Source organism: Corallococcus sp. CA041A (genome assembly GCF_003612075.1).
Classification (GTDB): Bacteria; Myxococcota; Myxococcia; order Myxococcales; family Myxococcaceae; genus Corallococcus; species Corallococcus exiguus.
In genome coordinates, this window is the sequence record NZ_RAWF01000052.1 from 1 (window position 1) to 41,471 (window position 41,471).

10 protein-coding genes are annotated in these 41,471 nt (G+C 70.9%); 3 read left to right on the forward strand and 7 right to left on the reverse strand.

All coding sequences use genetic code 11. From position 1 onward, the window contains the following. Positions 1-199: FadR/GntR family transcriptional regulator (locus tag D7V77_RS11870; RefSeq protein ID WP_120576391.1), on the reverse strand; the 199-nt coding region annotated here is incomplete at its 3' end. 551 nt (positions 200-750) lie between these two features. On the opposite strand from D7V77_RS11870, the gene D7V77_RS11875 reads away from it, so the two are divergent. Then, complete coding sequence (locus D7V77_RS11875) at positions 751-1,767, forward strand: oxidoreductase (RefSeq protein WP_233596862.1); 1,017 nt, start codon at positions 751-753, stop codon at positions 1,765-1,767. Positions 1,768-1,770: 3 nt separating this feature from the next. Here the strand turns inward: D7V77_RS11875 and D7V77_RS11880 are convergent, their stop codons facing one another. Further along, on the reverse strand, positions 1,771-2,244 hold the full coding sequence (locus D7V77_RS11880; RefSeq protein WP_120576384.1) for a GNAT family N-acetyltransferase: 474 nt from the start codon (positions 2,242-2,244) through the stop codon (positions 1,771-1,773). 283 nt (positions 2,245-2,527) lie between these two features. Here D7V77_RS11880 and D7V77_RS11885 point away from each other — a divergent pair, with 283 nt between their 5' ends. Together D7V77_RS11885 and D7V77_RS11890 are read left to right on the forward strand one after the other, a co-directional pair. Then, the gene (locus D7V77_RS11885) at positions 2,528-34,624 is read left to right on the forward strand and encodes a non-ribosomal peptide synthase/polyketide synthase (RefSeq protein WP_120576385.1); all 32,097 of its coding nucleotides are present in this window, start codon (positions 2,528-2,530) and stop codon (positions 34,622-34,624) included. A 275-nt stretch (positions 34,625-34,899) separates the two neighbouring features. Beyond that, positions 34,900-36,249 (forward strand): GON domain-containing protein, encoded by a 1,350-nt coding sequence (locus D7V77_RS11890; protein ID WP_158624384.1) that lies wholly within the window; start codon positions 34,900-34,902, stop codon positions 36,247-36,249. Positions 36,250-36,259: 10 nt separating this feature from the next. Here D7V77_RS11890 and D7V77_RS11895 read toward each other — a convergent pair whose 3' ends face one another. From D7V77_RS11895 to D7V77_RS11915, 5 genes are read right to left on the reverse strand one after another with little or no spacing between them, the layout of a single operon-like run. After that, positions 36,260-37,084: a GNAT family N-acetyltransferase gene (locus D7V77_RS11895; protein WP_120576387.1), complete on the reverse strand. Its 825-nt coding sequence runs from the start codon at positions 37,082-37,084 to the stop codon at positions 36,260-36,262. Positions 37,085-37,133: 49 nt separating this feature from the next. After that, positions 37,134-37,859, reverse strand: coding sequence for a hypothetical protein (locus D7V77_RS11900; protein ID WP_120576388.1), 726 nt, complete (start codon positions 37,857-37,859; stop codon positions 37,134-37,136). After that, positions 37,856-39,934: a serine/threonine-protein kinase gene (locus tag D7V77_RS11905; protein ID WP_120576389.1), complete on the reverse strand. Its 2,079-nt coding sequence runs from the start codon at positions 39,932-39,934 to the stop codon at positions 37,856-37,858. Before D7V77_RS11905 ends, D7V77_RS11900 begins: the two co-directional genes overlap by 4 nt. Before the next feature lie 52 nt (positions 39,935-39,986). Then, entirely contained in the window at positions 39,987-40,520 is a 534-nt protein-coding gene (locus D7V77_RS11910) for a latent transforming growth factor beta-binding protein (RefSeq protein ID WP_120576390.1), read from the reverse strand. 59 nt (positions 40,521-40,579) lie between these two features. After that, positions 40,580-41,047 (reverse strand): SMI1/KNR4 family protein, encoded by a 468-nt coding sequence (locus D7V77_RS11915; RefSeq protein WP_120576392.1) that lies wholly within the window; start codon positions 41,045-41,047, stop codon positions 40,580-40,582. Between the last annotated feature and the right edge of the window lie 424 nt (positions 41,048-41,471).

Below are 41,471 nucleotides of genomic sequence, written 5' to 3' on the forward strand. Positions count from 1 at the left end.
GTCCGGGGCGCTGAACCACCAGGCCTCGCGCCGCCAGCCGCCGCAGCGCCTCACGGATGGTGCCCCGACACACCTCATAGCGGCGCGCCAGCTTCGCTTCGGAGCCGAATTGTCCGCTCGGGTGCAGCCGCCCCAGCGCGATATCGCGCTCGATTTGCGCCTCCACATAGGCCACGAGTCCTCGCCGTTCCATCCCCATTCCCCTTCCTCGTCCCAGCATCGCCATCCAACCACAGGGGTCTGACATGGATGCGCGAGCCCAACGGTCCGCGTCGATTGCGGGCCAGCGCGCCCCCGGGCCGCATGGGGCGAAAACCTGTCCGACAGTCGGACAGGTTTTGAGGCAACCGGCCCCGGGCGGGCGACCCTGTGCGTGCACCACATTGGCATCCGTGCGCGCATGACGTTGTGCCCACTGACGGGCTGGCGCGGCCTGGGGCCCATGCTGCGGAAACTTGTCCGACTGTCGGACAGGTTTTGAGGCAACCGGGCCCGGGCGGACGCCTCTGCCCCTGGCCTGGTGTCCGCCCCCCACGACATCGCGGCCCGCGGCTGCGCGCCGAAACGCAGCTCGTTCTGGCCCACCACTTCGGGTTGCGGCATGGGGCGACGCTCTTCTTGGGCCCTGCTGCGTGCTCCGGTGTCGGGAAGGCGGCAGGGCCAGGCACTTACGTCTGTCCGCATGGTGACCACTTCCCGCTACCCTCGCGGTCCATGACCTCCGCTTGCGTCCCTGGCTCCCCGTTGCGGGTGGGCCTCCTTGGCTATGGCCTGTCCGGCTCGCGCTTCCATGGACCCCTCATCGCCGCGGAGCCCGCGTTCACCCTGGCTGCCGTGGCGTCCAGCCGCGCTGACGCCGTGGCCCGCGACTGGCCAGGTGTCCGCACCGGCACCGTGGAGTCGCTGCTGGCGGATCCAGACCTGGACGTGATCGTCGTGTGCACACCCAATGACTCGCATGCGTCGCTCGCGGGACAGGCGCTTCGCTCGGGCAAGCATGTGGTGGTGGAGAAGCCCTTCGCTCTGGACGCGGACGAGGCGATGCGGCTGGACGCGCTCGCGAAGGAGCGCGGGCTTTGCCTCACCGTGTTCCACAACCGGCGCTGGGACGGCGACTTCCTCACCGTGCGCCAGTTGCTGGAGCAGGGACGGCTGGGGACGCTCTATAGCCTGGAGAGCCACTTCGACCGCTTCCGGCCCCAGGTGAAGGATCGATGGAAGGAGCAGGACGTGCCCGGCGGCGGGACGCTTTGGGACCTGGGCTCGCACCTCATCGACCAGGCAGTGCAGCTCTTCGGCCTGCCAGAGTCGGTGGCCGCGGACCTGGGCCGGCAACGTCCGGGCGCGAAGGGCACGGATTGGTTCCACCTGGTGCTGCGTTACGGCTCGCTGCGCGTACTGCTGCACTCCGGTTCCGTGGTGCACGCGCCGTGGCCCCGCTTCGTGTTGCAGGGCGACCGGGATGCGTACGTGAAGCATGCGCTGGATCCGCAGGAGGGACAGCTCGAAGCGGGCCTGCGTCCCGGCCATCCGGACTTTGGCCGCGAACCCGCGGAGCGCCACGGCCGGTTGCTGGCCTCGGGGGAAACCGTCGCCACTGTCCCTGGTGCGTATGGCCAGTTCTACCAGCAACTCGGCGCCGCCATCCTCCACGGCGCGCCCGTGCCCGTGACGGCGCTGAGCGCGAGCGAGACAGTGCGTGTCATCCAGGCCGCGATCCAAAGCGACCTCGAAGGCCGCCGCATTCCGCTGCCTCCTCGCGACTGAAAATCAGAGCGTCTTCTCCAACACCAGGAACGTGGGCGACGCGTAGCCCGCGTGCGTTCCATGGGAATGGAAGACGTAGCCCTGGCGCGCGTACCACGCATGGTGCGACGTGAGAGCGAGCCGCACCGACAGCCGCACGCGCGTCTGGCCCAACGCGCGCGCTCGGGACTCCACTGCGTCCATGAGGCGCAGCGACATGCCCTGGCCCCGGTGTGATGGCAGCACCGCGAGCCGGTCCAGGTACACGTGGTCCACCTTCGGGTGGAAGAACACGCAGCCGAAGAAGATGCCGTCCGCCTCCGCGACGAAGGCGCCGCCGTCCGACAGTTCACGCCGCACCACGGCCTCCGTCTTGTCGTGCGCGCTGGAGGGCGGATCCAGGCGGCCGCGGTATTCCTCGAAGGCGTCGCGCAGCACCTGGGTGATCCGCTCGGCGTCGGCAGGCACGGCTTCGCGGATCCGGAAGGGCTCGGGCATTCCCGAAGTCTAGTGGAAACGGCAGGCGCGGGCGTTTCACCACCACGGTGAAACACCGCTGAAACATGTCACCAGAGACCGGGCGTGGAGCGGAATTCCCGCTCGGTCTCCAGCGCCCGCATGGCCTCGCTCCCGAGCGGGCTGACAGCCAGGCCCGCTCGACCAAATCGCTGCGGCCGTGTCGGAGTGCCTGTCTACTATCCCGCGCGCTCGCGAGTCCGGGAACCCGTCACATCTCCTTCCCGAGCGTTCGCAAGCCCCCCTCCCAAGGAGTCTCTGGCCCATGGCTTCCACCCCTGAGCAGAAGCGCGCGCGGCTGGCGGAACTGCTGCGCGAGAAGCGCCGCCCCACGTCGCGGGTGCCGGCGTCGTTCGGTCAGGAGCGCATGTGGTTCCAGGAGCGGCTGGCGCCCGGACAGACCGGATTGAACCTGCTCTTTTCGGTACGCCTGGAGGGCCTGCTCGATGTGCCCTCGCTGGCGGGAAGCCTGAACGAAGTGGTGAGCCGCCACGCGGTGCTGCGCACCACCTTCGTGGAACAGGACGGACGGCCGTGGCAGCGCATCACGCCCGAACTCGACGTGCCCCTGCCCGTGGTGCCAGTGACGGATGCCGCGGAGGCCTGGCGAAGATTGCACGAAGCGGCTCGCGCGCCGTTCGACCTGGAGCAGGGTCCACTGCTGCGCGCCGTGCTCTTCGCTGTCTCCCCCACCGAGCACCTGTTGCTGCTCGCGCTGCACCACACCGTGTCCGACGGCTGGTCCATGGGCCTGCTGGTGCACGAACTGGGCCTCATCTACGAGGCCCTGGCTTCGGGCGGGGCGCCGGTGCTGCCCGCGCTGGCACTGCAGTACGCGGACTTCTCCGTGTGGCAGCGGGAGTCATTGAAGGGGGAGGCGCTGGAGGCGTCGATCGACGTGTGGCGCTCGCGGCTGGATGCGCGGGCAGTCCTGTCGCTGCCCACGGATCGGCCTCGCGCAGGACAGGCGGACAGCCGGGGCGCGACCGTGTCCTCGATGCTTCCCACCGCGCTGGTCCAGCGGCTCTCGACCCTGGCGGCGCAGGAGGGCACCACCCTCTTCACGGTGTTGCTCGCGGGCTTCAAGGCGTTGCTCATGCGCTACTCCGGGCAGGACGACCTCACGGTCGGAACGCCTGTCGCCGGACGCTCGCGCGCGGAGCTGGAGCCGCTGGTCGGGTTGTTCGTCAACACGCTCGCGCTGCGAACATCGCTCACGGGGGATCCATCGTTCCGCTCGCTCATGGGCCGCGTGCAGGCAACGTCGGTGGAGGCCTTCGCGCACCAGGACGTGCCCTTCGAGAAGCTGGTGGAGGTGCTCCAGCCTCCGCGTCAACTGGACGTACCGCCGTTCTTCCAGGTGATGTTCGTCCTGCAGAACACGCCCCTTCCGACCGTGCGCCTGCCCGGGCTGTCGCTGGACGCGCAGGTGGTGGACAGCGGCTTCGCGCAGTTCGACCTCACCCTCTTCGCCTTCGAACAGGCGGACGACCTGCGCCTCACCGCCGAATACCGCACCGCCCTCTTCGATGAGCTCACGATGGTGCGGCTGATGAGACACCTGCGCGTCCTGCTGGAGAACGCAGTCGCGTGGCCGGATGCGCGCCTGTCGGAGCTGTCCCTCCTGGATGAGACCGAGCGGCAGCGCGTGCTTCATGCGTGGAACGGGCCCCGGGAAGCGTTTCCTCGCGGGGTGCTGCTGCAGCAACTGGTGGAAGCGCAGGTGGCTCGCACTCCGGACGCGGTGGCCGTCACGTTTGAAGAGACGGCGCTCACCCATGCGCAGCTGGATGCCCGGGCCAACCAGCTCGCGTGGCACCTGCGGTCCATGGGCGTGGGGCCGGAGGTTCGCGTCGGGCTGATGCTGGAGCGGTCGCTGGAGCTGGTGGTGGCGCTGCTCGCGACGTTGAAGGCAGGAGGGGCGTACGTTCCGCTGGATCCGGCCCTGCCAGCGCAGCGGCTCGCGTGGATGTTCGAGGACGCCCGGCCCGCCGTGGTGCTCATCCAGGAACGGCTGGTGGCGCGGCTGCCCGCTGGGGACTCCGTGCCGGTGCTCCGCCTGGACTCCCAGTGGGCGGAGGTAAATCGGCATCCGTCCGGCGCGCCGCCTCCGGTGGCCTCCGAGGACGCGCTGGCGTACGTCATCTTCACCTCTGGCAGCACTGGGCGGCCGAAGGGCGCGATGAACGCGCACGCGGGCGTCGTCAACCGGCTCCTGTGGATGCAGGGGGCGCTGCCGCTGTCACCGGGCGACGCGGTGTTGCAGAAGACGCCGTTCAGCTTCGACGTGTCCGTGTGGGAGTTCTTCCTGCCGCTGATGACGGGCGCGCGGTTGGTGGTGGCTCGGCCCGGAGGACACCAGGAGCCGGACTATCTGGCGGACCTCATCGCGCGGGAGCGGATCACCGTCGCGCACTTCGTGCCGTCCATGCTCCAGGCGTTCCTGGAAGCACCCGGCCTGCAGCAGTGCGCGTCGCTGCGCCAGGTGGTGTGCAGCGGTGAAGCACTGCCGCGGGAGCTGGCTGAACGGTGCCTGGCGCGGCTGCCTCGCGCGCGGCTGCACAACCTCTATGGCCCCACCGAGGCCGCGGTGGATGTCACCGCGTACGAGTGTGTCCGCGGCGCGCTGGGGCGCTCCGTGCCCATCGGGTATCCGGTGGCGAATACGGTGATCCGGCTGCTGGACGCATCGCTGCGGCCGGTGCCCCTGGGTGTTCCCGGAGAGCTGTTCATCGGGGGTGTGCAGGTGGGCCGCGGGTATCTGGGCCGCCCGGACCTGACCGCGGAGCGCTTCATCCCGGACGCGTACAGCGACACGCCCGGGGCCCGGCTGTACCGCACGGGGGACCTTGCCCGGTGGCTGCCCGATGGCGCCATCGAGTACCTGGGCCGAACCGACTTCCAGGTGAAGGTGCGCGGGCTGCGCATTGAACTGGGCGAAATCGAGGCCGCGCTGGAGCAGCACCCCGCCGTGCGACAGGCCGTCGTCGTGGCGCTCCCGGGCGTCACGGCGAGCGACACGCGGTTGGTGGCGTATCTCGTCGGAGGGACGGACGTGGCGGGGACGGAGGCCCTTCGAGCGTTCCTCTCGGAGAGGCTCCCTGAGTACATGGTGCCCGGTGCCTTCGTCTCGCTGGAGGCCCTGCCCCTGACGTCCAGCGGAAAGGTCGACCGCAGGGCGCTGCCCGTGCCGGACATGGCCTCGGGGGTGGTTCAGGAGTACGTCGCGCCGCGCAATCCCACGGAGGAGCAGCTGGCTTCGCTCTGGGCGGATCTGCTGCGCGTGGAGCGCGTGGGCGTGCACGATGACTTCTTCGCGCTGGGGGGACATTCGCTGCTCGCCACACAGCTCCTCTCGCGCATCCGGGCGGCGTTGCAGGTGGAGCTGCCCCTGCGTGCGGTCTTCAAGGCGCCCACGCTCGCGGCCCTGGCTTCGGCGCTGGAGGAGGCACGAGGCCGGAGCGAGGGCCTCCAGGCGCCTCCCTTGCGCCCTGTGAGCAGGGAGGGCGAGCTCGCGCTGTCCTTCGCGCAGCAGCGCCTGTGGTTCCTGGAGCAGCTTCAACCCGGTGGCGTTGCATACAACCTGCCCGGGACCGTGCTGCTCGAAGGCGCGCTCCATGTTCCAGCGCTGCGGCAGGCCCTGGATGCGCTGATCGAACGCCATGAGGTGCTGCGCACCACGTTCGCCTCCGGGGCCCACGGGCCGGTCCAGTGCATCGCGCCCCCGTCGTCATGCCCGTTCGAGTTCGTGGACCTGGAGGACCTGCCGCCTCCGGGCACACGTGATGCCCGGCTGCGGGACTTCGTCGCCGCGCAGGCGCAGCGGCCCTTCGACCTGGCGCGGGGCCCGATCTTCCGCGCGGTGCTCGTGCGGATGGAAGAGACGCGGCATGTGCTGCTCGTGCTCACGCACCACATCGCTTCGGACGGCTGGTCCACGGGGGTGCTCGTGCGCGAGTTGGTTGCCCTCTATCGGGCCTTCGCTTCCGGCCAGCGTCCTTCGCTTCCGCCACTTCCCATCCAGTACGCCGACTTCGCCGCGTGGCAGCGCTCCTGGCTTCAGGGAGAGGTGCTCACCTCGCAGCTTGCGTGGTGGCGGGAGCAGCTCGCGGATGCACCTCCGCTCTTGATGCTTCCCACGGACCGGCCGCGCCCGGCGGCGCAGACGTTCTCGGGGGACCAACTCGCGGTGCGGCTGTCCCGGAAGCTGACGGACGGCGTGCATTCCGTGGCGAGACAGGCGGGGGCCACCCCCTTCATGGTGCTGCTGGCCGCGTACCAACTGTTGCTGTCCCGGTATGCCGGACAGGACGACGTCAGCGTGGGCGCTCCGGTCGCGGGCCGCACCCGTTCGGAGTCAGAGGGACTGATCGGATTCTTCGTCAACACGCTGGTGCTGCGTGCGCGCATCGATCCACGCGCTTCGTTCCGGACGCTGCTCGCCCAGGTGCGCGCCACGACGCTCGGCGCCTTCGAACACCAGGACGTCCCATTCGAGAAGCTGGTGGAAGAACTCCAGCCCGCACGCGACCCGAGCCATACGCCGTTCTTCCAGGTCACCCTCACCCTCCAGAACGCACCCACCGCGGAGTGGCGGCTGCCGGACCTCACGCTGCGCGAGCTGCCTCCTCCCTTCACTCCGTCGAAGTACGACTTCAGCCTCATCCTGGAGGAGTCGCCGGACGGCATCACCGGCAGCCTCCATTACAACACCGACCTCTTCGACCCGGCCTTCCTCCAGGCGTTGTTGCAGGGCTACGCCTCGTTGCTGGAAGCGCTTCCCGGACAACTGGAGGTCCCGGTGGCGCAGCTGCCACTGATGCCCACGGAAGCACGGCGTCAGGTGCTGGAGGACTGGAGCGGCGTCTCCGCTGTCGGGGACTTCTCCGCGCATTCCATCACTGCCCGCTTCGAGGAACAGGCCGCTCGGGCGCCAGACGCGGTGGCGCTGGTATCCGAGTCCGGAAGCATGACCTACGCACGGCTCGATGCGCGGGCGAACCAGCTCGCGCACCACCTTCGCGCCTCTGGCATCTCCGAAGGCAGCCGCGTGGCCGTGCTGTTGCAGCGCTCGCCCGACCTCATCGTCTCGCTGCTCGCGGTGCTCAAGACCGGCGCGGCCTATGTCCCCATCGACCTGAATGCTCCGCCCGAGCGCTGGTCCCTCCTGCTTGAACAGTCCGGGGCAGGAATGGTCATCACGCTGGAGGCGCTCGCGGATGAACTGCCGTCGCTGATGACGCCACTGGTGCTGCTGGATGCGGATGCGTCCCGGCTGGCTTCGCGTCCGAAGACTGTGCCGCCGGAGCCGCGCGCGACAGGCGACCGGCTGGCCTATGTCCTCTTCACCTCGGGCTCCACCGGGACGCCCAAGGGTGTCTGTGTCCCGCATCGCGCCGTGTTGCGGCTGGTGGTGGGCAGCGACTTCATTCGCTTCGGCCAGGACGAGGTCTTCCTCCAGCTTGCGCCGGCCGCGTTCGATGCGTCGACGCTCGAAATCTGGGGCGCGTTGCTTCATGGGGCCCGGCTCGTGCTCGCGCCGCCGGGAGAGCTGTCACTCGCGCGTATCGCAGAGGTGCTGACAGGGCACGGTGTCACCACGCTGTGGCTCACGGCCGCCCTCTTTGAACAGATGGCCGTGCATCATCCGGAGGCCCTCGCTTCCGTCGCGCAGGTGCTTGCGGGCGGCGATGTGCTCCCGGCCTCTCGCGTGCGGGAACATCTGGCGCGGATGCGTCCGGGCTCGGTGTTGCTCAACGGCTACGGACCCACCGAGAACACCACCTTCTCCGCCACGCACTTGATGCAGGCAGGCGACACCGTGGAGACCGCCGTTCCCATCGGGCGACCGCTGCCCCACTCCACCGCCTACGTTCTGGATCCGGCGATGCGGCCGGTCCCTCCTGGCATGCCGGGAGAGCTGTACGTCGGCGGCGAGGGACTGGCGTGGGGCTACCTCCACCAGCCCGCCCTCACCGCCGAACGCTTCGTGCCCCATCCGTTCAGCACGACACCGGGGTCACGGCTCTACCGCACCGGCGACAGGACGCGCTGGCGCGCGGACGGCACGTTGGACTTCCTGGGCCGCACCGACTTCCAGGTGAAGCTGCGCGGCTTCCGCATCGAACCGGGTGAGGTCGAAGCGGCCCTGCGCGGACTGCCGGGCGTTCACGAAGCCGTAGTCGTGGTGCGCGAAGACGCCGCCGGAGACAAGCGACTGGTGGCCTACGTCGTTGGTGAATCTCTGGACGGCAGGGCCCTGCGCTCGGAGCTTCAGCAGCGACTTCCCGACTACATGATCCCCAGCGTCGTCGTGGTGCTGGACGCCCTGCCCCTCAACGCCAACGGCAAGCTGGACCGCTCCTCACTTCCCGCTCCCGAGGCCCCCGTGGCTTCGGCGGACACGTACGTCGCGCCTCGCGACGCGGTGGAGCAACAGCTCGCCGCCGTTTTCGCGGAGGTGCTGCACGTTCCTCGCGTGGGCATCCACGATGACTTCTTCGACCTGGGTGGCCACTCCCTGCTGGCCACGCAGGTGGTGTCGCGCGTGCGCACGACACTGGGCGTGGAGCTGCCCCTGGGCGACCTCTTCGCGGCGCCCACGGTGGAGACGCTCGCGGTCCGTGTGGTGGCCCTGCGCTCGCGGGAGGACTCCCGACCGGGGACGCCGCCGCTCGTGGCCGGGCCGCGCACGGGTCCCGTGCCGCTGTCCTACGCGCAGCAGCGACTGTGGTTCCTGGATCAACTCCAGCCCGGCAGCGCCTTCTACAACGTGCCCGGCATCCTGGTCCTCGATGGCGCGCTGGATGCCTCGGCGCTGGAGCGGTCCCTCCAAGCCCTGGTGCGCAGACATGAAGTCCTGCGCACCACGTTCGTGTCCGATGGGGACTCGCCGGTCCAGCGCCTCAATCCCGAAGCGACGCTGACGCTGTCCATCGTCTCGCTGGAGTCCACCCCCGAGGACCACCGTGAAGCCGAGGCGCACCGTCACGCAGCCTCCGAGGCCGCGCGGCCCTTCGACCTGGGCATCGGGCCTCTCGTGCGCGCCGTGTTGCTGCGGCTGGATTCACGACGTCACTGGTTGCTGCTCACGCTGCACCACATCGTCTCCGACGGTTGGTCCATCGGGGTCTTCGCTCGCGAGCTGGGCTCGCTGTACCGGGCCTTCGCTTCCGGTCAGTCCCCGGCGCTGTCTCCCCTGCCGCTCCAGTACGCGGACTTCGCCCTCTGGCAACGCTCGTGGCTCCAGGGAGACGTGCTCCAGGCGGAGCTGGAGTGGTGGCGACGGGAACTCGACGGCGCGCCCACCGCGCTGGAGCTGCCCACCGACCGGCCTCGCCCCGTCGCACAGTCGTTCCGGGGAGCTTCACTTCCCGTGGCGCTGTCCCCAGACGTTTCGGGCGCGGTGAAGGCGCTGGCGGCCCGGGAGGGCGCCACACCGTTCATGGTGCTGCTCGCGGGCTTCCAGTTGCTGTTGTCTCGCTACACGGGCCAGGACGACGTGCTCGTGGGCTCCGCCATCGCCAACCGCAACCGCGCGGAGACGGAGGGCCTCATCGGCTTCTTCGTGAACACGCTGGTGTTGCGTGCTCGCATCGATCCGCGGGCCTCGTTCCGGACGCTGCTGGCCCAGGTGAAGGCGACGACGCTCGCGGCGTACGCTCACCAGGACCTGCCCTTCGAGAAGCTGGTGGAGGGCATGCAGGGGGCTCGGGACCTGAGCCGGTCTCCGCTGTTCCAGGTGGCGTTCACGTTCCAGAACGCGCCCGTGGACGCGCTGGACCTTCCCGGCCTCCGTCTGGAGCTGCGTGGCGGGGAGATCACCACCGCGAAGTTCGACCTGGACTTCAGCCTCCAGGAACGGAACGGCGCGTTCAGCGGCGACCTGAACTTCAGCACCGACCTCTTCGCCCCCGCCACCGTCGCCCGGATGATGGCGCACTTCCAGGCGCTGCTCGGCGCGCTCACGGCCCGCCCCGCTGCGCCCGTGCGAGAGCATTCGCTGCTCGACGGCGAGGAACGCCAGCGCGTGCTCGTGGACTGGAACGCCACGCAGCGTCCGCTCGCGCCCTACACCGTGCCGGAGCTGCTCGCGGCACAGGTGCTCCGTGCACCGGAGGCCGTCGCGGTCCAGCACGAAGGCCAGGTGCTCACCTACGCAGCGCTGGCGGAACGTGCGCGGCGGCTGGCCCTGCGCCTGCGCGCCTTCGGACTCCCTCCAGAGGCACGGGTCGCGCTGTGCGTGGAGCGGGGGCTGGAGCTGGTGGTGGGGATGCTCGGCATCCTGGAGGCGGGCGGTTGCTACGTGCCCATGGACCCCGCCTATCCGCGCTCCCGCCTCGCGTTCATGTTCGAGGACGCGGGCATCTCCGCGGTGGTGGGCCAGCGGGACCTGCTGGGCACCCTTCCGGAACACTCCCTGCCCACGGTGTGCCTGGAGCCGGACGCGGAGGAAACCGGCCAGAAACCCGCGCCCGCTTCCTCGGACGTCACGGTGCGGCCGGGGCAACTGGCCTACGTGCTCTACACGTCTGGCTCCACGGGCACTCCCAAGGGCGTGGGCATCACGCACCAATCCATCGTGCACCTGGTGCGGGACACGAACTTCGTCCAACTCGGGCCGGACGACTGCATCGTGCAGGCGGGCACGCCTTCTTTCGACCTGGCCACCTTCGAGGTCTGGGGCGCGCTGCTCAATGGCGCGCGGCTCGTCATCCTGCCGCGTGAGGTGACGCTGGCTCCGGCGGAGCTGGCTCGCACGCTGCGCGAGGTGGACGCCACCACGGCCCTGTTCGCCACGGCCCTGTTCCACACGGTGGCGCGCGAAGTCCCCAATGCCTTCGCCACGATGCGCACGGTCCTGTACGCCGGTGAGGCCGCGAACGCGGATGCGGCTCGCGCGGTGCTGCGCGCGGGGCCTCCGGGCCGGCTGGTGAATCTGTATGGCCCCACGGAGACGACCGTGGGCGTCACCACGCACGACATCGTGGACCTGCCGGAGCACGCGACGTCGGTGCCCATCGGCCGGCCGATGACGCGCGTCCAGACGTACGTGCTGGATGCGCACGGGCAGCCCGTGCCCGTGGGGGTTCCGGGCGAGCTGTACCTGGGCGGCGACGGCCTGGCCCGGGGCTACCTGGGGCGCCCCGAGCTGACCGCGGAGCGCTTCGTGCCTTCACCGTGGGGTGACGTGCCCGGTGCTCGGCTGTACCGCACGGGCGACCGGGTGCGCTGGCTCGCGGACGGGACGCTGGACTTCCTGGGCCGCATGGACACGCAGGTGAAGCTGCGCGGCTTCCGCATCGAACTGAGCGAGGTGGAGGCCATCCTCCGGCAGCACCCCTCGGTGAAGGCAGCGGTGGCGGGAGTCATCGAGGATCGCCTCGTGGCGTGGTTCGTGCCCGGCGCTCCGGTGGAGGCAACGGCCTTGCGCGCCTTCGTCTCCGAACGACTGCCCGCGCCGTTGGTGCCCTCCGCGTTCGTGTCGCTGGACGCACTGCCGCTCACTCCCGTGGGCAAGGTGGACCGCAAGGCGCTGCCCGGTCCGGATGCGCGCTCGGTCGCTGGCGGGCCCGTGGCTCCGGAGCGGATGACGCTGTTCCAACAGCGCATCGCCACGCTGTTCCAGGAGCTGCTCCGCCTGGAGTCAGTGGGGCTGCACGATGACTTCTTCGTCATCGGGGGCCATTCGCTGCTGGCCACACAGCTCGTCTCCCGGCTGCGTTCGACCTTCGGAGTGGAGCTGCCGCTGCGCGCCCTCTTCGATGCACCCACCGTCGCCCGGCTCACGGAGCGTGTGGAGGCCTGGCTCCTCTCGCGTGTCGAGGGACCACGCATCCCGGCCCTCGTCGCCACGTCGAGGGACCGGGACCTGCCGGTGTCCTACGCACAGCAGCGGCTGTGGGTGGTGGAGCAGCTTCGCCCGGGCGGCAGCCACTACACCATCGCCACCGCGCTGCGGCTGGACGGCGTGCTGGACGTGGAAGCGTTGCGCCGCGCCCTGGAGCTCGTCGTCTCCCGGCATGAAGCGCTGCGCACCACGTTCGCGATGAAGGAAGGCCAGCCCGTCCAGCACGTGCACCCGGCGGGTGCATGGGAGTTGCCGGTCACCGACCTGCCCCCCATGCCCCGCGAGTCCCGCGAGGCCGAGGCCCAGCGGCGCTCCGTGGAAGAGGCCGCCCTTCCCTTCGACCTGGGACGGGGACCGGTCCTGCGCACGCGGCTGCTCCGCCTGGATGCTCGGGAGCACCTGTTGCTCCTGTGCATGCACCACATCATCTCCGACGGCTGGTCACTGGGAGTGCTCGTCCGCGAGGTGGCCGGCGCCTACGAGGCCTTCGCTTCAAGCCGGACACCCGTGTTGCCGGCGCTGCCGGTGCAGCCCGCGGACTTCGCTGTGTGGCAGCGCTCCTGGCTCCAGGGTGACGTGCTCGCGCGGGAGGTGTCGTGGTGGAAGCAGCACCTCGCCGGGGCGCCCCAGGTGCTGGAGCTGCCCACGGACAAGGCGCGTCCGCCGCTCCAGTCCACGAAGGGTGCACTGCTTCCCGTGCACCTTTCTTCTGCGGGCGTGGAACGGTTGGTGGCGTTGGGCCGCTCGGAAGGCGCGACGCCGTACATGGCACTGCTCGCGCTGTGGCAGGTGCTGCTGTCGAGGTACTCGCGGCAGGAAGAGCTGCTGGTGGGTTCGCCCATCGCCGGCCGCGACCGCTCGGAGCTGGAGGGGCTGGTCGGCTTCTTCGTGAACACGCTGGTGCTGCGCGGGCGCGTGCGTCCAGGGGACTCGTTCCGGACGCTGCTCTCCCAGGTCCGGGCCACGGCGCTCGCATCCTTCGAGCACCAGGACCTGCCGTTCGAGAAGCTGGTGGAGGAGCTGCACGTGGCTCGCGACCTGAGCCGCAACCCACTGGTGCAGGCGGTGTTCGCGCTCCAGAACGCACCCACCGGCGAGTTGAAGGCGCCGGGGCTCACGCTCCGGCCCGTGCCGGTGGACAACGCCACGGCCCGCTTCGACCTGGGCCTGTTGCTGCACGAGGCTCCGGACGGCCTGCGCGGCGTCATCGAATACAGCACGGACCTCTTCGAGCGTTCGACCGTGGAACGGCTGGCCGGACACCTGCGCACGTTGCTGGACGCCGTCGTCGCCGCTCCAGACATCCCCCTGGCCCAGGTGGAATGGCTCACCCCCGAGGAGCGCCAGCGGGTGCTCACGGCGTGGAACGACACAGGGGTGGACTACCCACGTGAGTCGAACCTCGTGGAACGCTTCGCGCTCCAGGTCGCGCAGCGTCCGGAGGCCATCGCGTTGGAATCGGGTGACGCGCGGCTGACGTACTCGCGGCTCGATGCTCGGGCGAATGCGCTGGCCTGGGTGCTGCGCTCGCAGGGCGTGGGGCCGGATGCGCTGGTGGCGGTGTGCCTGGAGCGCTCCGTGGAGCTCGTCGTCACGCTCCTGGCCATCCTCAAGGCGGGCGGGGCCTATGTCCCCCTGGATGCCGCGTATCCCGCGCGGCGCCTGGCCCTCATGCTGGAGGACGCGCCGCCCCGACTGCTCGTCACCACCCGAGCGCTGCGGGCTTCGCTGCCGGTCGCGGAGGCTGTGCCGTGCGTCTTCGTGGAGGAGACGCGCCTGGAGGAACAGCCCTCCACGGCTCCGGACGTGGCGCTCTCCTCGCGGAACCTCGCGTATGTGGACTTCACCTCCGGCAGCACCGGCCGCCCCAAGGGCGTCGCCGTGGAGCACCGGGGCGTGCTGCGGCTCCTCCACGGTGCCCCCTGGGCCCGGTTCACTCCGGACGAGACGTTCCTGCTGATGGCTCCGCTGTCCTTCGACGCGTCGACGTTGGAGCTGTGGGGCCCGCTGTTGTCCGGCGGCAGACTCGTGGTCTTCCCGCCGCAGCCACCCACGGACCTGGAGCTGCTGGGCCAGATCATCCGCCGTCACGGCGTCACGTCGCTCTACCTGTCCGCGGGGTTGTTCGCGCAGGTGGTGGACGTGAAGCAGGAGGTGCTGCGCGGATTGCGGCAGCTCTTCGTGGGCGGGGACGTCCTGTCCCCCACGCACACGCGCCGCGTGGTGGAGACGCTGGGCCTTCCTGTGGTCAACGGCTACGGCCCCACCGAGGCCACCGTCTTCACCTGCTGCCTCCGCATGGAGCGGCCCGACGACGTCCCAGCCGAAGCGATTCCCATCGGGCCTCCGCTGCCGAACACGCGGACGTTCGTGGTGGACGGCTCGCTGCGGCCGGTGCCCGTGGGCGTTCCGGGTGAGCTGCTCATCGGCGGGGACGGACTCGCGCGAGGCTACCTCTCCCGCCCGGACCTCACCGCCGAGCGCTTCATCCCCCACCCCTTCGCCACCACGCCCGGAGAGCGCGTGTACCGCACGGGAGACCGGGTGCGCTGGCGCGCGGACGGGAGCCTGGAGTTCCTGGGCCGCATCGACACCCAGGTGAAGGTGCGCGGCTACCGCATCGAACTGTCCGAGGTCGAAGCCGCCCTCCGGGACTGGCCCGCCCTCACCGACGCGGCCGTGCTCGTGCGCGAGGACGTCCCCGGCGACAAGCGGCTCGTGGCCTACGTGGTGGCCAGCGCGCTGGACGTGCAGGCCCTGCGCGAACACCTGCGGCAGCGGCTGCCCGAGTACATGGTCCCGGCCGCGTTCGTCCCCCTGCCCGTGCTGCCCCTCACCGCCACCGGAAAGCTGGACCGCCAGGCCCTGCCCGCGCCGGACGTCGCGGCGAGTGCTCGCAAGGGGCGCTTCGTTGAGCCCGCGGATCCGCTGGAGGAACAGCTCGCCACCATCTGGGCGCGGGAGCTGGGCGCCCGGAGCGTTGGCGTCCACGACCACTTCTTCGAGGACCTGGGTGGCACGTCGCTCACCGTGGTCCGCGTCGCCAGCCGGTTGCACGAGGCGCTCCAGCGCGACGTGCCCGTGGTCTGGCTGTTCGAACACCCCACGGTCCACGGACTGGCCCGGCGACTGGAGCGCGAAGGACTGCCCGCGCGTCCCGTGCCCGCCCCAGTGGCCACTCCTCCCACGACACCGGCTGAACCCTCCATGCCTGTCCAGTCCGCGCCCGCAGCCGAGCCAGAGACGACGCCAACGTTGCCGTCGAACGCCATCGCCATCATCGGCATGTCCGGGCGCTTCCCAGGCGCTGAGTCGGTGGAGGAGTTCTGGCGCAACCTGCGTGAAGGCGTGGAGTCCATCTCCCGTTTCACTCCCGAGGAATTGGAGCCGATGCCCGGCCTGCCTCCGGGCGTGTCACTGACACAGCATCCGGGGTTCGTGCCCGCGCAGGGTGTGCTCGCGGACATCGACCAGTTCGATCCCGCGTTCTTCGACATGTCCCTGCGCGAGGCGCAGTGGACCGACCCGCAGCAGCGGATGTTCCTCCAGTGCGCGTGGGCGGCGATGGAGGACGCGGGCATCGACCCCGCGCGATTCCCGGGCATCGTCTCCCTCTTCGCGGGCGCGAACGAATCCGGCTACGCGAACGAGGTGCAGCGGCACCTGCCGTTGGACTCGGCGGCGTTCTTCGAGCTGTACGGCACGGCGACCTACCAGAGCCTGCCGACGAAGGTGTCCTACAAGCTGGGGCTCACTGGCGAGAGCATGCTCGTGTACACGGCGTGCTCCACGGGGCTCGTGGCGGTGCACGTCGCGTGTCAGAACCTGTTGTCAGGCCTGTCGGACGTGGCGCTCGCGGGCGCGACGCGGCTGTCGGTGCCGCAGCGCACCGGCTACGTGCACCAGGAGGGGATGATCTACTCCCCGGACGGCCACTGCCGCGCCTTCGATGCGAAGGGCAAGGGCACCGTCTCCGGCAGCGGCGTGGCGGCCGTGGTGCTCAAGCGGCTGGAGGACGCGGTCCGCGACGGCGACCCCATCCACGCCGTCATCCGAGCCACCGCCGTCAACAACGACGGGCGCGACAAGTCCGGCTTCACGGCGCCCAGCGTGCAGGGCCAGGCGACCGTCATCACGCAGGCGCTGCGCCGTTCGGGCGTGTCGGCGACGGACATCGGCTACGTGGAGGCGCACGGGACGGCGACCCCGCTGGGCGACCCCATCGAGGTCGCGGCGCTCCAGCGCGCCTACGGCCTGGGGCCCGAGCACCGGGGCACCATCCCGCTGGCGTCGCTCAAGACGAACGTGGGCCACCTGGACACGGTGGCGGGGCTCGCGGGGCTCATCAAGGTCGCGCTGTCGCTGCGCGAGGAGGAGATTCCCCCCAGCCTCCACTTCGAGTCTCCGAACCCGAGGATCGACTTCGACGCGGGACCGTTCTTCGTCAACACGCGCCTGCGGCCCTGGCCTCGGGGGATGGCGCCACGGCGCGCGGCGGTGAGCTCGTTTGGCGTGGGCGGAACGAATGCGCACGCCGTGCTGGAGGAGGCGCCCGTCGTCCGGAGCGGGCCCACGACGCGCTCGCACCAGCTGTTCGTGCTGTCGGCGCGTTCACCGGAGTCCCTGGAGGCAGGAGCGCTGGCGCTGGCGTCGCACGTGCTGGCGGACCGGTCTCCGGAGGCGCTGGAGGCCGCGTCGTTGAAGCTGGCGGATCAGGTCCTGTCCGCGCGTTCGCCGGAGGCCTTGGAGGCGGCGGCGAAGCAACTGGCGTTGCGAGTGTTGTCGGCGCGCTCTCCTGAGTCGCTGGAGGCGTTGTCGGCCCGGTTCTCCGTGGAGGTCGCTGGGGATGAAGGGGCGTTCGCTGACGCCGCGTACACGCAGGCAATGGGACGCCGGGCCTTCGAGTACCGGAGAGCCGTGGTCGCGCGGGATGCGGCGGACCTGGCGAAGCAGCTTCGCAAGACGGCCACGCCCACGCGCTTGAAGGACGTGGAGGGCGCGCGCCGCAAGCGGGTGGCGTTCGTCTTCTCCGGACAGGGCTCGCAGCAGGTGGGCATGGGCCGGGAGCTGGATGCATCCGTGCCCGCGTTCCGCGCGCAGGTGGATGCGTGCCTGGCGCTGCTGGATGCGCCGCTGCGTTCGCGGGTGGAAACGCTGCTGCGTCCGGGACCGGGCCAGGAAGCGGAGGCGTCCGCGATGCTCTCCGACACCCGGGTCGCACTGCCGGCCCTGTTCACGGTGCAGGTCGCGCTGGCTCGGCTGTGGCAGGCGTGGGGCATCGTTCCTCATGCCGTGCTGGGACATAGCTTCGGGGAGTACGCCGCAGCGTGTGTCGCGGGCGTGCTCTCGCTGCCGGATGCACTGCGGCTGGCCGTGGTCCGAGGGGAGCTGATGCACCGGTTGCCGCCGGGCGCGATGCTCGGCGTGGCACTGCCGGCGGCGGAGGTCCAGCCGCTGCTGTCCGGACGGTTGACGCTCGCGGCGATCAACGCGCCGGACCGGTGTGTGGTCTCCGGGCCCGTGGACGAGGTGGAGCGATTCCAGGCGGTGTTGCAGCAGCGCAAGGCGGGCGCGGTGCGCATGCCGTCGGGGCATGCCTTCCACTCGGCGGACGTGGAGCCGTTGATGGCGGAGCTGGCGCGCGCGGTGGGTGCGCTCCAGCGGAACGAGCCTTCCGTGCGGTACGTCTCCAGTCTCACGGGGGCGCTATCGCGTCCGGGCGAGCTGTCCGCGCCGGAGTACTGGGCCACGCAGATGCGGCAGCCCGTGCGCTTCACCGACGCGGTGGGGACCCTGCTGGAGGAAGGGTGCAGCGTGCTGCTGGAGGTGGGGCCCGGCCAGGACCTCACCCCGCTGATCCGCGCATGCCTGGGCGAGGACCGGGAGCGCGTGAAGGCGCTCGCGTCGCTGCGCCGGGGTGGTGCGACGACGGAGCAGTCGGGGTTGCTCCAGTGCGTGGGCGAGCTGTGGGTGCAGGGGCTGGAGGTGGACTGGACCGCGTTCTACGCCCACGAGCAGCGCCGCCGCGTGCACCTGCCGACGTACAGGTTCCTGCGCAAGCGCTGCTGGGTGGAGCCTCGCGGCCAGGACGGTGCGGCCAGCGAGATGGGAGCCGCGGGACAGAACGTTGCGCCTGCGCCCATGGTGACCGTGTCCGCGCCTCGCATGGACCCGGCCAGCGACCTCCCTCAGGTCTCCGCTCCGGTCTTCCGTGATCACGCGACGGCAGGCCTGACCGACAAGCCCGCGATGGGCGCACCAGCGCAGGCACAGGTGACTTCCTTCACCGACACGCTCGCGTCGTCTCCGGCTTCGCGCGCTCGCATCGACATGCCAGGTCCGTCCTCTGCTGTGCCCACCAGCAAGAGCGCAGCAGTGGCACCTCCGCCCGAGGAGCACCCTGCCCTCCCGGTTCCAGGAGGCCGTGAGGACGCGCCTCGCGGTGACGTGGAGGTCCGCATCGCCACGCTGTGGCGTCAGCGCCTGGGCATCGACTTCGTCGGACGCGACGACAACTTCCTGGAGCTGGGCGGCAACTCGCTGATGGCCGCACAGCTGCTCAATCAGCTCCGCGACACCTTCCACGTCCAGGTACCGCTGGCGGCCCTCTTCGAAGCACCCACCGTCGCGGGGCTCGCATCCCGCATCGAACCACTGCTCCAACAGGCCCCCGCCCGGGAGCCCACGCGCGAACTGCCGCTAGTGCCCCGTTCCCGGATGGAGCCACTGCCCCTTTCCTACGTGCAGGAGCGCGTCTGGCGCCTGGAGCAGCACCTCCCCGGCCTGTCCGCGTACACGATTCCCTTCGTCCTGCGCCTGGAAGGCCCCGCCAACGCAGCCATCCTGGAGCGGGCCATCCTGGAGGTCGTCCAGCGCCACGAAGCCCTGCGCACCACCTACGACGCCGTGGATGGCCGGCCCGTTCAGCGCTTCCATCCCCACGTGCGAATCCCGCTGCCCATCGTGCAGGTGGAAGGCACGCCCGGAGAACGCGAGGAGGCCGCGCTCCGCATCGCCCGCGAGGACGCCGCGCGCCCCTTTGATCTGGTGCGAGGCCCCGTGCTGCGCACCACGCTCGTGCGCCTGCGCGCGGACCTGCACCTGCTGGTCTGCGCCATCCATCACATCGTCTGCGACACGCTCTCCACGTCCCTCTTCCTCCAGGAAGTGGGCCAGCTCTATGCCGCCTTCCTCCAGGGCCGGCCGTCCCCGCTGGCGCCCCTGCCCGTGCAGTACGCGGACTTCGGCGCGTGGCAGCGGCAGTCACTCGCGGAGGAGCGCTTCCCCGAACAGGAGCAGTGGTGGCGTCAGCGCCTGGCAGGCATGCCGAAGCAGCTCGGCATCCCCACGGACCGGCCCCGGCCCGCGAGCTGCCCGCTCACCTCCGAGCGCATGGTGCTGGACTTCCCGCCAGAGCTCGCCGAGGCGCTCGTCGCCTTCGGACGCAGCGAGGGCTTCACGTCGTACATGACGGTGCTCGCCGCCTGGAACGCGCTCCTGCACCGCTACACCGGGCAGGCGGACCTCATCGTCGGCACGCCCATCGGCAACCGCACGAGGCCGGAGCTGCTGCCGCTCATCGGCTACGTGGCGCACTCGGCCGCGTTCCGCACCCACGTGGGGGATGACCCGAGCTTCCGCGAACTCCTGCACCGCGTGCGACGCGAGGTCACCGACGTGCAGTCGCGGCCGGACGTGCCCTTCGAGATGCTCGTCGAACAGCTCGTCCCCGGGCGCGACATCGGCCGGGAGCGCATGACGGACACGGTGTTCGTCTACCACTCCAATCTGGAAATGGGCGGCGACGCGCTGGCGGCCGTCGGGGCACGAGGCACCTTCATCGAAGTGCCGGGCACGCCCGTGCAATGGGGCGCCACGCTGTCGGACCTGACGCTCATCCTCACCGAGGAACCCGGCCGCATTCACGGCGCCCTGGAGTACGCGACGGAGTTGTTCGACGCCTCCACCGCACGGCGGATGCTGGAGCACCTCCAGGTGTTGCTCGGAGCCGCACTGGCCCGGCCCGAGGAGCCCCTTTCCCGCCTGCCGCTGGCCACCGATGCCGAACGAAGCGCATGGCCCGTTCCCCCGCCCGTCCCGCAGGCCCCGGTCCTGCCCGCACGGCTGCGCGAACATGCGCTGCGGCAGCCAGACGCAGTCGCCGTGGAGCAGGCCGGGCGGACCTGGACCTGGAGGGAGCTCGCTTCCCGCGCGAGAAGGCTCGCATCGAAGCTGCGCGAGCAGGGACTCCAGCCGGGAGAACCCGTGGCGCTCTGCCTCCGTGCGTCGCCGGAGAAGCTGGCCGCGCTGTGGGGTGTCCTGGAAGCAGGTGGCGCGCCGGTGGCGCTCGGGCCCACGGACCTGGACTCGCTGGCCGTCTACGCCGTGGAAGGCAGTGTCGTGCCCCGGCTCATCACCTGGCGCGGGCTCTTCACGTCAACACGCCTGGAGTCCTCACGCGTCCTGCACGTCGAAGAGGTGCTGGGAGACGCGTCGCCGTTGACGGTGACGGAGGCGCTGCCGCTTCCCTCGCCGGAGTCCCTGGCGTGGCTCCTGCCCATGGGCGCGGGCCAGCCCGCGTGGGCGTTGAGTCACACGTCGCTCACGGGCTTCTTCGCGGGCCTGGATGCACGGCTGCATCCGGCGCCGGGCACCACCTGGCTCGCCGCCTCCGAACCTGCTCCCGAGAAGCCCGAGCTGGAAGCCCTCTGGGCCCTATCGCGCGGCCTGCGCGTGCTGTTCCCCTCCGAGGCCACCACATCGCGGCGAGGCGCATCGGGCGAGGCGGCATCGCGTCCGCTTCAGCTCAGCCTGTCGTACTTCGCCAATGACGAGGACTCGCTCACCGGGCCCAAGTACGAACTGCTGATGGAGGGCGCGAAGTTCGCGGACGCGCACGGCTTCTCCGCCATCTGGACGCCCGAGAGGCACTTCCACTCCTTCGGCGGCATCTACCCGCAGCCCGCGGTGGTCTCCGCCGCGCTCGCGTCCGTCACGAAGCACCTGCGCCTGCGCTCCGGCAGCGTGGTGCTGCCACTGCATGATCCGCTGCTCATCGCGGAGCAGTGGGCCGTGGTGGACAACCTGTCGCAGGGCCGCGTCGACGTATCGGTGGCCACGGGCTGGCACGTGCAGGACTTCATCTTCGCGCCCGGGAACTACGCCGACCGGCGCAACATCCTGCTGCGCCACCTGGAGACGCTGCGAGGCCTGTGGCGAGGAGACCGGCTGCGGCGCCCAGGAGGCAACGGCGTCACCGTGGAGGTGGGCCTGCGCCCGAAACCGGTGCAGCGAGAGCTGCCCGTGTGGCTCACCGCCACCGCGAACCCGGAGACGTTCCGGCTCGCGGGCGAGCTGGGCGCGGGTGTGCTCACGGGCCTCTTCGCCCACTCGCTGGAGGAGCTGAAGCCGAAGGTGGCCCTCTACCGCGAAGCGTGGCGCCGCAATGGCCACCCGGGCCGGGGCCACATCACCTGCATGCTGCACACGTACCTGGGTGACGACGAGGCGGAAGTCCTCCGGCAGGTGCGCAAGCCGCTGCTGGCGTACTTCCGGAGCTCGGCGGACATCACCACGTCGTTGCTCGCCGCGCAGGGGTATCAGGGGGAGATCGCCAAGGTGTCCCGCGAGGACATCGACGCACTGCTGGAGCACACCTTCGAGCACCACGCGAAGGGCACCGGCCTCATCGGCACGGTAGAGAGCGGCATCCAGCGGCTGCGCGAGGTGCGGGCCTCGGATGTGGACGAGGTGACGTGCCTCATCGACTTCGGCCTGGAGACACCTGTCGTCCTGGAAGGACTCAAGCGCCTGGCCACGGCACGCGAGGCCGTGGCCGCCGATGCGGCATCACACTCGCGGCGCGTGCGTGGCGAGCAGGAGACGGATGCGGAGGAGTTGCTGTCGCTGGCGAAGCAGTCGGGCGCGGTGCTGGTGAACACCACGGCACGGCTGGCCCGAGCGTTGACGGACCTGACGGGAGCGCGCGAGGCCCTGGCACCGGTGGGGGCCTGGGTCCTGGAGAACGCATCCGCGGAGCTGGCGTCCGCGCTCCAGCGCACTGCGGGCGGCGACGTGCTGCTCGCGGGGGAGGCCCGGGATGGAGGCCTGCTGCCGCGTGCGCCGGAGGAGAAGCTGCCTCCGGGTCTGGACGTCTGGGTGCTGGACGCGGCCGGGGCGCCCGTGCCCGCGGGCGTCGTCGGAGAGCTGGCCCTGTCGGGAGCGGGCCTGCCTGCCGCCCTTTGGAGGGCGACAGGTGAGGCGCCGGGCCGGTTGGTGCCACATCCGCGAAGTGGATCCGCGAGCCTCTACCGCACCGGCCGTCCTGTGCGCCTGCGCGCGGATGGTCGTGTCGAGGCCGTGAACCTCCCTGCCTTCAAGCTGCCCGCGCCGCGCCCCACGTCTCCAGCCACCCCGAGCGCTTCGGCCGCGACAGTGCACGCGGAGACGCCCAGCGCCTCCGGTGCCCTCCAGACGATCCCGCGTGCGCCTCGTGGCCAGCCGTTGCCCCTGTCGTTCGCGCAGCAGCGCCTCTGGTACCTCCAGGAGCTGGAGCCGGAGAGCACCGCCTACAACAACGCGATCATCTTCCGGCTCACGGGGGCGCTGGATGTCACCGCGCTCCAAGCGGCGCTCCACTCGCTCGTGGAACGCCATGAGGTCCTGCGCACCGCCTACGCATTGAGCGACACCGGGGCCGTGCAGGTCGTCCATGCGACCGGCACCCTGCCCCTGGAGACGGAGGATGTTCCCGGCGACACGGCCGATGCGCGAGAGGCCGCCATGCTTCGCCGCTGCCAGGCGTACACCGCGACGCCCTTCCGTTTGGACACGGGCCCCGTGGCCCGCGCACTGCTGCTGCGGCTGGCTCCGGACACGCACGTCCTGCACCTGCTCCTGCACCACGTCGTTTCTGACGCCTGGTGCGCCCTGGTCCTCAGCCGTGAGCTGCCGGTGCTGTACGCCTGCGCCAGCGCGGGTGTTCCCTCCGTCCTGCCGCCCCTGCCGGTGCAGTACGCCGACTACGCCGTGTGGCAGCGCGCGTGGCTGACCGGGTTGGTGCTGGAGGAACAGGCACGCTGGTGGAAGGAGCTGCTCCAGGGCACGCCGCCGCTGGAGCTGCCCACCGACCGTCCCCGTCCCGCCGCGCAGTCCTACGCGGGCGCCGCCCACGCCTTCCACATGCCTCGCGAGCTGTCCGAGCCGCTCCTGGCGCTGGGCCGCCGTGAAGGCGCCACGTCCTTCATGGTCCTGATGGCGTTGTTCCAGGTGCTGCTCTCCCGCACCTCCGGACAGGACGATTTCGCGGTGGGCACGCCCATCGCAGGACGCTCGCGCCCCGAGGTGGAAGGCCTGCTGGGCTGCTTCGTCAACACGCTCGCCTTCCGCGCGAGGCTCGACGGGGCACCAGGGTTCCGCGAGCTCATCACGCGTGTGAAGCAGCAGGCACTGGGCGGCTACGCGCGCCAGGACATGCCCTTCGAGCAGTTGGTGGACGTGCTCCAGGTGCCTCGCGACCTGAGCCGCACGCCGGTGTTCCAGACCGTCCTCAACGTCATCAACGTTCCGGCGGCCCAGACGACCGGAGGTGCGGGGCTCCAGATTGGCGGAGTGGACGTGCCAGTGACGACGTCCAAGTTCGACCTGTCGCTGGAGGTCTGGGAACAGCGCGACGGCCTGCGCTGCCGCCTGGAGTACTCCACCGCCCTCTTCGACGCCGCGACCCTGGAGCGCATGGCGGCGCATCTGACCGTGCTGGCAAAGGCCGTCGTCGCCGCGCCGGACGCACCAGTCTCCACCTTGTCGCTGCTCACGCCGGCCGCGCGCGAACAGGTCCTGCGCGGCTGGAACGACACGCACGTGGATTTCCCTGCGGGCGCCACGCTCCACCACCTCTTCGAGTCCCAGGCTGAACGCACTCCCGAGGCCATCGCGCTCCAGTTCGAGGACCAACGCCTCACGTACGCGCAGCTCGAAGCGCGGGCCAACCAGCTCGCGCACCATCTGCGTGCGCGCGGCGCGGGTCCGGAGACCCTGGTGGGCGTCTGCATGGAGCGCTCGCTGGAGATGGTCGTCGCCCTCCTGGGCGTCCTGAAGGCCGGAGCCGCCTACGTGCCGCTGGATCCGGCCACGCCCGCGGAACGACTCGCCGGGATGTTAGAGGACACCGCAGCGCCCGTGCTTCTTGTGCAAGAGCGCTTCCGCGCCGCACTGACTCCGCATGCCGCGCACGTCATCGAGCTCGACACCCCGTGGGAGGCCATCGCGCGTGAGTCCACGGCCCGCCCCGTGCCGTTGGCTGGGGATGACTCCCTGGCGTACGTCATCTTCACGTCTGGCAGCACGGGCCGTCCCAAGGGCGCGATGAACGCGCACGCGGGCGTCGTCAACCGCCTGCGCTGGATGCAGGGGCGCTACGGCCTGACGCCGTCGGACACGGTGCTGCAGAAGACGCCGTTCAGCTTCGACGTGTCCGTCTGGGAGTTCTTCTGGCCCTTGATGACGGGCGCGCGGCTGGTGCTCGCGAGGCCCGGCGGACATCAAGAGCCGGACTACCTGGCGGCGCTGATGGCCCGAGAGGGCGTGACCACCACGCACTTCGTGCCCTCCATGCTGCGAGCCTTCGTGGAAGAGCCCGGCCTGGAGTCCCTGTCGCGCCTGCGCCAGCTGATGTGCAGTGGCGAAGCCCTGCCCGCGGACCTGGTGCTCCGGGCCCAGGCGCGCCTGCCGCACACCACGCTGCACAACCTCTACGGCCCCACCGAAGCCGCCGTGGACGTGACGTCCTGGGAGTGCCCGCGCGACGAATCCCTGCGAGTCGTGCCCATCGGCCGCCCCGTGGCCAACACGCGCATGCACGTCCTGGATCGCCATGGCCAACCGGTGCCCGTCGGCATCCCGGGTGAGCTGTTCATCGGCGGCGTGCAGGTGGGCCGAGGCTACTGGCGCCGCCCTACCCTCACCGCCGAGCGCTTCATCCCCGATGCCTTCAGCGACACGCCCGGCGCGCGCATGTACCGCACGGGCGACATCGCCCGGTGGCGCACCGACGGCACGCTGGAGTACCTGGGCCGTGCGGACTTCCAGGTGAAGCTGCGAGGCTTCCGCATTGAACCGGGCGACATCGAAGCCGCGCTCCAGTCCTGGCCCGGCGTGCGCGACACCGTGGCCGTCGTGCGCCTGGCGGACACAGGGGGACCGCGCCTCGTCGCCTACGTCAGCATCGACGGCGGGACGCTCGACACGGCCGGACTGCGCGCGTTCCTGCACTCGCGGTTGCCCGAGTACATGGTGCCCTCCGCCATCGTCCGCCTGGACGCCCTACCGCTCACCTCCAGCGGCAAGGTGGACCGCAAGGCCCTCCCCGCGCCGGACGCGCCCACCGCCGGACGAGCGGAGCCCATCGCCCCACGCGACGACACCGAGCGGGCCCTGGCTGAGATCTTCGCGCAGGTGCTCGGCATCGCGCGGGTCGGCGTGCGGGACAGCTTCTTCGAACTGGGTGGACACTCGCTGCTCGCGACCCAGGTGGCCGCGCGCGTGAGGACTCGCCTGGGTCACGAGGTGCCGCTGCGCACGCTGTTCGAAGCCCCCACCGTTGAGGCGCTCGCCCGGCGCATCACTTCGTCCGGAGCCGTTGCGCCCGCGCTGGCGGAGCCGGAGAAGACCGAGCCCACCGGCCTCACGCCGTTGACCCGTGGCGTGCGGCCCGCCGTGCTGCCGCTGTCGTTCGCGCAGCAGCGGCTGTGGTTCATCCATCAACTGGGCACCGCGGACACGGCCTACAACATGCCGTTCTCGCTCCTGCTGGAAGGCACGCTGGACCTCGGCGCGCTCCAGCGGAGCTTCGACCGACTGGTGCGCCGGCATGAAGTCCTGCGCACCACGTTCCGCGAGTACGAAGGAGCCCCGGAGCAGGTCATCCACGCTCCCGGTCCGCTGCCCTTGCGGCAGGTGGACCTCACCGGCACCCCGGACCTGGAGCAGCGCCGCGCCGAAGCGACGAGGCTCGCCCTCGAGGAGGCACGCACCCCGTTCGACCTGGAGCAGGGTCCTCTCCTACGGGCCCTGTTGCTGAAGCTGTCGCCCACGGAGCACGTGCTGGTGCTGAACCTGCACCACATCATCTCCGACGGCTGGTCCACCGGCGTCCTGGTACGCGAGATGGGCACGCTCTACGCCGCGCTCTCCCGCAAACTCCCCGCCCCGCTGCCCGAGCTGCCGGTGCAGTACGCCGACCACGCGCTGTGGCAGCGAGGCTGGTTGCAGGGCGCGGTGCTGGACGCGCAGCTCGGCTACTGGCGGCGGCAGCTGGAAGGCGCGCCGTCGCACCTGGAGCTGCCCACGGACCATCCGCGTCCGGCCCGGCAGACCTTCCAGGGCGCGCTGATGCCCTTCACCCTCCCGAGTGCTTCCAGCGAAGCCCTGGAGACCCTGGCGAAGCGCGAGGGCGCCACGCCCTACATGGTGCTGCTCGCCGCGTTCCAGGTGCTGCTCGGCCGCTACGCCGGACAGGACGACGTGCTGGTGGGCTCGCCCATCGCAGGCCGCCGCCACGCCGAATCCGAGGCGCTCATCGGCTACTTCGCCAACACCGTCGTCCTTCGCACCCGGCTGCGCGAGGACGACACCTTCGTCTCGCTGCTGACGCGCGTGCGGGACACCACCCTGGGCGCCTACGAGCACCAGGACCTCCCGTTCGAGAAGCTCGTCGAGGCACTGCACCCCGCGCGCGACGCATCCCGCACGCCGTTCTTCCAGGTCACCTTCACGCTGCAGAACGCGCCGCTGCCGCCGCTGGCCCTGCCCGGCCTGTCGTTCCAGCCGATGAACGCCGACCCGGGCGCCATCCGCTTCGACCTGGAGCTGCTGCTGCACCGCGCTCCCGAGGGCTTCACGGGAGGCCTCAACTTCAACACCGCCCTGTTCACCCCCGGCACGGTGGCTGGAATGGCCAGGCACCTGAGCGTGCTGCTCGAAGCCGCGGTGGCTTCGCCGGGGACGCTGCTCACACGCTTGCCGCTGCTGACGTCCGAGGAGCGGCACCAGGTACTCGTCGCCTGGAGCGACACCGCGACGGAGTATCCACGTGACGCCTCCGTGCCCGAGCTGTTCGCGGAGCAGGCCGCGCGCGCGCCAGACGCCGTCGCCGTGAGGATGCCCGCGAGTCCAGGGGCCTTCTCTTTGGTGGACACGACGCGGATCGCGGCGCGTGAGCTCACGTACGGAGAATTGGATCGCCGCTCGAACCAGCTCGCGCACCACCTGCGCCGGTTGGGCGTGCGGCCCGGAGACCGCGTGGGGCTGTGCGTGGAGCGTTCGCCGGAACTCGTCACCGGCATGCTCGGGATCCTCAAGGCGGGCGCGGCCTATGTGCCCGTGGAGTCGAAGGCCCCGGCGGACCGCACGACCTGGGTGCTCCAGGAGGCGGGCGTCAGCGTGCTCGTCACGCAGGAGGCGCTGGCGGATGAACTGCCGGCGGTGACCGGGCTCCTCGTGCTGCTGGACGAGGAATGGGACCTGATCGCGAAGCAGCCGGTCACGCCCCTGGCGGTGCACGTACCCGCGGAGGCGCTGGCCTACGTGATGTTCACGTCGGGCAGCACAGGCCGTCCCAAGGGTGTCTGCGTGCCCCACCGGGGCATCGTGCGCCTCGTCCGGGGCAATGGCTTCATCGCCTTCGGTCCAGAGCAGGTGTTTCTCCAGGCCGCGCCAGTCGCGTTCGACGCCTCCACGCTGGAGCTCTGGGGAGCATTGCTGCACGGCGCGAAGCTGGTGCTCGCACCGCCGAATGCGCTCTCACTGTCAGAGCTGGGCACGCTGCTCGCGGTGGAGGGCGTCACCACACTGTGGCTCACCGCCGCCCTCTTCGAGCAGATGGTCCTTCACGAAGGAGTCTCACTCGCGGGCGTGCGGCAGGTGCTGGCGGGCGGGGACGTGCTGCCCGTGCCTCGCGTGAGGGAACACCTGTCGCGGATGGCGCCGGACGCCGTGCTCGTCAACGGGTACGGCCCCACGGAGAACACCACCTTCTCCACCACGCACACGCTGCGCGCGAGGGACACCGTTGAGCGCTCGGTGCCCATTGGCCGGCCGCTGGCGAACTCCGCCGCGTGGGTGCTGGACGAGCGCCTCCAGCCCCTGCCGCCGGGACTTCCCGGCGAGCTGTACGTCGGCGGTGACGGCCTCGCCTGGGGCTACCTCCAGCGGCCGGACCTCACCGCCGAGCGGTTCATCCCCCATCCCCACTCCGCCACGCCGGGCGCCCGCCTGTACCGCACGGGCGACCGGGCCCGCTGGCGCGACGACGGCACCCTGGAGTTCCTGGGGCGCACCGACTTCCAGCTCAAGCTGCGCGGCTTCCGCATCGAGCCCGGAGAAGTGGAGGCCGTGCTGCGACAGGCTCCGGACGTACGCGAGGCCGTGGTGCTCGCGCGCGAGGACGTGCCCGGTGAGAAGCGGCTCGTCGCCTACGTGGTCCTCGGAGGGGACAGCGCCGACACCGACCGCGTGAAGGCGCACGCGCAGCGGCAACTCCCCGACTACATGATGCCGTCCGCCTGGGTGGCGCTGCCGTCCCTGCCGCTGTCACCCAACGGCAAGGTGGACCGCAAGGCCCTGCCCGCGCCCGAAGCGCCCCGGCCCACCGAGTCGACGCGCGAAGCCCCACGCAACGCCGTGGAGGCACAGCTCGCGGCCATCTGGGCGGAGGTGTTGCACCTGGACGCAGTGGGCATCCACGACGACTTCTTCGACCTGGGAGGCCATTCGCTCCTGGCCACGCAGGTGGTGTCGCGCATCCGCGCGGTGCTGGGCGTGGAGCTGCCCCTGGGTGAGTTGTTCAACGCGCCCACCGTGGCCGCCCTCGCCCGGCACCTGGGAGCCACCACGAGCCGCCACGAGCACGTGCCGCCTCTCACCCGGGCCCCAAGGCCCCCGCTGCTGCCACTGTCCTTCGCGCAGCAGCGGCTGTGGTTCATCGACCAGCTCGAACCGGGCAGCGCCCTCTACAACATGCCCGTCGCCCTGCGGCTCCTCGGCGCGCTGGACGAGGCCGCGCTGAAGGGAAGCCTGGACGCGTTGATGGCGCGGCACGAATCCCTGCGCACCACCTTCCGCACGGAAGCAGGCCAGCCCGTGCAGCACATCCACGCGCAGGCCACCGTGCCACTGGAGCGCGTGGACCTGACCACGTTGGACAACACCGAAGCCCGGCTGCGCGAAGCGGAGCGTCTGGCGACAGCGGAGTCCCAGCGGCCGTTCGACCTGGAGCGAGGCCCCGTCATCCGCGCCCTGCTGATCAGGCTCTCGCCCGAGGAGCACGTGCTGGTGCTGCACCTCCACCACATCGTCTCCGACGGCTGGTCGCTGGGCGTGATGGTGCGCGAACTCACCGCCCTCTACGCGGCCCTGCGTGCGGGCCGGCCGCCCGCGCTCCCGGAGCTGCCCGTGCAGTACGCGGACTTCGCGCTCTGGCAGCGAGCCTGGCTCCAGGGAGAAGCACTGGAGGCGCAGCTGGCATGGTGGACCCGGCAGCTCGAAGGAGCGCCCCGGACCCTGGAGCTGCCCACCGACAAGCCCCGTCCCGCCGTCTCCACCCAGCGCGGCGACACGCTACCGGTGCACCTGTCCCTCACCCTGTCCGAGCGCGTGGAGGCCCTGGCGAAGCAGGAGGGCGCCACGCCCTTCATGGTGCTGCTCGCGGCCTTCCAGACGGTGTTGCACCGCTACGCCGGCCAGGATGACGTGCTCGTCGGCACGCCCATCGCGAACCGTCGTCACGCGGAGACCGAAGGCCTCATCGGCTTCTTCGTCAACACGCTGGTGCTGCGTGGAACCTTCGGCGCCCGGACGACGTTCCGGGAGCTGCTGGCCCAGGTGCGAGCCACGACGCTGGGCGCCTACGAACACCAGGACGTCCCCTTCGAGCGGCTGGTGGAGTCGCTGCAAACGACGCGCGACCTGGGGCGCATGCCGCTGTTCCAGGTGATGTTCGCGCTCCAGAACGCGCCGGTGCCGGAGCTGTCGCTGCCCGGTCTCACCGTGCGTCCCGCGGCCCTCGCGGAGCGCACGACATCCCAGTTCGACCTGAGCCTGGACCTGGACCGCCGCGAGGATGGCTTCCGGGGCAAGCTCGAATACGCCACGGACCTCTTCGAGCGTCCCACCATGGCGCGGCTGATCACCCACCTGGGGGTGCTGCTGGAGGCGGTGCTCACGAATCCGGACGGACCACTGTCCGGACTGTCCCTCGTTTCGGAGGAGGAACGGCGACAGCTCCTGGGCGACCTGGCCGGAGGCATGTCGCACTTCGATGGTGACGGCACACTGCACGGCCACTTCGAGGCCCAGGTGGCGCGGACTCCGGATGCGGACGCCGTGGTGTTCGGAGACACGACGCTGTCCTTCCAGCGGCTCAACGCGCGGGCCAACCAGCTCGCCTGGCACCTGCGTTCGCTGGGGGTGGGCCCGGAGGTGACGGTGGGCCTGTGCCTGGAGCGCTCGGCGGAGAGCGTCATCGCACTGCTCGCGGTGAACAAGGCCGGGGGCGCCTTCGTGCCGCTGGACCCGGCCGCGCCCGCCGCGCGCAGGTCGTTCGTCCTCAAAGACTGTGGCGCGTCCGTGCTGGTGACGACGCGGGCATTGCAAGAAGCGTGGCACCCCGAGGTGCCCCACCTGGTGTGGATGGACGCAGAACCTGTCCGACTGTCGGACAGGTTTTCGGAGGCCGCTCCGGCGGCGGAGGACGGCTCGGAACCTGTCCGACTGTCGGACAGGTTTTCGGACAACCTGCCGCCGGCGGCGGGAGCGGAGAACCTCGCCTACGTCATCTTCACCTCCGGCTCCACCGGGACGCCGAAGGGGGTGATGGTGCGGCACCGCTCGGTGCTGCACCTGCATCACGCGCTCCTACGGACCGCCTACGCGGGGCGGCCCCCGGGGCTCCGCGTCAGCATCAACGCGCCGCTGTTCTTCGATGCCTCCATCGAGCAGGTGCTGCAGCTGTTGGGCGGCCACTGCCTGTGCCCTGTTCCGGAGGATCTCCGGTTGGAGCCAGAGCGGATGCTCGAGTGGCTGGAGCGGACGCGGGTGGACGTACTGGACTGCACGCCCGCGCAACTGAAGCTCCTGCTGGATGCGGGGATGCTGGACCGCCCCCGTCTGCCGTCACTGATGTTGGTGGGAGGCGAGGCGCTGGACGAAGTGATGTGGCGGCGGCTCGCCACGACCCGGCGCACACGGGCCTTCAATGCCTACGGCCCCACCGAATGCACCGTGGACGCCACGGTCTGGGACATCCAGGGAACGTCCCACGCGCTGCCCGTCATCGGGCGGCCGCTGGACAACCTGCGCGCGTACGTGCTCGACGAGCGTCTGGAGCTGGTTCCGTTCGGCCTGCCTGGAGAACTGTGCTTCGCCGGTGAAGGCGTCGCGCGCGGCTACCTGGGCCGGCCGCACCTGACCGCCGAGCGCTTCATGCCGGACCCCTTCGGCACGGAGCCTGGAGCGCGCCTGTACCGCACGGGCGACAAGGTCCGGTGGCGCGAGGACGGAACGCTCGAGTTCATGGGCCGCCTGGACTTCCAGGTGAAGCTGCGCAGCCACCGGATCGAGCTGGGTGAGATCGAGTCCACGCTGCGGGCCCATGCCGGCGTCCGGGACGCGGTGGCCCTGGTGCGCGAGGACGTTCCGGGCGACGCGCGCCTCGTCGCCTATGTCACGCCGGAAGCGGACACCACGCCACTGCACGAGCACCTGCGCAGGCACCTGCCTGATTACATGGTCCCGGCCACCGTCCTCGCCCTGCCCGTCCTGCCCCTGACGCCGAACGGCAAGGTGGACCGCAAGGCCCTGCCCGTACCGGACGCGTCATCGCGCCCCGCACGTGTCTTCGAGCCTCCCGCGACACCCACCGAACAGCGCCTCGCGACCATCTGGGAGGAGCTGCTCCGCGTGTCCGGCGTGGGCCGTCACGACAACTTCTTTGAGCTGGGCGGGCACTCGCTCCTGGCCACGCAGGTGGTGTCGCGCGTGCGCGTCCACTTCGGTGTAGAGCTGCGCGTCCGGGCCCTCTTCGAAACGCCGACCGTGGCCGGGCTCGCCCAGCGGCTGACGGACGCCGCATCCACGCCCGCGCTGCCGCCGCTGACGAGGACGCAGGGAGACGACCTCGCGCCCCTGTCCTTCGCGCAGCAGCGGCTGTGGTTCATCGACCAGCTGGAACCGGGCAGCCCGCTCTACAACATGCCCTTCGCGCTGCGGCTGTCCGGAGCTCTGGACGTCCCTGCCCTCCAGCGGGCCTTCGACGCGCTGGTGCAGCGGCACGAAACCCTGCGCACGACGTTCGAGACCCACGATGAAACACCGCGTCAGCGCATCCATCCCGCGCCCTCGGGAATGCTGCGCACGGAGGACCTGGAGGCCCTTCCCACGGATGCGCGTGAGGCTGAAGTCCGGCGCCGCATGGACGCCGATGCGCTGCGTCCCTTCGACCTGGGCACGGGGCCCCTCGCTCGCTTCACCCTGCTGCGGTTGGACACGAGGGAGCACGTGCTCCTGCTGTGCACGCACCACACCGTTTCCGATGGCTGGTCCTTCGGGGTGCTCGTGCGCGAGCTGGTGGCGCTCTACGAAGCCTTCCGCCAGGGCCAGCCGTCGCCGCTGCCGGAGCTGCCCGTGCAGTACGCGGACTTCTCCCGGTGGCAGGCCTCATGGCTGGAAGGTCAGGTGCTCGCGGGACAGCTCGACTGGTGGAAGCGGCGGCTCGAAGGGGCGCCGCATGCGCTGTTGCTGCCCACGGACCGGCCGCGTCCGGCCCGCCGCTCCGCACGGGGAGCACGGTGGCCCGTTCAGCTGACACCGCCCTTGAGTGACGCGGTGGAAGCGCTGGCGAAGCGGGAAGGCGCCACGCCCTTCATGGTGCTCATGGCCGCGTTCCAGTTGCTGCTGTCGCGGTACTCCGGCCAGGACGACGTGCTGGTGGGCACGCCCATCGCGAACCGCCGTCACGCGGAGACCGAAGGCCTCATCGGCTTCTTCGTCAACACGCTGGTCCTCCGAGCCCGCTTCACCGCGGACACATCGTTCCGGAAGGTCCTCGCACAGGTGCGCGCGACCACGCTCGGCGCGTACGAACACCAGGACCTCCCGTTCGAGCGGCTGGTGGACGCGCTCCAGCCCGAGCGCGACCTGGGCCGTACGCCACTCTTCCAGGCCCTCTTCGCACTGCAAAACACGCCGGAGCCGGAGGCCACCCTCCCGGGCCTGACGCTGAAGGCGGAGGAGGTCCCCTCCTCGGCGGCGAAGTTCGATCTGGACCTGGCCCTCATCCGGCAGCCAGACGGCTTCCAGGGTGCGCTCACGTACAGCACGGACCTCTTCGATACCGCCACGGTCCAGCGGATGATGGAGCGCTGGAGCACGCTGCTGGAGACAGTCCTCGCCGAGCCCGACGCGCCCCTGGATCCACGGACGCTGCTGACGGACGAGGAGCTTCTCCGGATGCACGTCCCAGAAGCACCGGCGTCCCGTCCCTCCGAAACCACGGAGGTCGCCCCACGCGACGACATGGAGCGGGAGCTGGTGGCGCTCTGGGAGGAGCTGCTGGGAGTCCGGCCCATCGGCGTGACGCGTCCGTTCTTCGACCTGGGCGGTCACTCCTTGCTCGCCGTGAAGCTGATGGCGCGCATCCGGGAACACTTCCACCGCGAGCTGCCCCTGGCCGCCCTCTTCCAGGCGCCCACGGTGGAGACGCTGGCCCGGCTGCTGCGCCAGGCGCCCGAAGTCTTCTCCCCGATCGTGCCCATCCAGCGCGAGGGCTCGCAGCGGCCTTTCTTCTGCGTCCACCCCGTGGGCGGCAACGTGCTCGCGTACGCGGCCTTGGCGAAGCAGCTGGGCCGGGAGCAGCCCTTCTACGGGCTCCAGTCCCAGGGGCTCGATGGAAGCCGTCCGCCGCTCGACACGGTGGAGGCGATGGCGGCGCTCTACGTGAACGCCGTGCGCACCGTGCAGCCCCACGGCCCCTACCGGCTGGGCGGCTGGTCCATGGGAGGCGTGGTGGCCTTCGAGATGGCCCGTCAACTCCAGGCCCGGGGCGAAACCGTGGAGCTCGTGGCCCTCATTGATTCCAGCCCGGCGACGGACGACCGCGTGCCGCTCGACGTGGACGACGCAGCCCAGGTGGCCGCGCTGTTCGAGCTCGACCAGGGACAGCTCGCGACGCCGGAAGCAGCCACGGAGGCGGGGCGCACGCTCCTGCACGTCTTCACCCGCAACCTGCGCGCCCTGAAGCACCACCACCCCGGAACGTTCACCGGCCGCGTCCTCCTGCTCCAGGCGGGCGCCAACCCGAAGCACGGGGACGACGGCTGGGGCGCGCACGTCCACGGCGAGCTGACGCGCGAGGTGCTCCCCGGCACGCACTACTCGCTGCTGCGCGCGCCCCACATCCAGCGGCTCGCGGAGCGTTTGACGGAGGCGCTCCAGGGCGCGGCGCGGGACACGTCCCGGTAGGCCGGAGACCCGCACCGGCGCCGTGCCGCCCACGCGGCGCCGGGGTGCGCCCGCCGCGATGTCCGTGGAGGGCCCTGAGGGGAGCATGACAGGCCGCCTCCTCGGAGGAGCCAGCGCGCGTGCCAGGACTGGCACGTTCGCGGCGCGGCCACGTCATCCAGCGGGCCGCGCTCACCCGTAACGCCCCGGAATCCCGACGGCGAGGCCCTGGCGGCCCGCGTGGCCCCGACCTTGCGATGGGGAGGCTTCGCAACCTCTCACAGGAGCCCAGCCCCATGAACTTCCAGAAGCCTTCCGTCATCCCCCACCTCCCCCGCCGCGCGCGGACCCTGACCTGGAGCCTCCTGGCGCTCGCCGCCGCCGGCTGTGGCGCCAGCGACAGCGCCAGCCCCGGCACCCTGGCGGAGCGCCCCCAGTCCCTCACCGAGCGGCCCACCCGCTGCCTGGACATCCGCACCGCCCAGCCCGGAGCGCCGGACGGCGACTACAAGCTGTATGTGGCGGGTGACCCCAGCGCGTCCTGGACCGTGTACTGCCACGGCATGGCCGGCACGCCCGCCGAGTACCTCACGCTCACGCGCACGGACGCCGACTCCAACTTCTCGCGGTACACCGCCGGCGGCTTCTCCCCCGGCACCGACGTGCTCACCCACTTCACCCGGCTGCGCATCGACCCCGTGACCCTGCGCGTGGACACGGCGGACCAGACCTTCGCCTCCTCCACCGGCGCGCTGACGCACTCGCCGGACACCGTCACCGCGATGCCCTACGGCGTGGCCATGACGTGCGGCGGCGGACAGGGCCAGGGCAACGTCGACCTCCGGGGCACCCCCTTCACGGTGGAGGCGCAGGCGTTCAGCGTGGGCGGCGCGAACGGGACCGGCGCCGCCGTCTCCAGCGAGCACGGCCAGGTCGTCACGCTGTCCGGTGACGGCATCTGCGGCTGGGTGGGCCCGCAGGGCAGCTACAACCCCTTCAACCAGCATGGCGGCCTGCTCCAGCTCCACTACCGCGGTGAGAACTTCCCCGCGACGTGCCAGGACGTCCAGGCGGCCCACCCCGGTGCGCCGGACGGCGAGTACGCGCTGTTCGTGAACAAGGACCCGCTGAAGCGCTGGACGGCCTGGTGCCAGGACATGGCCGGCACGCCCAGGGAGTACCTCTCCCTGGTGCACACGGAGGAGGGCGCCAACTACTCGCAGTACACGTCGGGAGGGAACTCGCCGGGCACCGACGTGCGGACCCGGTTCACGCGCGTCAGGCTGAACCCCGTCACCCTCGCCGTGGACACCGGGGACCACTCCTTCTCGACGTCCAGCGGCTCCCTCAAGCACGTCAACAGGGAGCTTGTGACGGCCATGACCTACGCGGCCGCCATGGGGTGCAGCCGCACGGGCCTGGCCAACGTGGACCTGCGAGGCACGCCGTTCTCCGTGCCCACCGGCAACATCGTCCGGGCCGGCCCCTCCAGCGAGTCCTCGTGGTGGGCCTTCCACGACAACAACCAGGTGGTGGAGATGCGCGGCTACGGAGGCTGCGGCTGGGTGGGCCCGCAGGGCAGCTACAACCCCTTCAACAAGAACGGCGCCCTGCTGCCCCTGGCGTACACCGTGCCGCAGCCGTAGCCCCTGACGCTCAGGGAGACGGCTCCAGCCCCGCGCCGGGCTTCACCAGCACGGCGCGGGAGTAGGCCATGAGGAAGCCCAGGCGCATGGCGTTGCGCTCCGTGGGGATGCCGGGCGAGGACATGATGGCCGCCAGGTCACTGCCCTTCTCCAGCCCTCGCGCCAGCCGCGCGGCGATGAGCGCCTGCTGCACGCCGAGCCGCCGGTACGCGGGCAGCACCGACGTGCCGAACAGCGAGGTGAGCCCGTCGCTCACCTCGCAGCTGCCGGCCCCCACCGCCACGCCGTCGAGCCACGCCACGTACGAGTCCGAGGCGGGGTTGCGCGCCGCCTTCAATCCCATCTCCAGGAAGATCGCCGGCATCGACTCGCCCTCCGGGACGAAGCCGCTGCCGGCGACCTCCACGAACCGGTGCACCGCCGCGTCGTCGGACGGATCCACCCGCTCGACGCGCAGCCCGGCGGGAGCGCCCCGGTCCAGCCGCGACAGGTCCTCCCCCACCTGCAACGGCCGGTACAGCACCGTCTCGAACTCGCGCAGCACGAAGCCCCGGTCCGCCAGCCCCTTCAGCAGGGGCTGGGGCGCGAAGGGGCTCAGCTCCGCCTTGGGCTCCACGCCACGCGACGCGAAGAAGTCCACCAGCGCGTCCAGCTCCGCGTCCGTGACAGCGCGCTCGAAGCCGTAGCCGCACGACTTGTTGATGTAGGACCCCACGCCGCCGAACGCCATCCAGCCGTCCGCGAGCGGCGCGGACGCCGTCGAAAGCGCCACCGCGGAGGTGGCCTGCTTGCGCTCGAACCGCCGGGCGATCTCCACCAGGTTCACGTCGCTCATCCGCCCCGTCTACACCACGACGGGCCACCGCGTCAGGGCGTCGCTGCGCTCACCCAGGCCCGTTTCCCTGGGGTGGCGGGGGCGAGGACAGCAGGCCGTCCAGCACGCCGTAGGCGTAGAGCGCCGCGAAGGCGTAGGCCCCCACGAGATAGGAGACGTTGAAGGCCCGGGCCGTGGGTGCGTCCTGGGCCGAGTAGCGGCCGTCCGGGCCGCGCAGGGACAGGGCCACGCCCAGGGAGACCGCGGACACGGCGAACGTCGTGCCCTGCCCTACCGCGAGCGCGGTGCCCTTGGAGCGCTGGCCGTGCACGAGGTGGCCCACGCCGAACGGCACCAGGTACCAGCCTCGCGAGGCCGGGCGGGATTCGACCAGGACGGGAGCGGTGATGGAGTTCGTGGGCCCGGGCAGGAGCACGGGCGGGCGGAGTCGGGCGGCGCGCTGGACGATGCGGTCATGGCGCCGCGCGCGCACCCGTTCGATGAAGGCGATGAAGTCCGGCGGATACACCAGGGGGTCCAGCTTCGCGTCGGGGTCGAGCGCGAGCCCCTCCACGGCCTCGTGCTCCGCGCGGGGCAGGTCCTCCTGGGCGTGGAGCGTCGCCGCGAGCAGCAGGTGGGCTTCCGCCTCCTCCTGGGGATGGGAGAGCCGAGGGGGCTGGAGCAGGGCCTCCAGCGCGGTCCGGGCGCGGGGCAGGTCGCCGGACTGATAGGCCTCGCGAGCGGGGCCCAGCGGAGAGGACGCCGCGAGCAGCAGGGCGACGATGGCGGTCTTCATGGAGCGGCCCCCAGCACGAGCGTGGTGTGGGTCCCCGCCACCGCGTCGAGCGATTGCCTCAGCACGTGGCCTCCCGGGTCGCGGACGGACAGGAGGTGTACCCCGTGCGAGAGCTTCAATGGGTCGCGCAGCGGGGCCACGCCCACCTCCACGCCGTCGACGAAGACGCGGGACGCCGCGGGCGCGACGAGGGTGACCTCCGCGTCGCGCACCCGGAGGGAGACTTCACGCGAGACGGTTGCGCCGGCAGCCACTTCGAGCACTTCCTCGACGGGCTCGCACAGGGGGTTGGCGAAGCGGAGCCGGTGCGTGCCGGGAGACAGCCGCAGCTCGCGCAGCCGAGGGGTGTAGCCCCGGCTCTGGCCGTCCACGAACACCTCGGCCCAGGGGCGTGTCGCCACCGTGAGCGTCGCGAAGTCCCGGGCATCCGGGACACGGACGGGCAGCTCGTCGCCGGGGGGCTCCGGGGACACGGGCCGTTGCGGAGAGTCCTGGGCGGGGCGGGCCAGCGGCGCTGGCGCTGCCCGAGGAGACCTGCCCGGAGCCTCCGGACGCGCGCCCCGGACCGGCGTCCCGGAGGCCGCCTGAGGCAAGGGACGCGAAGGTCTTTGCGCTGAATCAAGGCGGGCGACGGCCACGGGCGCGGCGGAGGCCTCGCTTGTGGCGGGCAGGCCAGCGCCGGGCGGTGCCGAGGCGGCCGTTGTCGCAGTGGAGTCGTCACCGGGCGAGAGCGCGGCGGAGGCGGCATTTGTCGCAGTGGAGTCGTCACCGGGCGCGAGCGCGGCAAGGTCCTCCGACGTGGCAGGCGAGCCCGCAGCAGGAGCAACTGGCACGGCGGTCTGCACCGTTGCCTCCGGATCCGTCGCGGGCGCGGACGCCTGCCCCGTGGCCACCGCCGGACTCCTGGCGCCACTCGCGCGCCATGCCCACGGCCCCAACCCGCCCGACACCGCCGCGAGCACCAGGGCCGCCAGGAGCGCTCGCTTGTGCTCCGCCCACGAGCGCGGGAGCGCCTCCCACGCGCTCCGGGCGAGCCCCTTCCTCATGGGCCGCGAGCGCAGGAGCGCCAGCACCTCGGGGGCCCCGGGCCGGAGCGCCAACGCGGCATTGAGACACCGGGCAGCCCGGGCGCCCTGCCCCGCGGCGAGCAGCGCACGGCCTTCGCCCAACAGCCGCTGGAACCGGTCCTCGCGCCAGCGGGCCACGCAGGACTCCGGAGCCTGGAAGAAGGCACGCGACGCTTCGGCGGGAGCCCCGACCCACGACCGCAGCACAGCCTCCAGCTCCTGCGCCAGCGCCCCACCCTCCACGGGCCTGTCACGCGCATCCCGGGCAAGACACCGCGCGACCAGCGCCGACAGGGGCGCGGGCGTGCCCGGCGCGGCCTCCACCAACGGCGGCGCATCGCGGGTCATCACCGAGACCGCCAGCCGGGCACTGCCCTCCCCTGCATGGGGCGTCGAGCCGGTGCACAGCTCGAACAACACGACGCCCACCGCGTAGACGTCCGACGCCGGGGACCACGCCCCGGTATCCATGCGCTCCGGCGCCATGTACGGCAGCGAGCCGATGACGGCGCCAGTGCTCGTCAGCCGGGCCTGATCCGCCAGCGCGGCGATGCCGAAGTCCGCGAGCTTCAGCGGCCCTCCACGCGCCACGAGCACGTTCTCCGGCTTGACGTCCCGGTGCACCACGCCGCGCGCATGCGCCGCGTCCAGCGCGCGGGCCAGCTCCCAGCCCAGCAGCGCGACGGCCTCCGGCGGCAATGGAGCCAGGCGCCGCGCCAGTTCGCGCAGGTTCTCGCCTTGCACCCATTCACAGACGAGGAACGGGCCGCGCACGGCGTCCTGGCCAAAGTCATGCACCGCCAGGACATTGGGGTGCTGGAGCGAGGCCACCACCTCCGCCTCCTGGCGGAAGCGCTCGGTGAAGCGGGCGTCCAGGCCCGGGTGCAGCACCTTCACGGCCACGCGGCGGGACAGCTGGAGGTCGAGGGCGAGGAAGACCGTCGCCATCCCGCCCCGCCCCAACTCCTGCTCCAACTGGTAGCGGCCGGCCAACAGTTCGCCCGTCATCGCGCGCGCAGTCTAGGAAGCGGGATCCACGCGATCAAACCCCCGGGCGCCCTCACTGCTGGCACACGCGCAAGGTGGAGCCGGGGAGCTGCACGCACGTGCCTGCCTGTCCCCCGGGACACTCCGCATCCGACCGGCAGGGTTGGTGACACGTCTTCCCACGTCCCAGGTCCGCGCAGAAGCCGCAGCGGGCGCAGTCCATGGAGGTCCCGCAGGAGTCGCCCAGGTGCTCGGGGGGCAGGCCCTCGCAGGTCTCGACGCACAGGGACTCCGGAGCCGGTGAGCATTGGTAGCCCGTGGGGCAGCCCGGGTCACAATCGCGTGTACAGCGTCCCTTCACGCAGTACGCGAACGTCGAACAGGCCAGGGGGTCGGAGCAGGGCTCGGTGAGGCGGGGGCCTGATTCGCATTCCCTGTAGACGTCGGAGCAGCGCTGCCCCTCGGGACACTCCCGGTCCGCGGCGCAGGAGCGCACGCAGGCGTCTCCCAAGCAGCCGGCGTCCAACTCCTCACGCACCTGGATGTCGAGCGGACACCCCGGGGCCACGAGCAGGACCAGCAGCAGGACCGAGAGCGGGAAGCGCATGGGCTCAGGACTACATCAAGGAGTGAGATATACGCACGCGGTGGCGCTCGCCACGGCCGCTAATCCTCCTCCGTCTGAAGCCAGAACCATTCTTCATTGGAACGGAGCGCTCCGCCCAAGAACTCTGAAAAGGAGCCCGCGATCTGGCGGTTGTAGGCAGGGTCTGGAAACGCTTCGCGGTAGCCATCCCGGATGGAGTACCGGCCCTCCGCCTGCTGGTTCACGTCGACGAAGATGTAATTGGTATCCCGCACCTCGCAGACCGCGTACCAGGACGCGGGACCCGCCCTGTCTGTGTCCTCCTTGAGGAGGACGACACGAGCGCGGCGAATCTTCGCCAGCGGGTAGAAGAAGAACGCGGGGTCGACTCGGTCGAACAATTTCGCGCCATCGCAATGCAGGTAGAAGGCACGAAGGTCCGGGTCCAGGCGCCACCCGACTCTCTGCTCAAAGGCCTCGATCTCCGACGGAGTCGCGGGCGGGTTCGGGAAGTGGAGCCGTGAAACCTCGTCCAGAAGCGCCGACATGGCTTCGGAGCTACTCGCCATAGGGGTGATCCACTCCTACACGCGTCCACGGAGGCTGGTTCGCATAGCATTGGTTGTAGGGGCCCAGCAGATCCTCGTGAAGGTCCTGGGGAAACGGCAGCAGGTTGTCCCAATCGGTGGGGTTGCCGCCATGTTGAAGGTCGCGGATGTGATGGCCCTGGTAGGGCTTTCCGTCGGCTTCCGTCGGCCAGTCACCGAACCGCCGGGACCATTCCTCACGGAACCCCTTGCGCGCCTTGTTCCAGCGATTGCGAGCAGCTTCATTCTGGCGAGGCGTCAGGGCGTGAGAAGAAATGAGCCTTCCGACTCGTCGAACCAGCCTTGCGCTATGGCGAGCAGGAGGTTGTGGGCGACGAGTGCGAGCAACCACGCGGCTTCGGCTCGCTTGCGACCTCGTACGTGA

Excerpts from the sequence above, each read along its gene's own strand:
- D7V77_RS11880 (WP_120576384.1), bottom strand. The coding sequence starts at position 2,244 with ATGCCCGAGCCCTTCCGGATCCGCGAAGCCGTGCCTGCCGACGCCGAG.
- D7V77_RS11885 (WP_120576385.1), top strand. The coding sequence starts at position 2,528 with ATGGCTTCCACCCCTGAGCAGAAGCGCGCGCGGCTGGCGGAACTGCTG.
- D7V77_RS11890 (WP_158624384.1), top strand. The coding sequence starts at position 34,900 with ATGAACTTCCAGAAGCCTTCCGTCATCCCCCACCTCCCCCGCCGCGCG.
- D7V77_RS11895 (WP_120576387.1), bottom strand. The coding sequence starts at position 37,084 with ATGAGCGACGTGAACCTGGTGGAGATCGCCCGGCGGTTCGAGCGCAAG.
- D7V77_RS11900 (WP_120576388.1), bottom strand. The coding sequence starts at position 37,859 with ATGAAGACCGCCATCGTCGCCCTGCTGCTCGCGGCGTCCTCTCCGCTG.
- D7V77_RS11905 (WP_120576389.1), bottom strand. The coding sequence starts at position 39,934 with ATGACGGGCGAACTGTTGGCCGGCCGCTACCAGTTGGAGCAGGAGTTG.
- D7V77_RS11910 (WP_120576390.1), bottom strand. The coding sequence starts at position 40,520 with ATGCGCTTCCCGCTCTCGGTCCTGCTGCTGGTCCTGCTCGTGGCCCCG.
- D7V77_RS11915 (WP_120576392.1), bottom strand. The coding sequence starts at position 41,047 with ATGTCGGCGCTTCTGGACGAGGTTTCACGGCTCCACTTCCCGAACCCG.